At 51.6% G+C, this 48,074-nt stretch carries 46 protein-coding genes and 2 pseudogenes; 3 read left to right on the top strand and 45 right to left on the bottom strand.

The annotated features are described in order from the left end of the window. Window positions 1–63: 63 nt before the first annotated feature. The 33 genes and pseudogenes from ispD to rnr form a co-directional block, all read right to left on the bottom strand. Window positions 64–1,425, bottom strand: coding sequence for a 2-C-methyl-D-erythritol 4-phosphate cytidylyltransferase (ispD, locus tag OR1_RS18790; protein ID WP_041974294.1), 1,362 nt, complete (start codon window positions 1,423–1,425; stop codon window positions 64–66). Window positions 1,426–1,431: 6 nt separating this feature from the next. After that, window positions 1,432–2,175, bottom strand: coding sequence for a CDP-alcohol phosphatidyltransferase family protein (locus OR1_RS21170; RefSeq protein WP_052440664.1), 744 nt, complete (start codon window positions 2,173–2,175; stop codon window positions 1,432–1,434). Beyond that, window positions 2,172–3,614: a glycosyltransferase family 2 protein gene (locus OR1_RS18780; protein WP_041974291.1), complete on the bottom strand. Its 1,443-nt coding sequence runs from the start codon at window positions 3,612–3,614 to the stop codon at window positions 2,172–2,174. Before OR1_RS18780 ends, OR1_RS21170 begins: the two co-directional genes overlap by 4 nt. Beyond that, a complete protein-coding gene (locus tag OR1_RS18775; protein WP_052440662.1) occupies window positions 3,607–4,779 on the bottom strand; it encodes a glycosyltransferase family 4 protein in 1,173 nt (390 codons plus the stop codon). Before OR1_RS18775 ends, OR1_RS18780 begins: the two co-directional genes overlap by 8 nt. Then, window positions 4,776–5,915 (bottom strand): glycosyltransferase family 4 protein, encoded by a 1,140-nt coding sequence (locus OR1_RS18770; RefSeq protein ID WP_041974289.1) that lies wholly within the window; start codon window positions 5,913–5,915, stop codon window positions 4,776–4,778. The genes OR1_RS18775 and OR1_RS18770 overlap by 4 nt, the downstream gene beginning before the upstream one ends. Window position 5,916: 1 nt before the next feature. Further along, window positions 5,917–6,825, bottom strand: a complete 909-nt coding sequence (locus OR1_RS18765) for a glycosyltransferase (protein ID WP_052440660.1) — start codon at window positions 6,823–6,825, stop codon at window positions 5,917–5,919. Between the two features lie 48 nt (window positions 6,826–6,873). Continuing rightward, on the bottom strand, window positions 6,874–7,884 hold the full coding sequence (locus tag OR1_RS18760; RefSeq protein WP_041974286.1) for a polysaccharide pyruvyl transferase family protein: 1,011 nt from the start codon (window positions 7,882–7,884) through the stop codon (window positions 6,874–6,876). Beyond that, on the bottom strand, window positions 7,875–8,234 hold the full coding sequence (locus tag OR1_RS18755; RefSeq protein ID WP_152609976.1) for a hypothetical protein: 360 nt from the start codon (window positions 8,232–8,234) through the stop codon (window positions 7,875–7,877). The genes OR1_RS18760 and OR1_RS18755 overlap by 10 nt, the downstream gene beginning before the upstream one ends. 412 nt (window positions 8,235–8,646) lie before the next feature. After that, window positions 8,647–9,435, bottom strand: a complete 789-nt coding sequence (locus OR1_RS18750; protein WP_152609975.1) for a prenyltransferase/squalene oxidase repeat-containing protein — start codon at window positions 9,433–9,435, stop codon at window positions 8,647–8,649. A 58-nt stretch (window positions 9,436–9,493) separates the two neighbouring features. Beyond that, window positions 9,494–9,925: pseudogene (locus OR1_RS21820) on the bottom strand (methyltransferase domain-containing protein); the annotation flags it as partial. A 252-nt stretch (window positions 9,926–10,177) separates the two neighbouring features. Beyond that, entirely contained in the window at window positions 10,178–11,119 is a 942-nt protein-coding gene (locus OR1_RS18735) for a glycosyltransferase (protein WP_160295282.1), read from the bottom strand. A 45-nt stretch (window positions 11,120–11,164) separates the two neighbouring features. Next, the gene (locus OR1_RS18730; protein ID WP_041974270.1) at window positions 11,165–12,235 is read right to left on the bottom strand and encodes a radical SAM protein; all 1,071 of its coding nucleotides are present in this window, start codon (window positions 12,233–12,235) and stop codon (window positions 11,165–11,167) included. Next, entirely contained in the window at window positions 12,225–13,535 is a 1,311-nt protein-coding gene (locus tag OR1_RS18725) for an ABC transporter ATP-binding protein (protein ID WP_041974268.1), read from the bottom strand. The genes OR1_RS18730 and OR1_RS18725 overlap by 11 nt, the downstream gene beginning before the upstream one ends. Window positions 13,536–13,541: 6 nt before the next feature. Further along, window positions 13,542–14,369: an ABC transporter permease gene (locus tag OR1_RS18720; protein WP_041974265.1), complete on the bottom strand. Its 828-nt coding sequence runs from the start codon at window positions 14,367–14,369 to the stop codon at window positions 13,542–13,544. Next, window positions 14,366–15,283, bottom strand: a complete 918-nt coding sequence (locus OR1_RS18715) for a glycosyltransferase family 2 protein (protein ID WP_041974263.1) — start codon at window positions 15,281–15,283, stop codon at window positions 14,366–14,368. Before OR1_RS18715 ends, OR1_RS18720 begins: the two co-directional genes overlap by 4 nt. Next, on the bottom strand, window positions 15,273–16,121 hold the full coding sequence (locus OR1_RS18710) for a decaprenyl-phosphate phosphoribosyltransferase (RefSeq protein ID WP_370543374.1): 849 nt from the start codon (window positions 16,119–16,121) through the stop codon (window positions 15,273–15,275). Before OR1_RS18710 ends, OR1_RS18715 begins: the two co-directional genes overlap by 11 nt. Before the next feature lie 318 nt (window positions 16,122–16,439). Continuing rightward, entirely contained in the window at window positions 16,440–17,282 is an 843-nt protein-coding gene (locus tag OR1_RS18705) for an ABC transporter ATP-binding protein (protein ID WP_305047304.1), read from the bottom strand. Between the two features lie 103 nt (window positions 17,283–17,385). Beyond that, entirely contained in the window at window positions 17,386–18,234 is an 849-nt protein-coding gene (locus OR1_RS18700) for a hypothetical protein (RefSeq protein ID WP_041974259.1), read from the bottom strand. Window positions 18,235–18,243: 9 nt separating this feature from the next. Then, window positions 18,244–19,035 carry an ABC transporter permease gene (locus OR1_RS18695; protein WP_041974254.1) on the bottom strand — a complete coding sequence of 264 codons (792 nt, stop codon included), beginning with the start codon at window positions 19,033–19,035 and terminating at the stop codon, window positions 18,244–18,246. Next, window positions 19,035–20,165 carry a tetratricopeptide repeat protein gene (locus OR1_RS18690; RefSeq protein WP_152609974.1) on the bottom strand — a complete coding sequence of 377 codons (1,131 nt, stop codon included), beginning with the start codon at window positions 20,163–20,165 and terminating at the stop codon, window positions 19,035–19,037. The genes OR1_RS18695 and OR1_RS18690 overlap by 1 nt, the downstream gene beginning before the upstream one ends. 23 nt (window positions 20,166–20,188) lie before the next feature. Further along, a complete protein-coding gene (locus OR1_RS18685) occupies window positions 20,189–20,791 on the bottom strand; it encodes a hypothetical protein (protein WP_041974247.1) in 603 nt (200 codons plus the stop codon). An 80-nt stretch (window positions 20,792–20,871) separates the two neighbouring features. After that, window positions 20,872–21,240, bottom strand: coding sequence for a hypothetical protein (locus OR1_RS18680; RefSeq protein WP_041974245.1), 369 nt, complete (start codon window positions 21,238–21,240; stop codon window positions 20,872–20,874). A 21-nt stretch (window positions 21,241–21,261) separates the two neighbouring features. Beyond that, window positions 21,262–21,486, bottom strand: coding sequence for a type IV pilin protein (locus OR1_RS23065; RefSeq protein WP_041974243.1), 225 nt, complete (start codon window positions 21,484–21,486; stop codon window positions 21,262–21,264). 275 nt (window positions 21,487–21,761) lie between these two features. After that, window positions 21,762–23,138: a sigma-54 dependent transcriptional regulator gene (locus tag OR1_RS18670; RefSeq protein ID WP_041974241.1), complete on the bottom strand. Its 1,377-nt coding sequence runs from the start codon at window positions 23,136–23,138 to the stop codon at window positions 21,762–21,764. Beyond that, entirely contained in the window at window positions 23,138–24,790 is a 1,653-nt protein-coding gene (locus tag OR1_RS18665; protein WP_041974238.1) for a nitrogen regulation protein NR(II), read from the bottom strand. Before OR1_RS18665 ends, OR1_RS18670 begins: the two co-directional genes overlap by 1 nt. Before the next feature lie 3 nt (window positions 24,791–24,793). After that, the gene (locus tag OR1_RS18660; RefSeq protein WP_041974235.1) at window positions 24,794–26,017 is read right to left on the bottom strand and encodes a type II secretion system F family protein; all 1,224 of its coding nucleotides are present in this window, start codon (window positions 26,015–26,017) and stop codon (window positions 24,794–24,796) included. 145 nt (window positions 26,018–26,162) lie between these two features. Beyond that, window positions 26,163–27,263 carry a type IV pilus twitching motility protein PilT gene (locus OR1_RS18655; RefSeq protein WP_041974232.1) on the bottom strand — a complete coding sequence of 367 codons (1,101 nt, stop codon included), beginning with the start codon at window positions 27,261–27,263 and terminating at the stop codon, window positions 26,163–26,165. Between the two features lie 12 nt (window positions 27,264–27,275). Then, entirely contained in the window at window positions 27,276–28,985 is a 1,710-nt protein-coding gene (pilB, locus tag OR1_RS18650; RefSeq protein WP_041974230.1) for a type IV-A pilus assembly ATPase PilB, read from the bottom strand. A gap of 274 nt (window positions 28,986–29,259) precedes the next feature. Then, on the bottom strand, window positions 29,260–31,125 hold the full coding sequence (locus OR1_RS18645) for a DUF2723 domain-containing protein (RefSeq protein WP_237754356.1): 1,866 nt from the start codon (window positions 31,123–31,125) through the stop codon (window positions 29,260–29,262). After that, window positions 31,122–32,147, bottom strand: coding sequence for a lysylphosphatidylglycerol synthase transmembrane domain-containing protein (locus OR1_RS18640; protein ID WP_082003039.1), 1,026 nt, complete (start codon window positions 32,145–32,147; stop codon window positions 31,122–31,124). The genes OR1_RS18645 and OR1_RS18640 overlap by 4 nt, the downstream gene beginning before the upstream one ends. Before the next feature lie 2 nt (window positions 32,148–32,149). Continuing rightward, entirely contained in the window at window positions 32,150–33,115 is a 966-nt protein-coding gene (locus OR1_RS18635) for a bifunctional riboflavin kinase/FAD synthetase (RefSeq protein WP_041974228.1), read from the bottom strand. Window positions 33,116–33,137: 22 nt separating this feature from the next. Beyond that, a complete protein-coding gene (gene tatC / locus OR1_RS18630; protein WP_041974224.1) occupies window positions 33,138–34,001 on the bottom strand; it encodes a twin-arginine translocase subunit TatC in 864 nt (287 codons plus the stop codon). 81 nt (window positions 34,002–34,082) lie between these two features. Next, window positions 34,083–36,362 (bottom strand): ribonuclease R, encoded by a 2,280-nt coding sequence (gene rnr / locus OR1_RS18625; protein ID WP_041974301.1) that lies wholly within the window; start codon window positions 36,360–36,362, stop codon window positions 34,083–34,085. Between the two features lie 209 nt (window positions 36,363–36,571). On the opposite strand from rnr, the gene OR1_RS18620 reads away from it, so the two are divergent. Together OR1_RS18620 and OR1_RS18615 are read left to right on the top strand one after the other, a co-directional pair. Continuing rightward, window positions 36,572–38,746, top strand: a complete 2,175-nt coding sequence (locus tag OR1_RS18620; protein ID WP_152609973.1) for a transglycosylase SLT domain-containing protein — start codon at window positions 36,572–36,574, stop codon at window positions 38,744–38,746. A gap of 74 nt (window positions 38,747–38,820) precedes the next feature. After that, window positions 38,821–39,909 (top strand): AAA family ATPase, encoded by a 1,089-nt coding sequence (locus OR1_RS18615; protein ID WP_041974219.1) that lies wholly within the window; start codon window positions 38,821–38,823, stop codon window positions 39,907–39,909. Between the two features lie 17 nt (window positions 39,910–39,926). On the opposite strand, the gene OR1_RS18610 is transcribed toward OR1_RS18615, so the two are convergent. The 8 genes from OR1_RS18610 to OR1_RS18575 form a co-directional block, all read right to left on the bottom strand. Beyond that, on the bottom strand, window positions 39,927–40,574 hold the full coding sequence (locus tag OR1_RS18610; RefSeq protein ID WP_041974217.1) for a TPM domain-containing protein: 648 nt from the start codon (window positions 40,572–40,574) through the stop codon (window positions 39,927–39,929). Between the two features lie 27 nt (window positions 40,575–40,601). Further along, on the bottom strand, window positions 40,602–41,474 hold the full coding sequence (locus tag OR1_RS18605; protein WP_041974215.1) for a YgcG family protein: 873 nt from the start codon (window positions 41,472–41,474) through the stop codon (window positions 40,602–40,604). A gap of 131 nt (window positions 41,475–41,605) precedes the next feature. After that, a complete protein-coding gene (locus OR1_RS18600; protein ID WP_041974213.1) occupies window positions 41,606–42,187 on the bottom strand; it encodes a LemA family protein in 582 nt (193 codons plus the stop codon). Beyond that, complete coding sequence (locus OR1_RS18595) at window positions 42,171–42,500, bottom strand: SemiSWEET family sugar transporter (RefSeq protein WP_082003038.1); 330 nt, start codon at window positions 42,498–42,500, stop codon at window positions 42,171–42,173. Before OR1_RS18595 ends, OR1_RS18600 begins: the two co-directional genes overlap by 17 nt. Continuing rightward, window positions 42,500–43,237, bottom strand: a complete 738-nt coding sequence (locus OR1_RS18590; RefSeq protein WP_237754355.1) for an RNA methyltransferase — start codon at window positions 43,235–43,237, stop codon at window positions 42,500–42,502. The genes OR1_RS18595 and OR1_RS18590 overlap by 1 nt, the downstream gene beginning before the upstream one ends. 2 nt (window positions 43,238–43,239) lie before the next feature. Then, on the bottom strand, window positions 43,240–43,878 hold the full coding sequence (locus OR1_RS18585; RefSeq protein ID WP_041974209.1) for a DedA family protein: 639 nt from the start codon (window positions 43,876–43,878) through the stop codon (window positions 43,240–43,242). A 164-nt stretch (window positions 43,879–44,042) separates the two neighbouring features. Further along, window positions 44,043–44,279 carry a hypothetical protein gene (locus OR1_RS18580; RefSeq protein WP_041974207.1) on the bottom strand — a complete coding sequence of 79 codons (237 nt, stop codon included), beginning with the start codon at window positions 44,277–44,279 and terminating at the stop codon, window positions 44,043–44,045. A gap of 383 nt (window positions 44,280–44,662) precedes the next feature. Continuing rightward, on the bottom strand, window positions 44,663–45,193 hold the full coding sequence (locus OR1_RS18575; protein ID WP_041974205.1) for a hypothetical protein: 531 nt from the start codon (window positions 45,191–45,193) through the stop codon (window positions 44,663–44,665). Between the two features lie 404 nt (window positions 45,194–45,597). Here OR1_RS18575 and OR1_RS18570 point away from each other — a divergent pair. Further along, window positions 45,598–46,146: pseudogene (locus OR1_RS18570) on the top strand (DsbA family protein); the annotation flags it as partial. A gap of 178 nt (window positions 46,147–46,324) precedes the next feature. Here the strand turns inward: OR1_RS18570 and OR1_RS18565 are convergent. The 4 genes from OR1_RS18565 to OR1_RS18550 all read right to left on the bottom strand — a co-directional run bounded on the left by OR1_RS18565 (window position 46,325) and on the right by OR1_RS18550 (window position 47,852). Continuing rightward, window positions 46,325–46,738: a type II toxin-antitoxin system VapC family toxin gene (locus OR1_RS18565; protein ID WP_041974203.1), complete on the bottom strand. Its 414-nt coding sequence runs from the start codon at window positions 46,736–46,738 to the stop codon at window positions 46,325–46,327. Next, window positions 46,735–46,983, bottom strand: a complete 249-nt coding sequence (locus OR1_RS18560) for a ribbon-helix-helix domain-containing protein (protein WP_041974200.1) — start codon at window positions 46,981–46,983, stop codon at window positions 46,735–46,737. The genes OR1_RS18565 and OR1_RS18560 overlap by 4 nt, the downstream gene beginning before the upstream one ends. A 162-nt stretch (window positions 46,984–47,145) precedes the next feature. Then, the gene (locus OR1_RS18555) at window positions 47,146–47,574 is read right to left on the bottom strand and encodes a type II toxin-antitoxin system VapC family toxin (protein ID WP_041974197.1); all 429 of its coding nucleotides are present in this window, start codon (window positions 47,572–47,574) and stop codon (window positions 47,146–47,148) included. Next, on the bottom strand, window positions 47,571–47,852 hold the full coding sequence (locus OR1_RS18550) for a type II toxin-antitoxin system Phd/YefM family antitoxin (RefSeq protein ID WP_041974193.1): 282 nt from the start codon (window positions 47,850–47,852) through the stop codon (window positions 47,571–47,573). The genes OR1_RS18555 and OR1_RS18550 overlap by 4 nt, the downstream gene beginning before the upstream one ends. Window positions 47,853–48,074 lie beyond the last annotated feature (222 nt).

The following is a 48,074-nucleotide window of genomic DNA, read 5'->3' as shown; positions in this document are numbered from 1 at the left end:
GTTATTACTTCAATTCATTCAGCCACATCAAAGGTTAGATCCAACAAATTGTGATTTAATTGACTAGATAATTTCGAAAACGCTGCCGGTGGTATCGACAGTGAGAGCCTTTATGAATTCGCACGCCACCTGTTCCGGGGACGACAGTGTATTCGGATCTTCCTGTCCAAAATTCCGATAACGCAAAGGGGTATTGACCCGCCCAGGGCTCACGATGTTAATCCGGATACCCCACGGGCTCAGCTCTTCGGCTAAAGCCTGACAGAAATTAACCAGTGCGGCCTTCGAGCTGCTATAAGCAGCATAACCTTCCCTTCCCCGAGTGTATGAACTGGACCCAACAAAAATCAGATTCCCCCCTTGTTGACGCTTGAAAAGCGGGATAACCGCTTTTGAAAGAAGAAAATTTCCTGTCACATTTGTCGAGTAGATATGATCCCACTCCTCGACAGTCATATTTTCTACATTTTTTCTGATGAGATCACCCGAACAGTTGATGACAAAATCAATCTTTCCCTGTTCGTTCCATAATTCATTCAGGTTTTTTTCAAGAGAAGCAAAGTCACAAATGTCCACAGCAGGGGTAGTGGAGCGGCTTAAGGGGAAAACCCTGGAAGAGATACCCCTTAGTCTTTCGACAAGGGTTAACCCAATGCCACTGGTGCCCCCAATAACGACAAAACATCTGTCCTTCAGGGTGGAGAAATCTACCGATTCCTCACTGCCGAAAGTCCGTGTCTTTAGTTGGAAAAGCTTGTCTGCAATATGCAAGTCAAGGGGATAGGTAATTTTAATGTTCTGTTCTTCTCCCATAACAACATAGACTTTGTGGCCCAGGCGAAGTACCAGGGCACAGTCATCCGTGGAATTGGTAATCCCCTCGGCATGGGCTCTGCTGTGTGCATCGACGATAAGCCCGTAATCAAAGGCCTGCGGAGTCTGCCCCCGCCTTAGCCTGGAGCGATCCGGAATGCCGCTGATGAACCCTTGCGCATCAACTTCGACAATGGTGTCAGCCGAAGGGATTACAGTATCAACCGCTCCATGTTCCATTACCGCTGTCACAAGATCCTCTAAAATCCTGTGAGTTACAAAGGGCCGCACAGCATCATGAATCAGAACATGGCCTGTTTCATCGCCGCAACAATCCAGCCCAATGCGTGACGACGCCTGACGTGTCTCTCCTCCTGCTACAACTTTTTCAACTTTGCCCAGACCATAATGACGAACATATTCCCAAACCAGTTCGATATGTTCCTGTTGCGTGACAACAACAACACCGGATATACGCGGACAGGTATGGAACACCCTGAGGGTATGCACAAGCACCGGCAACCCGGCCAATTTGACAAACTGTTTCGGCATCCAGTCGTTGAAACGAGTCCCTGTCCCTGAAGCCAAAATAACCGCCTTGATATTAAGCATTGTCTTTCATCCCTTAATCCTCCTCAGAGACAGGAGGAACATGATGTTGAGCACAATTATAAGCAACACCGCCAGTACATTTGCTACAATTAGAAAAGGGGCCACCATATTCATGAGGGGCCCGACAACAAAGACGAGTGCGTCCAATTCAATGTCGTGATAGTAGGGCATGATATTACGATCTTCCGTCTTGCGGAACCACCATGCAAGAAGTCCGTTGTTCAACGTCGACCTGGCGAAGTCAACCCCCATGTTGCTGCCACGCTCCATACTGCTGAGAGCCTTCTCTTGGGCAGACCGGGTAAACAAAATAAGATTGTTCATGCCCAAGTAAAGAAACAGTAAATAAACAACCTGCAAATCCCCTGATGCCTTATATTGTCCGTAGGCCACGGCTAGAGTGAGGATTACGATGCGCCAGCGGTCCAGCATCGGATCAAGGTAGGCACCGAGAGTAGATCCAAGCTTTTTGACCCTTGCCACGGTCCCATCGACGCAATCGAACAGGTAGTTGATTTCGAAAAAAATGGCGCCAAATATCAGTCCGTAATAACTCCCGTGGCCGTAGCCAAGGGCTGCCAGAGGGACAAATATAAATGCCCCGAGAGTAATGGTGTTAGGAGTAATATTTGTCCGATTAATTATAAACAGAGATAGACGACGGGCAAATGGGAGTACAAAAAGCATAGCCCACCAGGATTTGCGCTGAAGCTTCAACTCGATGTCGGCAAGGGTAATGTGATCCCTCACAAAGCGTCTCCACTGTGAATTAAAGAGAAATCTAAATTATTATTCTGTCTTATTTTCCAACTAGTAATAGCAATAACAGGAAAAATCAAAACTGCGGAGACCTCTCCAAGTAAAAGAGCAACAATTGGTTGCCATAATGCAAAGATATTTCTCGGAGATAGCCGAAAAATTTTTGAATCAGGATCCCAACATAATGACTTTATGGCCGCATAGCTTGAAATACTGCTTGATACTGCATCGGTCTGAACAGCAGTCGCTCCAGAAAACAGAAGTTTCAGCATGATCGGTAGATACCCCAAAATTGACCTCTTCCTATCGTCCGATAGAAGCCATTCATCAGGAGATAACTGTTCAAACAGGCACTTCCTATAAGATTGAACAACGAGAGTAATTTTTCCCGAGCAGTTTTCGCGAAGCGCTGCAATGGCCTCCGTTACCGCTTCAATAGTTCCTGTTCCAAAGACAAAGAACGAATCAATCTTGGCACATTTACATCCTTCTGATATCGAAACATTATGATTATCCTGTCTTAGTGTCGCTGATTCAGAAAAGTTCCCCAAAACAAAGTCTTTAACGGCTGTTTTAATTAGCAAAGCATGATGCTTTTCCCCTGTTAACAACCGAAGCACCATGATTCGCATAGACTTTCGAAGAAACTGGAATATCCTGAAAGGAAGCCTTGCTGCTGGTGCATGCTTGGAAAGCGTCAGCAAAGTGTTTCTAACCCCATAATAGGAATATATCTCAGACTTTCTCTTCTCTGTAAATGGAGGATGGTAGACTATGGACTGGGGAACGGCAACAACCTTATACCCATGATGATGAACTCTCAATCCATAATCCATCTCTTCTCCGAGGAAAAAATAGCGTTCATCGTATGTACCTATCATATCAACCAGATCGCGACGTAAAAAAGAGACGCCAGCGCCAACGTAATCAACATCGATCAGACTGCGTAATTCACGGACAGGCTCGTTACAATAAAGAGGAAATGCAATACCGGTCCGGAGATCAAAGAATGCCCCAGCTTCCACGATCAATTCGGAAGTGTGACTATTGATAATGAGTGAGCCTGCAAGACCAACATCAGGATGACACTGCATGGCAGCTACGAGAAAATGAAGTGCTTCCGGGTCCAATGTAATATCCGAATCAAGTAGCCACAGATAACTGCATTCTCCTTTTCCCAGCAACTCTCGTATACCGTAATTAAAACCTCCGCCTACTCCACGATTGATTGGAGACCGGATAATTTCCAATCTGTATTTCCTTGCCGATAGCTGTAAAGGTGTGTTGGACCCATTGTCTACAATAACTACATAAAAGTCTGAAAACGTCTGAGATTCTAAAGAATCAAGGAGTTGGTTCAAATCATCACTGTTGTTGTAATAAAGTGTAACTATTCCGACCGAAACACTATCATTATTGAGGTTATTCATTCGTATCCATGCAACCAAGCACAAGTTTTCTGTAGCTATTATTCATAACATCAGTGAAAGCAAAATGTGCTTCTGCATAACTCCTTGCAGATATTGACAATGAGGAAAGTAAATTCCTGTCAGAATCTAATTGTTCTATTACTTTACAAAAATCGAGCACAACCCTTTCTTTTTCCGTTTCAGAAATTAATACTCCATTATCAAAGTGCGTAATATGGTCCGAAATCCCCCCAACATCCGTGGACACCGGCACAACTCCATATGCCATAGCCTCCATGATAACAAGTGGAAACCCTTCACGCTCGGACGTCAAGATCAACAGATCGGCTGATTTATATAAAGCTCCCAGTTCATCCTGCAGGGTCACCGGGCCATGAATTACACAATGACGAGAAATATCATCGGTAATTACTTCAGATATGTCCCCAACTATGGCAAAATCTACTCGCAATAATTTCTCTTTGCATCTCGCAGCAATTTTGCCAATTAAATCAACCCGTTTCTCGGGAGTTCCTCTACCTACATATAAGACCTTAAGTCTATTTGTTATATTAATCATCTTGTTATACGGCTGTGGGATATATGTGCCGTTACCAACTACATTGATCCTGTCCCAATATTCCTTACTAACACCATGTTCCTCATAAAGATCGAGCAACTTGTTTTTAACTGTCTCAGTAACTACTATTCTTGCATCAAGCTTGCTTACAGCTTTCAAGCTTTTTATTTCTATTCCTTCACCGAACGCATGAATCAAATCTACAGATCTCAAGGGCTTGCTGGAATAAACAATGTCATAGAAGAGGGAATTATTTGAACCAAAAAGCATTAAATCTTTAGACTTACTGACAATAGAAACAAAAAATCCCAAGGCAAATGAATAATATTTTGTAATTATAGAAACATTGAATATTCGTATCCCGTCAGGGAATAGTGACAAGAAAATTTTGTTCTGTGATTTATTAACAAAGAAAACCACCGGATCGTGGTCTGCAAATATCGACGCAATACGCGCATGAACTTTTTCAGCACCTCCGATATGGCAACACGGGAAAAAGAAAAATAATTTTTCATGCCTTCCGAACGGGAAAATCTTCCCAATTAGCCTTCCCAATAAAAATGGAAGACGATTAACCCTGTTCCCCAAGGAAATATTCTGAGTCATTGCAAAACACTTTCAAGACATTCAACGGACAATGATAACATCCTGGAAAGACTGAATTCCAGTTGGGCTCGATGTCGAAGCTGCTCTCCAACAGTGACTCTAAGCTCCGGATCGCCCACTAATTCAAGAATCTTGGTTGCAAAAGCATCTGCATCTCCCGGTGGAGCCAGAAAACGTTCGCAGTCACTCCCAAGTGCCTCACGAATCCCCGGAATATCAGTTGCCACAACAGGTAAACCAGCAAGCATTCCTTCCAACAATGCGTTTGGGCATCCTTCACTTCTAGAGCTGTGAGCAAGGAGATCCATAGCATCCAGTAACCCAGCCACATCACTCACCTCTCCAAGTAATTGCACATGGCAACCAAGGTTAAACTTAGAAATAAGCTCCTTAATCGTATTTTCTTCACCATCACATCGACCGGCAAGAAAAAGCCTGACGTCAGGATTACTACTAACGACCTTATGCCAAGCAGTTAGTAGCGTGGCATGATCCTTATATGCAGTCAAATTTGCAAGCATGCAAACGGCAACTTGATCATCGTCTAAACCGAGATTGCAACGCCAGGAGATGCGATCATGTTTTGGGACATCTAGTTCGACGCCATTAGGGATATGCCAGATTCTACCTGGGTCGAGACGGTAGCCTGTGACGAGAAATTCTTTACCACATGCTGAGTTGGAAATGAATACTGCTGTCTGCTGCACCGCATAACGATGCAAAAAGCTATCATTGAGGATGAGCCCCGCATCAGCCTGATTCCATACATTCACCTTGGCGCCGGCAATCCTCCGTACAACTGAACAAGCAATGTTCGGAAGCGTCGTATATGACACAAGAATATCAGGCGATTCACGATGCAATCGTATCCCAAGTTTTAACAAACTCATGTGCCTGTAAGGGAATTTCCAATTAAAGGCAAATCCCTCCCAAGGCATGTTTATAGCACTGCAAAGATCGGAAAGAGTCCCGTAATACGGGGAAAGCCCCCAAACCTGAACCTCAGCTCCCACCTTATCCTTAAGATGAGAAGCAAGCAAAAGTCCTTGACGCTCTGCACCGCCTAACTCAAGATTACCAAACACAAAGAGTATTTTTTTACCGGTGAGAATTGATGATTCGGGTTGCAGGCTCATGTCAGCACACGCTGCATTTCGTAAGGTCCACATTGAATATGATCCGATTGATAACGGATGGCCCATTCAAAAGTATATGCACAACAAGCATGGTACACTCGCGCGGTGAAATACGCATCGCACGTAATAATGCGGATACACAAGATCCATAATCACCCCGGCGCCTGGACATCACGGCAATGTTAACCCAGCCTGCCACCATGGCAGCCTGAGGCAGCCAGGTCAGGCGTGAAAGGTTATTTTTGAGCGTGGCTTCCCGATTTTCAATCATCCGGGGAAAGTGCAGACTCGACAACGATGATTCATGCCGGCGGTACAAATACAGATCGCGATGGATCGAACACATTCGGAAACTGGCTGCTGCACGCAGCCAGAAATCGTAGTCTTCCACAAGAAAAAGCGAGGTGTCATACCCTCCAATCCCTTCATGGACAGATCTGCGATACAAGAATACAGGGCCGACCACATTCTCCCTCATCAAATAGACAGGGTCAGGTGCTGTTACCTGATCAATTACCGTTCCAGAAGAATCAATAACGGAATAATCAGCATAAACAATGTCAGTCTCACAACCATTCTCAAAAACTTGAAGCATTGCCTCGATGGCCTCGGGGCGGTACCGGTTATCGTCCGAGGTCCAGGACAAAAAATCTCCCGTAGCATGTGAAAAACCGCTGTTCAAGGCAGCAGGCAGCTTTAGATTGGTATCGTGGCGTATTGCAGATATCCTTTTATCCAAAGAACAGAAACGCGCAATTATCCCAGGAGTGGCATCGGTTGAGGCATCGTCAACGATGATAAGCTCCCAATCGGTAAAAGTCTGATTCAGGCAGCTTTCAATCGATTCAGCCAGGTAACGTGCACCGTTAAAGGTTGGCAAAACAATCGAAACGAGCGGCTTTTTGTTCATAAATTTGCTCCGATTGTTATCAATTCAGCATAAAAACACATTAATTGGCTATCTCACAACCAGACGACGAATTGCAGTCATGATTGCGGTAATTTCCTGCTGGCACGTTTCTCTGGCGTCGAGAAGCTCTGACCTTATTCTGGCATGGTTATTTTTAATATTGTCAATTCCAGTTTCCAACAATTCCGGCTTGAATATATCGCAAGAGAGTTCAGGCTTCCCCAATTCCCTGCAGAAAGCATCATTCTTGGGTTGATATGTGAGTGATAAAAAGGGAATCCCCGTCTGGCACGCGAAGATCAGGGAATGCAGCCGCATACCCACTATAAAACGACATGAGAGAAAACAGTCATCTGAAAACCCCGTCGGCACGTCATGAAACAAACCTGACATAATGTCTCTGTCATTCTCCACACCTGGCTCGAAATAAAGGGGGATCGGGTATACAGACTTGAACTTTTGCCTGAGAATATTGACCGTTCCCTTTTGATCCCATTTTGAAAATGGAAACAGTCTGTCAAGGTTGCTTATCTGACGATTCAAACGGCGCATTGTCCGGTCAAACATACCATTGTGCTCACCCGGCCAGAAACGCCAGGGGCGTAAATTCAATCCACATGCGTCTTCATCGGCGACAGTTACCACATCAAATGGATAGAGAAAGGTAAGGTCCGGGCCCACGATTGTCTTGAAATGAAAATCCAGTAATTCCCTGCTGCGAAAATCGCGCACAAGAATGAATTCAGCACGTTGCTTTAACACCTCAAGTATCTGCATATTGTCAGCATGCTTTGCCTCGATACTGATTCCGACACAACCAAAACGAGGAGTCAGCCGTTCAAACAACGATGCAAACCGGCCAGTATTTCTCAGAATCAGGCCGCCACCACCCAGCAATATAAAATCACAGGCATTTAAATCTGAAATTCGGGCAGCAGCTTCCTCAAAACAGCTCATGACTAACAGATCATGGCCAGAAAAAAACCGCTTTAAGCAGTAAAGAATCCTTTCATCACCAACATTACTGTGACCATACCATCCAATCAAGCCTATTCGCACGGGTTATCCCCTTGAAGCCAAAGCATGTCATAAGGGAGGGCCAATTTCTTGGCTGGGATGCGCCCCATATAGACATTGTCATAGTAGCTGCAGAAAAGAATTGGAAGGCTTGCCACCGAGTATTCAACGGCATTACTGACTCCAGGCACCCGACTTGAGTCATTGCCACAGATTTTCCCGGGACTGTCCGTATCAGGATAAAACAGCAACAAACGCTTTGAGAGTTTTGTTGCGTGTTCAATAAGCTTTTTCTGCTCATCAGGTGAAAGGCATTGAATAAGGCCGCTATTCCAAAGCAGATCGTAATTTTCGCCATGTTTCAGAAAGTTTTGAACTAAAAAAACGCGCATTAACTTTATTCTTTGAAAATATCTGTCTTGCTTCGTTGATCGGCTCGGCACGGACATCTAAAAGATTTACGTTGTACCCTTCTTTGGCAATCCTGAACGAAATATGCCCCGTAGAAGAGCCGAATTCGAGAATACGGTCTCTGAGCATTAATGTCCGGGATAAAACAATGTAGATACTCTGGCAGGTCCGAGACCACGCGTAAGGGCCATATTTCCCGGTTATCTGCCACATGCCCATAACCTCTCTAACTGGCAGAAATATTTTGTCCCCCAAGAGTTGATCTCAACATGAACATGCCGGTCAAGATTTCCCTGAGAGTCGGCATATTGGAACAAGCCGCCACTTTTGTGATGATTTTGAACAATTCGGGCCCACTCTAAAATCTTGTACGATTCATCATAAAAGCCGCAATTATAAAAAAGAATCCCCATTTGAACGCTGCCGGAAACATATGCATAAGGAAGATTTGCAGCGTATGGCAAAAAAACCGTTAGAATGCAATCGAGGCAAGATCTTATTTTTTAAGACATCCTGCACAAAATCAGTTTTCCCTGCTGCCCAAAGGCCCTCCAAACAGTAAGCTCCGGGGTGAGTGTAGGAAAGGTTACAAGCTTTTTGCCCAAAAGTTATCAGGCAATCAGAGGCTTTTGCATAGCGATGTTTACCGGTCAACTGGTGCAACAGGATTAGTCCTTCTATATTTTTGGTCTGAATCGGGGAAAAAGAAATTCCCCACTGTCCGCGTGGTTCAACATATGCCGCATCCCGATCGAGGTCATAAATCGGGAAAAATGAGCCGTCAGGTAGCTGCATGTCACACACAAAATTTGCAGCCCGAATAGCAGCTTCAAGCCAGCGGTTCTCTTTTGTAGCGACATGAAAACTCGCAAGCCCATGCATGATTTGAGCAGTATCAAAGGTGAACAGCCGGTTCTTGTCAGAAAAACTGGCGAACCCACCATTACGGTGCTGTATTCGGACCAATTTATTGGCAGCACTTACAATCACCTTGGGGACATTGCCCTCTGCGAAGTCTTGCGCGAAGTATGAGAGAAGGTATCCTGTAACTTCCGGATATGCTTTTACCCACTGGCCACTATCGACATCAAATGAATGTGCCAGACCACCTATGATGCACTTTTCAAGAAACCGCTCTGCTGCTTCAAGTGATTCACCCTTGGAAATGCATTCCCCCTTCATGGGTCCTCTCTGGACAATCAAGCAGTCCCGTCTATCTTCACGCGTCTGCCTGAATATATTAAACATCCACAACTCCGATGCTAAGTAAATGCGGAAATGTTTCATAATCTTCAGCCTTGAGCTTATCAAGGATTCCCTGCCGGGCTTGCGCTGGAATCATGGCAAGATAGTTTAAAATGGTACGAACCCCGCCAATGCTTTTCTCGGCCAATACTTGTACTCCTAATGCTTCAAGGTCCTGCCGCAAAGAGACGCGAGGTTGTTCATATCCCCAACTCCACTGTCCATAGGATTCAAGCCATTCCTTGACCAGCATATACGGTTTGCAGTTGGCATTTGGGACATCTACCAGTACAAAACGTTTAGAAACACGTACCATTTCCCGAAGAGCAAGGTGGTAGTCATTTTGGATAAAATGCTCAAGAACACCTTCGTTCCAAACCAGTTCAAACGATTTGTCCGGAAAAGGAATATCTAGGATAGAACCGTGAACGAGTTCGCATTTTTTTTATCTACTTTTCGCAATGATTTTTTTAGGTTCTTTATGCATGTCTCTGAATTATCCAGCAAGGTCACATTCCAGCCAAACGCTTCCATTATCCAGTAATCAACAACCCCCCTGCCGCAACCTGCCGAAAGGATCGATGGCGACTCATAACTCTTCAGCAAATCGCCGATAGCCAGAAAAATTTCCCTTGCCCAGCCGTCGAGAGGCCCGTATGTAAACCCCTGGGACCAGAGTTTATCCCAATTTGCATTGCCTGACGTCATGTATAACTCCATTCCACCGGGATTCCCAGGTATGATCAGATAAGAACCTGGCATACGAGTTCTCAGCCAGCCAATCTCTGACGTAAGGAGAACTGAGACAGTGTCGGACAGAAGCGACAAGGTCATCCGTGTCCTTATACAGATATATTTCCATGCCTGACCTGAAAAATTTCTCCACCTCGGCAAACGCCTTGGTGATAAGACAAGTGCGGCATGCCGCAGCCTCAAGAAGCCCCACCTTCACATTCATATAGCCAGCAACAGTAGCTGAGAAGGAGAGATAGATCCGTCCGGAGTTGATAGCACGAACATGCTCTTCACCATGAACAGCAGATGAACCGTACCCCCAGCCACTCCCGAAGAGCCCTACCGAAAAGTATCGTTTCAAACTATTTACCACTTGAATACGTTCGGGGCGGGCATGCCCCACAATCACCACATCGTAGGTTTTTGGGACTTGTGGCATTGGCCTGTGGAGACTCGGAGAAGCAGCAAAGGGGAGCCAACGAACTTTCAGATTCTTCGGGTACTGTTGTTTGAGTGAATACATTGAATTGGAATAGTACAAATCATAGAGATGTGCATACGCGATCCCATGATCCTGATAGACGTCCGGATCTGACAATGAAATCCCAACAGTTGCAACTCCCGCGGATCGAAGCTTCTCCGCAGTTTCGGGCCGTAAGCTCATTCCACCCGAATTCACTATGATAAAGTCCGCCCGTGCATCGTTCACAGCCGCAATAACCCGATCATGGTCCAACCAATGAATCGGGCGTTGTGGATTAAGCGAGGCATCGACTTCGAACCAACCATAATTTTCAGATGAATACAGTCCGGTATCAATTGTGACCAAATCGCATAAGGCCGCCAAATCACGAGCCATAAGGCACACAACGTCGTTATCGCCCATCCAGTAGGAACCGAAATGCACACATCGCATGCAACTAACCTTTGCTTATTTTGATACCAAGTGGCAATCCATAAATTCAAAAATTTCTTTCGACACGTATTCCGGCTGGAAATATGTTCGGCTGTGCGTTGGTGCATCAAAACCCGGGATCAAGCCCCAGCATAGATAACTTGCGCAGACACAGTCATAAAAAGGGCATTGCCCCATCGGCTTGAAATCGATCGGCTGCTCCAGATCATAGAGATTCCCCATGACCTGAGATTTCAGAGGTATTATCCTTTTTGCGACACGGCCTATTCCGGGCAGTCTTCTTATAGATCGCAACGCACCACTGAACGGCAGTTGTTCCCATAACGCCATACGTCCGCTACTCCCCCAGCATTTCGTGTATTCGCCGGTTTCAAGAGAGAGATTAATAGAAACTTCTCCAGCACGACAAAACTCGTTACGTTTCTGACCATAAACCTTTTTCTGCAAATCCCACTGACGGTGATCGCAAAATTTCATCACAAGTTCTTCATACTCTGGCAATAACGATCCACTGTTTTTGCCTCCAGCAGAACTGTACACTCTTGTCATACCTGCAACCGGGAGCAGACCGATTCTTTGCATGCAAAGATCATGAATCTCGTTCAGATGAGGAAGGTATTCTTCTGTGATACAGAGGAACAAGGCGATAGAAATCCCTTCATCCTTGAGTTTGCGCAGATTATCAAAATAAGTGTTCAATTTCCCGACTTCTTTCAACTCAAGGTAATGAAGAGATGCGTCCAATTGCAGACGTTTTTTCATAGCGTCGGGGAATTTGCAAAATTCGTCAATTACAGGTGAGTACGTCATATTAGTGGTATATGAAACCACGTGTCCCAATTCAAGCATCCCCCTGGTGAAATCGACAATTCCCTCCACTAGGAGAGTTTCTCCGGCAGCGGCACCGCCAAAGAAGATCGGTCCACCAAACCGGTCAGGGGCAAATGAGCGCAACATATGTTCAAGGGGAAAACGAAACTTGCCTCGCTCACCTTTGGCACTTCCGGAATAACAGTATTTACAATTCAGATTGCATGCGCTGCCTGGCATCCCAGCCCAAACAACCTTTGCCGGTTTAAAGTTCATTGGAATTTAATCCTTTCTCCTGATCACTAATGCTATCCATTGTTTTGACAACAGCTTTGAATTTCGGCAATACAGACCCGTAAACCCACGGATCTCCATATCTCTTCATAGAAGACCCTGTTTCATCGACTGTAAACTCAAGATCATCTTGACGGATATCCAGGTTGCGGATACATGGTTCATGCAATATTAATGAGACCCTGTAATGGTCTGGAACCAGGAAAAAAGCAGGCACTTCAAAACTGCAGGTGAATGTTCCAGGCTTAAACGACGCAAGAGATCCATCATTACTATCGGAAAGACTGGCGAAACATACAGGTGTTCCACGCTGGGTACGGATGCGTATACTTACCTCCAAGTCTCTAACAGCCTTTTGTACAGTCAAAACTACCGATATTATGAAAGGTTCCCGGACATCGACCCTCGTGATTGACGTCTTTGCAAGCGAAAATATGCCGGCACGTATAATACAAGCATCCGCTTCCGGTTTAAGCTCAAATGTAACTTCACCAATCGACTTTTCATCTGTTTCCAGATAACGCCGGATAACTTCATCAGTTGGACCTGCGACTACAATTCTACCATTACCCAATAAAACACCGCTTGTACACAAATCGGCAATTGCAGCCATATTATGACTCACGAACAACACTGTCCTTCCCTGCTTCGCGGACACATCCTCCATCTTCCCAAGACACTTCTTCTGGAACTGCGCGTCCCCGACAGCCAGCACCTCGTCCACAATCAATATCTCCGGCTCAAGGTGGGCTGCAACTGCAAAAGCAAGACGGACATACATACCGGACGAGTAGCGTTTGACAGGAGTATCCAGAAACTTTTCGATCTCGGCGAAATCAACGATCTCGTCAAATTTCTTTTTGATCTCGGCCCGGCTCATGCCGAGAATGGCGCCATTGAGAAAAATATTTTCCCGGCCGGTCAGCTCTGGATGAAAACCTGTTCCAACCTCCAGCAGACTGGCCACCCGCCCCTTAATACGCACCCTGCCGGTCGTCGGCTCGGTAATTCGGCTGAGTATCTTAAGTAGTGTCGATTTTCCAGCACCATTCCTGCCGATTATCCCGATTCGGGCTCCCTGGTCTACTTCAAATGAGACATTCCTGAGAGCCCAGAACTCTTCATGCAGCATTTCCTTGTCGCGCTGTCCCAACAGCCGCTTGCCAAAATTTCTTGCCCCTTCAGCGAGCACGTCACGAAGGGCGAGATACGGTTGCCGCTCACTCTGGTGATGCAGGGTGTATCTCTTCCCGAGATTTTCTACAGTTATGACTTTGTTCATGATCTTCTATATCGTGTCCGCAAAGGTGCGCTCCATTCGTCGGAACCAGAAAAAGCCTCCAATGGATATAATCAGTATAAGAGCAAGTGACAGGAGATACCCAGGCCAATAGATCTGGGTAGCCTGCCCGGCAATAGCCCAGCGGAACCCCTCAATAACTCCGACCATCGGGTTCAGCGAATAGAGTAGTCGCCACTGTTCGGGGACTATGCTGCTGGTGAACCCCACAGGTGAAATATAGAGACCAAACTGGACGGCAAAAGGGATCACATACCGGAAATCCCTGTACTGCACATTCAGGGCGGATATCCACAAGCCGCAGCCAAAGGCGAATACAAGCGCCTGCACAAGAAAGAGCGGCAGCAGGCAAATCCGCCAGTCCGGTATGATCCCGTACCAGAGCAGCAATCCACCCAGGATTACAAGGGAGATGGCAAAATCCACCAGGCTTACCACTACCGAACTGGCCGGAACAATTATCCTGGGGAAATACACCTTGGTCAGAAGGTTTGCGTTGTCAATGAGAGAGTTGGATGATTCGGACAGCGCATTGGAAAAGAACTGCCATGGGATCATGCCGCAGTATACCATCACCGGATAGGGAATGCCGTCCGATGGAAGCCTGGCAAGCTTACTGAAAACTACAGTAAATACGATCATGGTAAGCAGAGGCCTGAGCAGGCTCCAGATGATGCCGATCACCGTCTGCTTGTATCGGACCAGGATGTCGCGCCAGGCCAGGAACAGGAACAGCTCCCGGTATAGCCAGATATCTCTCCAGTATTGGCCTGCGGTTCGCCCAGGCTCTATCAATAGTTCTCTCTGACCGTTCATGAATAGCTCTGCGCCCTACCTCCACGCACCCCTTCGATGATTCCGAATAGGAAACCGACTCCGAACCGCCCCTGCTCCCTGAATCGGCGAACTGGGATAAACAATAATGGGGCATGCCTGGCACAGTTGAAAAGCAGCAACAGCCATAAAACAAAGGAATACCTGCTCTTCAGTCTATAAAAGGAGTAACCGACCGCCTTGGGTTTTCTGAGATTGGGGACCAGCATCGGCGGGTGAAAATAGTTCAGATCAGGGCAGTTCATCGCTGTTTTGCCTGTAATGTTGAACCGGGTGACGAACTCCACATCCTCCTGGCCGACAAAATCCGAGACAAAGCCGGCAAGATCGGCGAGCACCGCCCGCCGGTAAGCAGTGCAGCGGCTGGTCATGAAATACGGATCGTGGTAGTCATACTTGTCTTCCGTCAGGGCAAAGCTTGCGTTTCCATGCGGCACTACCGCATCGACGGAAGGATTTAAACTGAAGGTTGCGTAGAGTATTTCCAGGAAGTCGGGCTGCAGGATGACGGTATCGTCGTCGAGAAACAGTACAATCTCTCCCTTTGTGGCGGCAAGACCGGTGTTGCGTGAGTAACCCATCTTGCCGTAATGACTGTCCAGGGGGATATATCTCGTCTGGAGAGAGGTCGAGAATTCCTCCGCGCATTTTTTACCGTCAGATGTGCCTCCCCGGTCTTCCACAAGAATGACTTCGAAAAGCTCGCGGGGCATTTTCTGGCCAGCTAGTGAATGGAGGATCCCTGACAGAAGGTCGAGTCGGCCGAAGAAGTTTATGACGCACGAAATCCTTATCCCGTCAGATGAGGCATTCAGATTACAGTCGCCGGAAAGATCGAACGGGAAAATCCTGTAGAGCCCCTGCAGTACCTTTGCCCTTAACCCGTTAGCGGCCATAGATACCCCATGCGACAAGAATGGCCCAGGCTATGCTTATGACCAGAAGCGGGATGTCGTGGAGAAGTGAATCGGTCGGATCGCCCTCCTGCCCCCTCTTGACACGGTAGATGTAGCGTAGAAGGCCGAAACAGCAAAGTGGTACGGTGTAAACCATTGAGCTACGCACTATGACATACATGGTGTAAGTAACCAGCACTGCCCCGCCGGTCATATACATTGTGCCGTCCAGAAAACCATCGGGATAGGCTGAAAGGGACTTCCTGTGTTCCCCTGCGGATTCGCCCAGGGCCATCTTTTCGCTCAACCGTTTACCGGTGCTCAGAAACACTGCAAGTAAAAAAACCGTCAAGAACAGCCAGTCTGAAACCACGATCCCGAATGCCACCCCTCCGGCCAGCAGCCTGATTATAAAGAGGCTGGAAATACAGAGCAGGTCTACGACCGCCATATCCCTGAAAATATTGGTATAGGCCAGGGAGACCATAAGATAAATCATGGTGAAAAGGGCAAAAGGTATGGATATGGTAAGAGAAAGGGCAACGCTAGATGCAAGAAGGAGAAGATATAACGCCCGGGCATTGAAAATCGTTACCCGCCCTGAAGGTAGCGGCCTGTTACGCTTTTCAGGATGTTTGGCATCGTTTTCGATGTCATGGATGTCGTTAATAACATACACTGCGCTTGAAACTAAGCAAAAAGCGACAAAAGGAATTAACCCCTTATGAAGGATGTTGGTCTTTGCAATCGCTCCCCCTAGAAAAGGGGGGAAGAACAGCATCAGGTTCTTGAGCCATTGTTTGGGACGTACAAGTTCGCAAAACGCCGCTATCTGCAATGCTATTAAACTCCTGCCATAAAGGGCCTTTATTCACGGGTAATTGTAGCAGGTCATTCCTGAAAATAAAGGTTACAAAAGCAACAGATTCGCAATCGACCGGGTCCTAAACCCAGTTTCATTCAAGGACGGACATATCGGCAGAACAAACGATTGCATTAAGAGACGTTGCAAGAAGATATCATTTAACCGAAATACTCGGAGGCATATAGTCAACGAGGCGCGACAACCGGGGAAAATTGTTTGGAATGAACAGCCGTAACCTGCCACATGTGAGCTGTATTTAACCGAAAACTGCTAAATTGGATGTCACCGCTGTCATCCTCTCCCCCTGGAAACCGTGTCCAGGAAAAAGGATTCAAGATCTTTGCGCCTCGGCTCAACGATAACAACCTCGGCACCCGACAAAACGACCTTCTCCAGAAGCAGTTTCAAATCTTGGCTCGTAACGGTGAACTCCACAATATCGCCTTGACGGTTACTCGCAGTAAACTGCTCTTCCAGCCCGTGCACAGCATCGCGAACCTGGACCCTGTAACCTTCAATCCCCCGGATCATCAAATCATCCACAGAGTCTACAGACTGCAGACAGCCATCCACTATAACCCCTACCCGGTCACAGACCGCTTCCACATCAGAAGTTATGTGAGTACTGAAAAAGACCGTCCTGCCCCTCAGTTTCAGCTCTCTTATAACATCCTTCACCATCGCCCTGCCAAGGGGGTCAAGCCCGCTCATCGGTTCATCCAGGATGTAGACCTCCGGATCGTGAAGCAGCACCTGGGCCAGGCCGAGGCGTTGCACCATCCCTTTGCTGTAACCACGCATGGGTCTTTTGCGGGCGTCCCACAACTCCAGCAACTTCAAAACCTTTTCGATGCTTTCCCGCAGTAAAGCATCTGGAAGATTAAAAGTCTTTCCCACAAACTCCAGGTATTCCTCAGCAGTCAAGTAATCATAAAAAGCGGGGTTCTCCGGAAGGTACCCAACGCTACGGCGAGCCCCGTGAGAGGAAACATCGACTCCCATGATCTTGGCATTCCCTGCGGAAGGGGTTATTAGCCCAAGAAGAATCTTGATTGTCGTGCTTTTCCCTGCGCCATTCGGCCCTAGAAAACCGAAGACCTCGCCCTGCTTCACGGAAAGGTCAAGATTTTTCAAGGCCTCTACCCGAGCGCCTTTTTTTCATTTTAAAGGTTTTGAAAAGACCGGCAATCTCTATCGCATTCATGAAAAAACCTCGTACTTTGCGGAAATCACTTCTCTATTTGGAAAAAGCAAATTTACTTGTAGTCATTACCTTACCGTCAGGTTCAAGATAAAATTTCCCGCCGTAGGGGTCTGCTGGAAGCTTCTTCAAATAGCCGGACGACACAAGCTCGTCAAGAGATGCGGGCAAATGAGCCATGGCAGCCCGGTAGGCATCCCTTGCATTCTCGATGCTGCGCACAGCCTCCAGGGCTTTTAGACGTATCGTATATGTCTTCTTTATGGCTGGGTTCTTCGCACTTTTTTTCATGGTATTGATATATGAAATTGCCATCTCGGTCTGCCCGGCTTCGTGCAGGTAACGCCCAGTCAGGTTTACAAACAAAGGATTCCCGGAAAGATCTCCGGCAAGCTTGAAATATTTGGCGGCATTGGCGTAATCCTTAAGAAAAAAGGCGTAATTGAACCCGGCAAAATAGGGGAGACTCCAATCCCAGGTCCGATACTTCATGCCGCTTTCCAATAGGTTGTTGGCAATCATGAACTGCCTCACATCCCACACAAGAATCGACTGCGCAAAATAGTAACCATCCATATTATATGGGTCGAGGCGCATTGCAGCATGCAGAGTCCTGGACATGGCCTGGTAATCGGGTGGCAATGAGATTTTTGACTGCTCCGTCCCAAGCAGACCACCGAAATACATGACAACCTTAGTGATAATGGAAGCGCCCACCAATTGCTTCTGGTCGGCCGATACAACCTGAAGAACCTCTGCTCGTGGGATAATGCCGAGCTTTTCAACATAAGGCTTGCTGGTCATGTAAACTGTGAACGGCATCAATATGATGAAATAAAGGCCGAGGAGCAGTGACATTATCAAAATGAAGTTTCGCGCGCCCATAACAACCCCTTACTTCATTTCACGCCGAGAAAATATCGCGGCGGAGACAAACAGGACAATAGCGGTATAGACGGAGAAATAACCAGCCGTGAGGACGAGCCCCTGAAAATTCAGCTTCAGGGCGTAAATGGCGTTAACCTTCAGATCAAATGCGGAAAAGTTCGGGAGGACGTAATAGAGGGCAGTTGCGATCTGTCGTACAAGCGGGGCCAGCGCCTGCCCGGCCTGGGAATGAACATAATCGTAGACCTGCTGAGTGGCGCCTCCGACCAAAAAAATTGTAATGGTGCCGAATATGGGGAGAAAGAACGAAGTGCTTACCGAAGAAAACAGCACGGCAAAGGCCACCAGAAAAATGTATTTCAAGGCATCAAAGCCGACAGCTGCAGCAATCGCCCCCCAGGCAACCGGACGCTCAGGCGGATAATTGCCTGACACTACAAACACCACCGCAACGGTAGCCACAGCAAGAACAGCGGCCGTCAACAGCAGGAAGATCGCGATGCCGGCGAAGCGGCCGAACAGGTAGCTGGATCGGGTCAGCGGCAGCGAAAGGACACTGAACGTATAACGCCGCTCAATATCCCTCCATATTGAGGTCCCGCCAAGGAATACCGCCAGCAAAAGCATGATAAAAGAAACAAGGGAGAGGGAGAGAGTTATTGAGAGTTCAGTGACCTGCCGCATGGAAAGTGTGCTGACCGATGGAATGGCCAGGAACAAAACGGCTGCCGTCAGGATGCCCTGGAAAACCCGGTCACGGAAAATACCTTTCAGAGTAACGCCGATGATCATATTCATTATTTCTGTTCCCCTCCGGAAGATGTGCTGACATTCAACTTTGTTGCCAGGGAAGCGGCAAGCTTCTCTGCCGGCTTCCGATAATATACACCGGGCGCCGCGGTCTTCACTACAATATTGAATGACTGTAGAGCCAGTTCATCGTGCTTTTCATGAAGATGAATGACGCCGAGCCGATACTGATGAAACGGATTTCCAGTGATCTCATACAGACGCGAAAGACGTTTCACAGAATCCGAATAGACTGCTGATCCGGTTGCTTTCCCCCTCATGACTTCAATTTTGTTGATTTCCAGCATCTTTTCCAGAATGGGCGCTTCCAGCTTGCCAGGGGTTTTTAGGGTATCTTCGAGAATGCTTCTGGCGCCCGCAAAATCGTTATTGTCGGCATAAGCGCCTGCCTTGTTCATCATCCCGTATTGGGAATTCACCACATCATCACGCATCCGGAAGGTCTTGTATATCGCCAGCGCCTCGTCTGGCTTACCACTTTGCTTCAATGCGGTAGCCAACTCGTTTTGCGCCGGCATAAAACCGGGAGACTTTCTGACCGTGTCTCTATAAAGCGCCAGGTTATCCTGCCAGAGAAGATTGCGGGTAAAGGTGCCATACAGCGCAATCATAGCAATAACGCCTGCAATGGCAACCAGTTGTTTCTGATAGAGCAAGCACTTCTGCCACTGCAGAATCATCGTAGTGGAACCAGCGACAAAAAACGCCGCGGGGATATACATATACCGTTCGGCCAAAGGAGTCCAGGTAATGCGCAGCAGCAGAATCAACAGCGTAGAAGAAGCAATGGCCAGGGCTGAAAGAAAAAAGTACCCGGCCAGTGACCGTCGTCGAGTGGCAAACCACACTATACAGCAGCATACCGCCAGGCCGATCAGAATATATATGTCGGAAACATGCATAATACCGAAATTAAGCGGAAACGGCATAACGAGTTTTTTTGCATAAAAACCAATGGATTTTAAAACCATTTGAGCATTGACCATGAGATCAAAACTCTTCTCACCGGTAACATGGGTAACAACCCGCGCGATCCCATGATCCCCCTTATAGAGGGCAAACCTGCGCAATACGAAGTACCCGATCCCGGCAAGCCCAAACACCATGCAGTGAGGCATGTACCTGCGAAATGTTTTCCAGATTACAGAGCCTGGATGTAAGAAAAAGGGGACAGCGACGGCTGCAGGCAGAAAAAAAACTCGCTGTTTCTTTGGCAAGACAGGCCAATAACATACAGCATGCAGATACCAGAGAGCGCGGTAACGTCAAGGGGTGATTCAGCAACAGCCATACCGACAGCAAGAGAAAAAACTCCGGCCAGAAGGTCGGTTCTTCCTGAAATCCAGCAGACCGACTCTGTGCCGATCGGATGAACTGCAAACAGAATGGCAGCTGTCAATGGGAAATATGTTGCCTGCCGGCCGATCAGAGTAGATGCCTTATGGGTGATGAAATAAACGAGTATGGCATTACAGAGATGGACCAAGATGTTGCCCAGATGCATGAAACTCAGTTCCAGTCCCCATACGTATTTGTCGAACAGGAATGACAGCACCAGCAACGGCCGGTAATACCCGCCAGATCTACCAGGAAAGAAAAGGGAACGGAGACTGAAGTTGTCGGTATTTAGGAGGTACGAATACATGCCCGGGTCATCGACCGAGTTCAGCGGCGCAGAGAGGGAGGGATAGTAGGCCCCGAGCACGACAATGATCAACAGCATGATCTGGTAGCGAATGCGCATAAAAGGTTGGGTAGAAAAAGAAACTAAAAAAGCGGGATGCCATAACATCCCGCCGGTATTAAAAGTCTTCGACAAAAAAACTACATCGATGTCCATCCTGATGGAACAGCCGTAGCTGAACCGGTATTAGTAGTGGTCAATGTGCCTGGAGCCTCAGTAAAATAGCTGATTGCAGTTGAATCGTACGCAGTGCCGAAAACCTTTGTACCCTTTACATGCTTGGTGAAAACCGCATAGCCGACGCCTGCGGCATCAAAGTTGATTATTGTGCTGACGCCAGTAGACAGCTTGAACAACGGTGATGAGGCCGCTCCAGCACCTGTCGCATCAGCGCCACCGTAGATTGCCGTGCCTGCATTAGATACCGTATTTGTTGCCAATGCTCCAGCAGCAGCATAACTGCTTGCAGATATAACAATCAGGGCGGTTAATGCAATGATCTTTTTCATAATGGTCTCCTATAGTATTTATCAATGTTGGTCGTAGGCAAGTGGATATTTCTGATTGTCGGCGTTGTAGGCTTCTTCACCGGTCTTGGCATTCTTGTCATCCGCATTGGCGGCAGTGTTGTACGCCTTCTCCCTGTAGGCAGAGAACTGCGGAATGGCGATGGCCGCCAGGATGCCGATGATCGCAACAACGATCAGCAGCTCGATGAGTGTAAAGCCCTTGTTGCTTCTGAGTTTGCTCAACATGCTTGTTTCTCCTTTCTGATTGTGTAACGCATTTTACAAAATTGGATTTTCTTCAGTTATCGGAAGCATCCGGACGAACTTTAGCGGAATTTATATTTCTTATAGAGCTAGAACCGTGCCAGATAACGCCTTCCCACATATACTCTATGCTTCCAATATGTTATGTCATGCCGTTCCATTAATCTTCTTAAGCGGCCGGCCGCAGGCAACAAATAAATGTCACTTAAGGTGACAAATTTTGTCACCCAAACTAATAGTCAGACAGAATATGCCGACTATTCCTCATCCATGCCGAATTTCGCCAGCCGGTACCTCATCGACCGAAATGAAAGCCCCAGGAGCTCGGCCGCCTTCTTCCTTACCCCGCCGCACTGTTCCAGAGCTTGCAGCAGGTAACGCTTCTCAATCCCGTCCAGATATGCCTCAAGGTTCACACCTTCCGCCGGAATGGCAAAACTTTGGCTACCCCCACCCCCCTGCTGAAAATTGACGACGTGATGCGGCAGGGAAGCGATGGATATTGTATTGTCGCCGATCACCACAGACCGTTCGACTATGTTTTCCAGTTCCCGGACATTACCCGGGAACGGATAACTGATCAGCACCTTGAGCGCTTCGGTTTCGATAGAACCCCGGATATCCGTATTGCCACTGAATTTGCGATAGAAATGTTCGGTAAGAAGCGGAATATCCTCAGGCCGCTCTCGAAGCGAAGGCATTTTTAGCTGGACCACGTCAAGCCGGTAATAAAGGTCCTCCCGGAAATTCCCCTCGCGGACCAGATCTTCAAGGTCTCTGTTGGACGCGGCAATAATCCGCACATCGGATTTTTTGTCCAGATCGTCACCGATCCGCCGGAACTCCTTTTCCTGAAGGACCCGCAACAACTTCGCCTGCAGCTGCAGCGGCACTTCTCCGATTTCGTCCAGAAACAGCGTCCCACCTTCAGCCTGCTCGAACAGTCCGGACCGATCTGCTACCGCACCTGTGAATGCCCCTTTCCGGTGGCCGAACAGTTCGGCCTCAATCAGGTTTTCCGGTATTGCCCCACAGTTAACGGCCACAAAACGCTTATCCTTCCGCGGACCGTTGTAATGGATCGCCTTGGCGGCCAGCTCTTTTCCCGTGCCGCTCTCACCAAGGATCAGGACCGTTGCCATGCTGCCCGCAACTTTTTCGATCAGGGAATACACTGCCTTCATCTTTGGGCTCTTGCCGATCAGACCGCTAAAACTGTACCGTTCCTGTACTTCCCGGCGTAAGAGCTGGTTTTCGCGCTGCAGCATCCGCTTTTCCAGCGCGTTCCTGACGAGCACCTTTATCTCTTCCACCTTGAACGGCTTGGCAATGTAGTCATAGGCGCCGAGTTTCATCGCCTCGACAGCCTGTTCGGCAGTGGTATAGGCGGTAATGAGCAGCACCGCGGTCTCCGGCGTCAACTGCTTGATCCGGTCGAGAAGCTCAAGCCCGGAAAGTCCGGGCATGCTCACATCGGAGATTACCAGCTCGTAGTTACCGCTTTCCAGGCGGATCAAGGCTTCCTCGGCATCAGCAGCCTGCTCGGCATTATAACCTTCCCTTTCGAGCAGAATGATCAGAAACTCCCTCATACTCAGTTCATCGTCGACCACCAGAACCCGTGACTTTTCCATTACTCCTCACCTATCTCCCCTGCAGGAAGCAGAATGCTGAATTTCGTCCCCTTGCCCGGTAAACTCTCAACAAAGATTTTCCCGTCGTGCGCCGCAATTATCCGGTAGACCGTAGCGAGCCCCAATCCGGTACCATCGGGCTTGGTGGTGAAAAACGGTTCAAAAAGATGCTTAGTGGCGGCAGCAGCCATGCCGGTACCGGTATCAGTGACATCTATCCTCACTAAGTCCTTCTGCTCTGACCGGCTTCCGCTCAGATGGACCCTGGAACCTTCGACCGATATTTCCCCGCCGGCAGGCATCGCTTCGGCAGCATTCACGAGCAGGTTCCAGAAAACCTGTTGCAGCTGGTCGCGATCGGCCAGGACTGTGACTCCATCTTCTGCAGAGATGTTCATGGTTACCGGCAGGAACCTGGGATCCGGTTTAAGGAGCGCATCCAGCTGAACGAATAGTTCCCTCAGCAGGACATTCTGCCGATTAAGCGATACCGGACGCGCATACACCAAAAAATCGCTTATCAGGGCATTCAGCCGGTCGGTCTCCCGAAGAACAATGGCAAGCAGCTTGCGGTCCTTTTCCGGTATCTCATCCGCCTGGGCCATCAGTTGCACCGAACCGCTTATGGAGGCAAGCGGGTTGCGAATTTCATGGGCGATTCTCGCGGAAAGCTCTCCGATGGCGGCCAGACGGTCGGCACGCTTCAACTCCTCTTCCATCCGCCTGATTCGGCTCAAGTCTTCAAAATTGATTATGATGCCGCTGAATTCGCCCTTATTGTCAAAAAACCTGATCGCGCGGAACCCGAATATCATCTCCTCTCCGGCCGGATCGTGAAAGAAAGCCTCGCCGGATACTACAGTATCCTCTTTGGATAGTACCGGCTCAAACCCGGGAATCAGTTCTCCCAACGGTCGATCATAGGCCTTTTCCTGGGAAATACCGGTCAGTTCCTCCGCAAATCGGTTAAATACCCTGACCTTTCCATCCGGTGTCACTGTCATCAAACCGCTGGTAAGGTTTTTCACGATCGAACTGTTGAGCCGTTCGAGTTCAAGGTAATCGATCTCTTTTTCCAGCAGGGCATTCTCGCTCGCCTTGACCCGCTCGGCCAGATATCCGGTAAGCAGTGCCGTGAGATAAAATGCCGTGATATTGAGGAAAACCGTATAGAGAAGGTACGGCAGGCCGTATTGCTGGGCTGAGTTCGAACTCAAACCGATGGAGATCAGCTTCCCGTAGAACTGCAGATCAATAATCGAACCGTACAATATTGCGCAGAGCGATGCGGCATAAAACGCCTCCCGCCGGGACAAAAGCGTTGAGGCGGATATGATGGCCAGCATGTAGAGAAAAGAATAAGGCGAAGATATGCCGCCGGTAAGGAGTACCAGGAGGGTTACCAACAACAGATCCCAGATGACCTGGGTGTAAATCAGGATTGGCCGAACTCGCTCCTGCAGACTGAGGGCCGCAAGGGAAAATAACGAAAAGAGGTAGGTTGCACCGATGAGCTTCCAGAGACCGGGAAGGGAGATGCTCTCGAAACTGTCCGGACGCCGCTCATAGAGGATTGCCGTGGAGGCGTAAAACAGCGTGACCACGATCATCCTGGCGATAGCGTACCAGGTGAGACGCCTCCTGTCGCTCATCGTCTAACCGCCGACAGCTCCCGCAAGCTTGAATATCGGCAGATACATGGCCACAACCAATCCACCGACAGTAGTCCCCAAGACCACCATCAGCAAAGGCTCCATCATAGCGGTAAGAGCTGATACGGCATCGTCAACCTCGTCGTCGTAGAAATCCGCTATCTTGTTGAGCATTGTATCCATGGCTCCAGTGGCTTCACCAACCGCAATCATCTGAACCACCATTGGCGGGAAAACGCCGCACTCGGCCAGCGGCTCCGCAATGGTTTTCCCTTCGGAAATCGACTGCCTCACATTGTAGATCGCCTCTTCAACAACCTTGTTTCCGGCGGTCTTAGCAACGATCTCAAGGCCATCCATAATCGGAACACCGCTGCTGATCATGGTTCCGAGCGTACGCGTGAACTTGGCAACCGCGACCTTCCGGATGAGAGGCCCGGCAATGGGCGCCTTGAGAGCAAGGCGGTCAATGTTCTTCCTCCCCATCGGCGTGTTGTAATATTTGCCGAAGGCGTATTTGACCGCTATCCCCGCGGCAATCATCACAATTATATACTTTTTGAAGAAGTTACTGAGGCCGATGACAATCTTGGTCGGCGCCGGGAGATCGCTCCCGAAATCAGCGAACATCTTGGCAAAAGTGGGGATAACGAAAACCAGGATCACGCCTACGACAACGATTGCGATCGAAATAATGGTAGTGGGATAGACCATTGCCCCCTTTACCTGCTTCTTCAGTTTCATCGCCTTTTCGATGTAGGCGGCAAGCCGGTTGAGGATGGTATCCAGGATACCGCCGATCTCGCCGGCAGCAACAAGGTTTACATAGAGCTGGTCAAATACCTTCGGATGTTTGGCCAGGGAGTCGGCAAAGGTGGAACCGCTCTCGACGTTCTCCTTGACCCTCAGGAGCACATCCTTGAAGGTCTTGTTCTCCTGCTGCGAAGAGAGGATATCGAGGCACTGCACCAACGGTAGTCCGGAATCGATCATGGTCGCAAACTGGCGGGTGAACACGACCAGATCTTTAGTTTCAACTTTTTTTGCGCCCCCCAGGCCGGGGATCTTTAATTCCTTGCCGAACCCCTTCCCTTCCTCTTTTATAGATATGCCGGTAAAGCCGAAACGCTTGAGCTGGGCTTCGACAAGGCTCACGCTATCGGCTTCCATGACCCCTTTTTGCGCCTGTCCTGACCTGTTCCTTGCTTCCCAGTTGAATTTGGGCATTGTTCCTCCTCAATACCGGGATCTGTCAAAAGTCCCACTGCTGCTGACGCTTAATCTGCGTCGTGATCTGCGCCTCGCTCCCAGATTCTACGCGCCCAATTGTCGGGACTTTATATAAATCCTGCCTGCCGATTAATCAGATTCGTCACCGCATCGGTTTTCGCATCTGCCCTGGCCCACCGCCCGGTCCGGACAGCATCTGTTTCAGCTCGTCGGGCTCCGGAGACCGGCCCATTGCATCTTCAAGCGAGATCAACCGCCTCATGTAAAGACTATACAGAGACTGGTTCATGGTCTGCATCCCGAACTTGTCCTGCCCCACCTGCATCTGCGAATAAATCTGATGGATCTTGTCCTCGCGGATCAGGTTGCGGATCGCCGGGTTCGGGACCATCACCTCCAGGGAAAGGACCCTGCCTCGCCCTTCTGCCTTTGGAATCAGGGTCTGCGACAACACCCCTTCGAGCACGAAGGAGAGTTGCGTCCGCACCTGGGTCTGCTGGTACGGGGGGAAGACGTCGATGATACGGTTGATGGTCTGGGCGCAGGAGTTGGTGTGCAAAGTGGCGAAACAGAGGTGCCCTGTCTCGGCCAGGGTCAGCGCGGCCTCTATGGTTTCCAGATCCCTTAACTCGCCAACGAGGACAATGTCCGGATCCTGCCGAAGCACATATTTCAGGGCGTTCTTGAAGCTTTTGGTGTCGGCGCCGACTTCTCTCTGGTTTACCAGGCACCCTTTGTGCGGATGCAGGTATTCTATCGGGTCCTCAATGGTGACGATATGATCATGCCGGTCCGTATTGATTTTGTCGATGATTGAGGCGAGAGTGGTGGACTTCCCGCTCCCTGTAGGACCGGTCACCAGTATCAGTCCTCGCGGTTTCTCGGCCAGAAACGTGACGACCGGTGGCAACCCGAGTTCCTCAAAGGTGAGGATCTTGTAAGGGATCACCCTGAATACGCCGGCAACGGCCCCTCTCTGCACCAGGATGTTGCCGCGGAAACGCGATAAACCTTTTACTCCGAAGGAAAGGTCCAGTTCACTCTCTTCCTCGAACTTGTGCTTCTGAGCCTCTGTCAAAACACTGTAACAGAGTTGCTTGGTATCCACGGAATTCAACGGCGGCAAATCCATTGGCATCAATTTTCCGTCAACCCGGATCTGGGGTGGCGTATTGGTGGTGATATGAAGATCGGAACCGCCGCGCTCAACAAGCTCTTTCAGCAACTGATGCAGATTCGCCATTGTGCCCCCTTCTTAATCGTCAGCCACGGTAACGCGCAACACCTCTTCGAAAGAGGTGACGCCTTCCTTGAGTTTAGTCAGTCCCGACTGCCTCATGGTCTTGATCCCGAGCCTCATGGACTCCCGCTTGATTTCAGCGGTGTTGGCCCCGTTGAGGATCAGTTCCCTGATCTCTTCAAGCATCGGCATAACCTGGTAAAATCCGACGCGACCCTTGTAGCCGGTGCCGTTGCACTTGGGGCAGCCGGTGCCGTGATAGCAGACATACTGCTCGGCCTCTTCCTTCGGAACCCCGGCACCGATAAGCGCTTTTACCGGGACTTCTTCAACGACCTTGCATTCAGAACATACCCGGCGCGCCAGGCGTTGCGCCGTGATCAGGTTCACGGCCGATGCCACCAGGAAAGGCTCGATCCCCATGTTGAGCAGACGGTTGATCGTGGCGGGGGCATCGTTGGTATGCAGTGTGGAAAGCACCATGTGGCCGGTCAGAGCGGCCTTTACCGCAATTTCGGCAGTCTCGAAATCCCTGATCTCCCCAATCATGATGATGTCCGGATCCTGCCGGAGAAAGGCACGCAACGCCGCAGCAAAGGTAAGCCCTATATCCTCGTGCATCTGCACCTGATTGATCCCGGCAAAGTTGAATTCAACCGGATCTTCTGCCGTAGAGATATTCTCCGTGACCTTGTTAAGTTCGGACAGAGCCGAATAGAGCGATACCGTCTTGCCGCTGCCGGTCGGGCCGGTGACGAGCACCATGCCGAACGGCTTGTGGATTTCGGTCTGGAAATGGGCAAGAGCATCCGTTTCATAACCGAGCTTAGTCATGTCGAGCTGCAGGTTGGATTTATCGAGGAGGCGGAGAACGATCTTTTCGCCAAAGAGTGTCGGCAATACCGAGACACGGAAATCCATGTCCTTGCCGCCACCGAGCTTGATCTTGATCCTGCCGTCCTGCGGGAGCCGCCGCTCGGCAATGTCCAATTCGGACATAATCTTGATGCGGGAGGTGATGGCATTCTTGAGCTTCATCGGCGGCTTCATCGCCTCGTACAGGACCCCGTCAATCCGGTAACGAACACGGAACGTCCTTTCGTAAGGCTCAATATGGATGTCGCTCGCCTTTTTCTTAATGGCGTCGGTCAAAATCAGGTTCACGAGTTTTACGACCGGCGCGTCCTCGGTGGCGCGCTCCAGTGAGGAGATATCGACATCTTCCTCTTCGCCTACCACCTCAAGGTCATCAAGCCCCTCGATATCGCTCATGACGTCTGCCAGCGAGGCCGATTGGTCATAATACTTGTCGATGGCTGATTTGATTGCGGATTCCGGCGCGACCACCACTTCGATGCTGAATCCGGTCATGAAGCGGATGTCATCGACGGCAAAAATGTTGGAGGGATCGCTCATGGCGACAATAAGCGTGCCGCCGGCCCGGTTCACAGGCACGACCTGGTATTTCTGGGCAACATCTACCGGCACGGTTTTGATCACCGCCGGGTCGATTTCAACTTCGGAAAGGTTTATTGAAGGGACGCCGTACTGCTTGGAAAGAAAGGATACAAGATCTTCTTCGGTGATGATGTTGCTTCGGATCAGAATGGTGCCGAGCCGCACCTGGCTCCCGGCCTGTTTCTGCTCTTCGAGAGCCGCCATAAGCTGCTCTCTGGTAATAAGGTTGTTCCGGACAAGGAGATCACCGAGCCTGCTTGACTGCATAAAAACCTCATATTTGACGGCGACGCAAAAAGTCCAATCGCTTCGCTTCGAAACCTTGAGACAGCAGCCACTAACACTGCGAAGAAAGTATGGGCAGATCTGGTTATCCGGGTTCGCAACCGTTGCTTATGAAGCTTTTACCCTTGCCGTTGATTTCCGTCAGTTGTGTGTGGCTCAATCGCAAAGATTGATATCAATACTACATAGTAAAACAAGGCTCAATCTTGTCAAGGCTACGTATCAACGGATTTTTATGGCCGGCTGCAGATATGTTTCATCTGAGGCCGTAACTGGAGCGGATCTGGTTCACCTGCCTACTGATCTCCGGTGAGATCTGTTCAGCCGACATTAACTGCTGCTTGGCCTCGTCGAACCTGCCGAAACGGATCAGGGCCTCACCTGCCTCAACACGGCTGTTGGCATAGATCAGAATGGCCTTGCCGGTATCAAGGTCGCGGAAAAACATGTCGCCGCTCATCCCCCTCAGGCTGTACAAATCCCAAACCGATGTATCAGGGAGGACGTTGCCCCCCCCCTCCTGGTATTTCAGCTGGTAACAGATCCCTTTCTGCATCAGCGCAAAAGATTCAAAGGGTACGGAATACCTGGTGGAAAAATCCACATACACGGGCCGTTTCCCTATCTGTTCCGATATTGCCATCTTGAGCACGTTCTCCGGCATCTGGGTTTCCAGAGGAATTGACCGGAGTATGCTCTGCTTGAACAGGTGAGGAAAGCCGTTCAGATACCAGTCAAAGACCAGATGGGGTGTATGCAGGAGATCGACATCCTCCCGCATCTTTTCCACCCCTTGAAGATACCAGAGAGGAAAGGCGCCGCTGTCCCCCCATGTATAGAGAACCGCACCCTGCGGAAGTGTGCGCAGGGTGTTGCTGGCATAGTCATTGGCTATGTAGTTCAGATGCTGGTCGTTCTCGATGTAATTCAGGGAGCAGATACTGAAGGGTAGAGCAAACAGCAGCCCCGCTACCGCTCCTGCCCCCGGGAGCGCCGGTCTGCGCAGCATAGGGAGAATGAACAGGACCAGCTTGATCATGCCGAACAGTCCAAGCCCGATGAAAACCGCCGAAAAAAGGTACAGCGGGGTGAAAAACTCCTCGGTCAGAAAGATCAGGTCTTGCGGCGTGTTGAAATAACCAACGATCACCGCCAGAAATGACAGTATCCCGACAAGGTAGGCCAGGATTCCGTGGTAGAACTTGCGCAGGAACAGCAGGCAGCCGATCACCAGCAGCACCAGACCGATCCAGGTATACTCGGTCGGGACATTAAAGCCATTCACCTGTTGCCAGAACAGGTTAAAGTCCCGCACCGGCTTTTCGACCGGATACCCCTTGCGGAGAAAATGCCACAGGAACTGATCGAGGGTCTTGGCGTCTCCCCAGTTCAGCAAAGGGTTTCGGGTCGCGCGAACCGGGATATGGAGATGCACGGCAAAGCCGAGCGTGGCAAAAGCAATAGCCAGCACCATCTCCTTGATGCGCCAGATGACCCGCCAATCAGTGGCAATGATCATGAAGGCATAGACCGGCACCATCAAAACCATGGTCTGATGGGCGCCGAAGCCGAGCCCGCAGAGAAATGCCCCTAGGTAGATGTAAGCAGGACGCTCTTCACCCTCTTTGTATGTCTCTCGCCACCTGAGCACCAGAAAGAAGACGACCGCAGCGATGAATGATATGATCGGATACGGCTTGTCATGATTCGATTGGAGCCAGAGACGGGGAGTAAAGGCAAAGGAAAGCGCAGCGGCAAGTCCGGTAAGGCGGATGTACAGGAGTGAAAACCGGCTGTCGTCAGAGATGCTCTCCCGGGCAAGGATATGAGTTACCAGCATGTATACGGCATAACATGCCGCAGCAGCCGATATCGCTGTAGCAATATTCACCCGGAACGCAATGCTCCCAAAAGGGAGAAAGGTGAACGGCTTAGCATAATTGATAAAAAAAGGATAACCGGGTGAATGGGCCGACCCCAGGGAATAGATGGCGGTCACAAACTCGCCGCTGTCAAAAAAAGTCACGGATGGCGCCAGCGTCATCAGATAAATGCTGAGAGGAATCAGGAAAGAAAGCAACGCACAGTGGTCCAGTCTGGAGATCAGTCGATCGGCTATCAAGAGAGTTGCTCCTTTTCGGACGAGGTTGTCCTGATGGAGGAGAAAGATATCTTTTCCCGCCACATATGGTAGGCCCCGGCGATGATCACCGGGAAAAAGCTGACGCCATGGATCACCAGCGCCACGGACAACGCCTTTTCAGAAGGGATATTGAATGCCGCCAACGCCGTAACGCAGGCGATGTGGTAGGTGCCGACATAACCGGGGGACGCAGGCACCATGACCCCGAACACCAGGAAGATGAGGATAAAGAGTGACCCGTTGAACGGTAGAATTATGCCGAAGGAACGGAGCAGCAGATCCACCGGCCAGGCGGCAAATGCCCAAATGAATATGGAGCTGCCAAAGACCGCCATCAGCTCGGCCGGTTTTGTTGACAGCCTGATTCCGGCTATGAAGGAGCCGAGCAGCGGAATCACCTTTTCTGACAGAACTGCAGGGAATGGCCGGAGCAGCTTTCCGACCAGGCTCAGGGTCCAGGATGTCCGGCGCTTGAGTATGATCAGGAAGGCAATCACGCCGCAGTACAGGGCCAAGGTAATATACCCACCGGCAACCATCCGGTGCTGGACCGTCTCCATACCAGGGGGCAGATGCAGGGTGAAAAAGGTCAGGAGCAGCATCAATAGCACAGTGAATCCGTCGCAGAGCCGGTCAACCACGAGGGTGGCAAAGACCGCGCTGGCATCGAGCCCTTCCTTACGCGCCAGCACGAAAGCCCGGACAAACTCACCAAGCCGGGCCGGGAGGATGTTGTTGGCCATGTAGCCGATGATGGTCGCCGGATAGAGTGAACCGATGGTCACCTTCTTGAGCGGCAGCACCAGAAAGTGCCACCGCACGGCCCGGCCGAAAAAGCTGATAAAGGTGGCAATCACCGCCGGTATCAGGTAACGCCAGTCCATCTCGCGGAATGCCGCGGCAACCTTGTGCGGATCGATCTTTGTAAACAGCAGCCCCATGCAGAGTGCACTGATGCCGATCCCCACCCAGAATTTGATATCTACGCCCTGCTTCCCCAAAATCAGCCTCTCTCCAGGTATTCCCGGTATTCCATCAGCGCTGTCGCAGCCAGAATCTCACGGCATCGGGACACATCGGCGCTAATGGCGCTTTTCAGTTCGTCGATTCCAGAAAACCGGCGCTCATCACGAATCCTTGTCACAAAATAGATCCGCAGCTCCTTGCCGTACAGATCGCCCGCGAAATCGAAGAGAAACACCTCGATGGACGACTCATCGTTATCGAAGGTCGGATTATTGCCGATATTGCAGGCCCCGTCGTAAATCGTTTCATCGATCTTGACCTTGACGGCATAAACGCCGCTGGCAGGCACCAGCTCCTTTTCAGTCCTGATGTTGGCTGTGGGGAACCCGATGCCTGCCCCCCGGTGATGACCTGCCACCACGGTGCCGCCAAGCGAGAAATGACGCCCGAGCAGCGGTACCACCCCGGCCACGTCACCTTCCTGAATAAGCTCCCGCACCTTGCTGCTGCTGTAAACCAATCCGTCATGTCCGATGGGTTCCAGCACCCGGACCTTGAAACCGAACTCCCGGCCGAGTTCCAGCAGGGTCGAAACATTTCCCTGCCGGTTGCTCCCGAACGAATAATCATAACCGATTATGAGGAGCGCAACCGACAGCTTCTTGACCAGGATATCCTCGACAAACGCCCTGGCGGAGAGCGCGGCAAAAGATTCGGTAAACGGGATCGCCAGCATGCAGTCGATTCCGGAGGCGGCGATCAGGGTCTCCTTCTCGGTATAGGTATTGATCAGCCTGAGCTGTTTCTTCGGGGCGGAAACCACCTTGAGCGGATGCGGCACAAAGGTCACCACAACCGAAACAGCCCGCAACTGTTCCGCTGCCTTGCGGACCGTCCGGAAAATCTCCCGGTGCCCGAGGTGAACCCCATCGAAGTTCCCAATGGTTATGACGCTGTTACCCAGAGTTGCGGGTATATCTTCCAGAGAGCGAAATATCTCCATACACAGTTCTCATCCTTGAGAATCAGTCGACTGTGGCCAGCTCCGCAGTATCCGGCGCCTTTCGTTTCTTGCCGAACAGCAGGACCACCCAGATGCTGATTTCATACATCAGATACAGCGGCACCATGATAACGAACATCGTGATCAGGTCGGCATGAAAGGCGGCGATTACGGAACTGGCAAGCAGCGCATATTTCCGGTTGCGCGCCAGGAACGGGTAACTGACGACTCCGAACCGCCCCAGCAGAAGCATCAGTATTGGAAGTTCGAAGATCAGCCCGAACATCAGGATCAGCCGGAGACAGAAATTGACGTAGGCACTGAGGTTGAACCAGCTTTGCAAACCTTCCGCCTCATAGGAAAGGGAGAAGTTTATTATGACCGGCCAGATGATCAGCAGGAAAAAGAGCGCGCCGACGCAGAAACTGAGCGTGCTGACGCTGATGAACGGCAGAACCAGCCGTTTTTCCTTAACAGTCAACCCCGGGGCGACAAAAAGCCAGATCTGGAAGAACACCACCGGAAGCACCAGGATGAGACCGGCGATAGCCGAGATCTTGCATTGAACGAAGAACGGCTCCAAAGGCGCACTGTAGTTGAGCCGCCTGTCCCGGGCCGTAACGGTGAACTCCTTATCCAGTTGATACCGGGTATAGATGGAAGGGAACCGCTCCTTGATCTTCAGGTATGCCGATTTCTTTATTTCAGTCAGATAGGTCTTGCCGGTGAGAGGTTTCTCGATAAAGGAGAGAATCGGCCCCGAGAAATTCCACGCCACTCCCATGCCGATGACAACGGCAATCACAATGACTATCAGCCTGCGACGAAGCTCGACCAGATGTTCTATGAGCGAAAGGACCTTATCGCCACCCTTTTCGTTCTCCATTTATATGCACCGCCGGTAAAGAGTTTATTGAGCAAAACCAATGCAAAGTAGCACAGCTGCGGTTCCGGGTGCAACCCGTTTTCAATGCCGCTTCCCGCGGCCCTTGCGGTTTCCACCCTTTTTCGTGCCCGGCCTCGTGTCCGGTTTGCCCCGGTCTCTGCCATGCTTGACGACGATCCTCTTGCCAACAACCCGTTTCGGTTTCGGCAGGTCGATCTCCCAGCCGGCATCGGTCTGCTGCAACGGCATATGCTCTAGCAGCGAAAACTCGATCTGCCTCTGTTCGATGCTGACCGCGGCCACCAGGACCTTGACCCGGTCGCCGATCCGGAACATCCTTCTGGTATTGGCCCCGACCAAGGCATGCTGCTTCTCCGCCAGGAGATAATAGTCGTCTTTCAGACCGGTCAGCGGAACCATCCCTTCGACAAAATACTCGGTCAGCTCGACAAAGAAACCGCTGGTAGTAACGCCGATAATGAACCCGGTGAACTCCTCGCCGATCTTTTGCTTCATGAACTGGAGACGCTTCAGCTCCACCAGCTCCCGCTCGGCCTCCATCGCCACCCGTTCCCGCTTGCTGGTATGAACTCCGGTTTCGGGGAGCGATGTGGTCAGATGCTCGATCTCGGATTCTGGAAGCGGCCCGGCAAGCACGGCCTTGAGCAGCCGGTGCACCACCAGATCCGGGTAGCGGCGAATCGGCGAGGTAAAATGGGTGTAGGTCTTGGCGGCCAGCCCGAAATGGCCGAGGTTTTCCGCTGCATAGCGCGCCTGTTTCATGCTCCGCAACAGTACGCGGTTCAGCATCAACTCTTCCGGCTTGCCGACGGCACCGTCCAGTAACCGCTGCAGTTCGCTGCCGGTTACTTTCCCCTCTTCGGTGACAAGATGGTGGCCGAACCCGGCGGCCAGGTCGCTGAACGCCTGAATTTTTTCCGGGGCCGGCGGTTCGTGAACCCGGTAAAGAGAAGGGGTTCCGGACTGTTCCAGGTGCCCGGCAACTGCCTCGTTGGCCGCCAGCATGAACTCTTCGATCAGGCGATGGGCGATGTTCCTGGTCGAACGGGCGATGGAAACCGTGGTGCCGGTCGTTATGTCGATGATTATCTCCGGCTCCGGAAGATCGAAGTCCAGGCTCCCCCTGGTCCGGCGCAACGTCATCAGCCGCCGCGCCAGCTCCTCCATCAGTTTCAGGTCCCCGATGATTGCAGCCAGCTCCTGCATTGTTTCCGGCTTCTGCTCCTCCAGCACCTCGGCAACCTGGGTATAGGTGAGCCGGGCCGCACTCCTGATCACACTCGAATAGAATTTCTGTTCGATCCGGTTGCCGCTCCGGTCGAACAGCAGCTCGGCCGTCAGAGTCAGGCGGTCCTGGTGCGGATTCAAAGAGCAGATACCGTTGGACAGCGACTCGGGAAGCATTGGCAGGCAACGGTCGGGGAAATAGACCGAGGTCCCGCGGAGATATGCTTCCCGGTCGAGATTCAAGCCGTCACGGACATAGTGGGAAACATCGGCAATGGAAACCCAGAGCCTGATCCTGCCGTCCCCCTCCTTTTGTACCGACACGGCATCGTCGAAATCGCGGGCCGTCTCGCCGTCGATGGTAACAATGGTCAGACTGCGCAGGTCGGTCCGGCCGGCCAGATCTGCCGCTTCGATCACCCCGACAGTGCGGGCCTCGGCAAGGGTTTCCTGGGCAAACTTATCCGGCAGCTCGTACTTGCGGATTACGGTCTGAACCTCGACATCCGGGTCGTCCGGCCACCCGAGCACCTCCACGATCCGCCCCATTGCCGGCTTCCGCTCCGAGGGGTAACCGGTCAGTTCCACCACGACAACCTGGCCGTTCACGGCATTCGCCGCATGTTTGTCCGGAACGATCACCTCATGGGATATCCTGGGGTCATCGCTGACCACCCGGCCAAAGGCACGAAGCAGCTCATAACGTCCGATGATCCGCTTCTGGCCGCGCTCAACAGTCCTGATCACCCTGCCTTCGCGTTTGCCACCCTCTGAGCCGGTAACCGAGACCTCGACGAGGTCGCCATGGAGATTATCGCGCAGCCAGCGGGCAGGGATGAATATATCCGGCCCGCCACCCTCGGGGGTAACGAACCCGTAGCCGTCGCGGTGCGTGGCGAGCCTGCCGGTAACATTCCCACCGGCGTCGGGCAGGGCGTATCTCTGCCCGCGAAGCAGCACCAGTTCCCCTGCCGACACCAGCCGGTCGAGAACAGCGGCAAACCCCTTTGTTCTCACCCGGTCGATGTCGAAATGCCGCGCGAGTTCCCGATAATGCATCGATCCCCCATTTTCGCGGATGGCCCTGAGTATCCCTTCCCTGTCTGGTTTCATACCGTTTCCCATTCTGACCTGCGAAGTATATTTTGTCCGATTAGTCAACAGGTTCGACATGCCGAATATGCCTGACAATACCTTTACTGTCAAACCGTCACGAAAAACCTTTTGCATTTGGAACCCCATATGGCTACTATCTACTCACCCCGGCGAGCGTTCAGTCACTGAGCCCGGGCTCATAAATACCTTCATTTGGAAGTTCCTCCGTGTTTCGTTTTATTACTGTTGCATCTTTACTCTTACTCCTGTTCCTTTCCGTACCGGCATCCGGGATGAAGTCCCGGCTTTTCCCGCTGCCGGCGGACACAGTCGCCCCTGCCGCCGATCTGCTCCGCTCCAAGGATTATACCGGAGCCGCCAGACTTGCCAAGGCCGCCCCTGCCGGAGGGGCAAGGGATTTTATCGCCGGCGTCGCTTCATACCGAGCAAAAGAGTGGGAAGAGGCAAGCAATCATCTCCAGGCAGCGGCAAAGAGTTTTCCGATCCTTGCCGATTATGCGCTCTATTTCCAGGCCCGGTCCCTGAACGCCCTGAAGAGATATGACGATGCCCTGATACCGCTGCAGGAGCTGCTGAAGCTCTACCCGGACACGCCGGTAAAACGGCAGGCTATGATCCTTTTAGCCGATACCCTTTATGAACAGAATAACTTCAAGGCAGCAACTTCGGCGTACCAGAAGTTCATTGAAACCTATCCGTCCGGGAGCGATGCCCTCAACGCCCAGTACCGGATCGCACTGTGCCGTGAAGCACTCGGCGAACCGGCATCCGCGGCAAAAATACTCAGAACTCTCTGGCTGACAAGCCCGGCCTCGACCCAGGCCGCAGCGGCGAAAGATGACCTGAAGCGACTCACGGCTGCCGGATCGCCGCCAGAGACATACACAGGCGAAGAGCTGTTCCGCCGCGCCTCGACCCTGCTCGACCTGAAGAAGTATTCCCAGGCGGTAACCGCGTTTAAGGATATTCCCCGCAGCGGGCAGAGCAAGGAATTCATCAACCGTTTGGATCTGAAATACGGCCAGGCGGTTTACCGCAGCCGCAATTACCGGGACGCCGAGGATATCTTTGCCAAAACCGCTGCCACAACCAAGAATCCGGCCCAGGCAGCGGAGGCAGTCTACTGGATTGCCCGGTGCCGGGACAAATGCGACCGGCACGAAGAGGCGGTCAAGACTTTCCTCCAGGTGCCGGACCGCTGGCCCAAAGCAAATGAAGCGGACAATGCCATCCTTGAGGCGGCTCTGATAACAAAATCGGATCAGCAGTGGAGTGAAACCCTCTCCCTGTTACAGAGGCTGCTGAAGGAGTATCCTGATTCAAACCTTAAAAAACAGGCATGGTGGGAGGCAGGGTGGAGCGGATACAAGCTTCGCGACCTGCAGACCGCCGGATACTATTTCGCCAAACTGGCCGAATGCGATCCGAACAGGGACCGCGCCCTTTACTGGCTCTCCCGGGTCAGGGCACTGTCCGGAGACGGACAGGGGGCACAGGCAGCCTATGCCACTCTGCTGCGCGACTTTCCGATGAGTTTTTACGCTCTTGCCAACACCGGTGGTGATGAAAACCGGGACCCGGGCCACCCCGACAAAGCAAAGCTGCCGGCAATAACCGGCGACACCCTTGAAACCCTGCCACTCCCAGTAAATAACGATCGAATCAAGGCATTGATTACCTTCGGACTTTACGAAGAGGCCAGAAAAGAACTGACCATTGCGAAGGCCAAAACAACCGATGTTGTAAAGCTTCTGGGGATCGCCCGACTTTATCTGGAAATGGAAGATTATAACGGCGCTTACAATCTGGTCGGCCGCGATCCTGGGAAATTCGCCGCCAAAGACCTGCGCCAGACCCTGGCGTTACAGTTCCCGCGCCCTTTCCAAGAGTCGGCGGCCAAACATGCCGGCAGCAACAATCTCCCCCTGGCGCTCGTATACGCAGTTATCAAGGCTGAAAGCAGCTTTTCTCCGGCAGCGGTTTCCCCGGCCGGTGCGGTAGGGCTCATGCAGCTGATGCCTTCTACTGCGGCAATGCTCGAAGGCGCCGGCAGAAAAACCCTCCCCTTGGAGCGGCTGAAAGAACCGGAGCTTAACATCGGTTTCGGCACCAGGCATATGAAAGACCTTATCACCCAGTACAATACCAACATCGTAGCGGTCATTGCTTCATACAATGCCGGCGGCGGCACGGTAAACCGCTGGCTGCAAAGGTTCGGCACCCTTCCTGCCGATGAATTCATCGAGCAGATTCCTTATGGTGAAACGCGTGATTATGTAAAAAAGGTCCTCACATCGGCCGCAATCTATGCCCGGTTATACGGAATGGACCTCAACGGGCTTAGCCTGCCGCTCCCGGCAACACCATTCAACCCATCCTGAAATTTCCATAGTCCATTTGCTTTTTCCGCGGTTACCGGTATCGTTACTCCATACTTGACACTTTGGGGGACGTCATGGCCAAGAAGATATTCATTGCCGCCACCGGCCAGAATTGCGGTAAAACCACCATGAGCATCTCGCTGATGCATCTTGCCAGGAAGAAATATGAACGAGTCGCGTTCATCAAACCGATCGGCCCCAAGATCGAACGATACGGCGACATGAAGCTCGACATGGACGCCATCCTGATGGCGCGCACCTACGGCCTTGAGCAGGACCTTGAATTCATGAACCCGGTGCCGCTTAACAGGGGGTTTACCAGGGAGTTCCTGGATGGGAGGATCGACGGTAGAGCGCTTGCCGATAGCATCGTCAATGCGGTTGCCAAACTGGAGCGGGAAAACGATCTGCTGATAATCGAAGGGGCCGGGCACGGCGGGGTCGGGGCCGTGATCGGGCTGAGCAACGCCCATGTTGCCAGGCTGGTGAATGCCCCGGTCATGATCGTTACCGGCAGCGGCATCGGTAACGTAATCGACGCGGTCCAGCTCAACCTGGCTCTTTACGAGCGCGAGCAGGCCGATGTCCGGTTGATCATGACCAACAAGCTGATCTCCGAAAAACGGGACACCACGCTGAAATACCTCAAAAGGGCGTTCGACTATTCGCTGGAGCTGTCGGGCGGGTTCAACTACTCCCCGATCCTGGCCAACCCCACCCTGGCCCACATATCAAAACTGCTCGACCTCCCCCTGCAGGGTGACCACAATGTCAGAAACCGGATCATCCACCATATCCAGCTCGGCGCGGCCTCTTCGCAAAAAGTTGTGGACGGGCTGCTGGAATCGACGCTGTTGATCGTCACCAGTTCGCGCGACGAACTGATCGTTACCCTGTCTTCACTCTACAACATTCCGGCCTGGAGAGAGAAGATAGCGGGCATAGTCATCGCCGGCCATGCGCCGGTATCGATGATCAGCCAGCAGATCCTCGACCGGAGCGACATTCCCTACATCCGTATCCATGAAACAACCGCCGACACCTTCACCGCGCTCACCGAGGATGTATCCAAGATCACGGCGGAAGACCATGAGAAACTCGCCTGGATCCAGGCAAATGCGGAGCATGATATCGATTTCGAGATGATCGACCGGATATTCTGACGCAGATAAACAGAAAGTTATTTCGGAACTTCCGTGATGAGATCGTCCTGCAGTTCGTTGACATCGTCTGCCTGATGGGGAAAGTGGCGGGACAGCTCGGCACCGCACCGGCCGATCACCTCGCAAAGGGCATCGCAACCGTTGCCTGCCGCAATCCCCCGGGCCAGGCTTCCGGCCATCTCCCCCCAGGATGCCGGGTCGATCCGTTCATTTATACCCCGGTCGCCCAGTATCCAGACCTTGCGCTCCAGAAGCGACATGAAGATGAGAATCCCTGTTTCGTGACGCGTCCGATACAGCCCTTTCTCGTAAAATGCCCTGACGGCCCGCTGGCGCACTGCTTCGGCAACACGCCGCCTACCGGCAAACGGGAGCTTCAGGCGCGGAAACGTTCTGATAAGCATGCAGCAAGGGATATAAAGAAGGACTGCCATCGGAATATATGACCAGATTGTGACATGCCGGGTTGCAAGCGCAATTACCAGGGATGCGGACGCTGCCAGGAACAGAGAGCCAGCGACCTCGGCCTCCAGGTAGCGGTCGCTCTCGGCGATCGTCATGGTAGCGATCTCGCCGGAGGTGTTCAGCTCCGCCGCATGCACTGCCTGGCGGATCCGCTCCAGCTCTGTCGCACTGAAATAGGTTTCACCCCTGCGCTGTTTCACGTCTCACCCTTGAACGCTGCGGCGGCTTTACCAGTCGCCCGATGCGCCACCGCCGCCAAAATCCCCACCGCCGCCGGAGAATCCACCATCAGACCCTCCCCAGCCACCACCGCCATAGCCACCAAAAGGACCGCCCCACCAGAAACCACCGCCACCGCCACCGCCGCCAAAAATCGAGACTAAAATAAGACCAAGGACAAAGCCGGCCACCACCAGGCCGAGCAGGACCGGTATGCCGATCCCGGAGAAGCTGAGGAAGGCCGCCAGCGGAAGCCCCACGGCACCGGCAATTCCACCGAGTATTCGGGAAATGGACCCAAGAAAAACGATCGCCACAAGGAGGAAGACAATCAGGGTCAGCGAGGGGTGGAACCCTTTTTTGGCGGTACGCAGGTCGCGCGCCTTGTCCTTTGCCTGGTACTCGCCGCGGACTACCTTTGCAATCGCGGCAACGCCTGCCTTTACGCCGCTGTCAAAGTCGCCTTGTTTCAGGTAGGGAGCTATCTCGTCCCTGATGATCCTTCCGGCCAGGAGGTCGGTCAGCTTTCCTTCAAGGCCGCGCCCCACCTCGATCCTGATTTTCCGTTCCTGTTTTGCGATCAGCAGGATGGCGCCGTTATCCAGCCCCTTCTGGCCGATCTTCCATGCCTCGGCAACCTTGATCCCAAAGCTCTCCACCGGCTCTGCGTCGAGCGTCGGAACGGTCAAAACCACGACCTGGGTGGAGTCGCTCCGCTCCAGGTCGGCAAGCAGGGCATCGATCTCCTGAACTGCCGTCGGCGAGAGCAGCCCGGCATAGTCGTTCACCCGCCCCTTGAGCGCAGGAACCTCGGCGGCAAAAAGTACCCCCTGCATGAGGAAGAAGATCGAAACTGCCAGATAAAGAAGTCTTCTTTGCATTCATCACCATGGAACGTCAATTTTTCGCAAGATCAAGGCTGTCGAGGGGGTGCGCGGAGGCGTAGCAGCGCTACGCCGCACAAGGAGCCCCGAAGACTTACGCAGATATTGCGGAAAAGTGGCGTTCCAGTTTAGAACTTCACCTGGGGTGCCTTCTGCGCCCCCTCCTCTGCCTTAAACGGCTCCTTCCGCTGCAGATGCAGCATCATGGAGTTGGTCAGGCTGTTGGGGAAAGTCCGGATGCTGGTATTGAACTCCTGGACCGCTTTGTTGTAACGGGTGCGGGCCACGTTGATCCGGTTTTCCGTCCCTTCGAGCTGGCTCTGGAGATCCCGGAAATTCTGGTTTGCCTTGAGGTCCGGATATTTCTCCACCACCACCATCAGCCGCGACAATGCCCCGGACAGCTCGCCCTGGGCTGCCTGGAACTTCTGCAGCGCCTGGGGATCGTTGACCAGCTGCTTGGTCGCCTGAATGGAACCGACCTTGGCCCTGGCCTCGGTGACCGCCTTCAGGGTATCCGCCTCATGTTTAGCATACCCCTTCACCACCTCGACAAGATTGGGGATCAGGTCTGCCCGGCGCTGGTACGTCGCCTCCACATCTCCCCAGGCCGCAGTCACCGCCTCTTCGTTGGCCTGCATGGTGTTGTAGCCGCATCCGGAAAGCGCCAGGACTGCCATTATAAGTAGATAGTTACGGAATCTTTTCATCGTTGCCTCCGTTTTGAGAATGTACCTGTTTAAGATAACCATCGATCCGGCATTTGTCACCCCGGTCGTAAATAATTTTCATGACCAGCAACAGGGCGTAACAGACCAGGGTGAACGAATTGGACAGAATCAGCGGCAGGTCGCCGAGCATCACCCCGTAAATCAGCCAGAGCGAGAGACCGGCGATAATGATGATCTGCTGCCAGAGCGACAGGTCGCGGGCATGCCGGGTCTTCCAGGTCTTGATCATCTGCGGTATGACGGCCATGCTGGTCAGAAATCCTGCCGTGCCGCCGATTACGGTAACATCCATTACTTCCCCTTTTTCCCCAGGAACGCGCCTGTGGCCCAGTCAACCTGCGAAAAGAGTCCACGGAGCACCGCCACCTCCCGGCTGTCCAGCCCGGCCCTGGAAAATATCCGGCGAAAGCTCCGCATCAGGTGTGACGGATTCTCGGGCTTCAGGAAACCGATCTTGAGGAGGGTAGCTTGCATCTGGGCATACAGAGGCTCGATCTCCACCGGCGGCGCAAGCTGCCGCGCATCATCCGCAACCTTGGCCGCACTAAGCCCCTGGTGCAGCTCGTAACAGAACAGTAGCACCGCCTGGGCCAGGTTGAGCGAGCCGAACTCATCGGTGGGAATGGTTGCCTGCCAGCGGCAGAGCGCCACTTCATCCGTGGTCAGGCCGCTGTCCTCACGCCCGAAAACCAGGGCCGCCCGGTTTGCCGGGATTCCGGCGCCGATCCGGGCCACGACCTCACCTGGAGAAAAAATCTCCTGCCGGTATTTGCCGTGACGCCGTGTGGTGGCAACGGAAAGCTGGCAATCAGCTATCGCCTCTTCAAGGGTGCCGAATATCCTGGCGCTCGCAAGCATCCCCTTGGCAGAAACGGCAAATTTCAATGCCTCCGGGTGATCAATCGGGCATGGGTTGACCAGACGCAGGTCAGACAAACCGAAGTTCTTCATTGCCCGGCAGACCATCCCGACATTGCCCGGACTCTGCGGTTCCACCAGAACTATCGACAGAAAATCGACGTACTTCACTCCTATTCCTTTCTATGGGACGGACGCAGCTTTATACCCGCGTCCTTCATCCTGTTCAGCCTTGCCCGTACCGGTCGCCGCCGCCACCAGGACTGGGCAAAGTGCGACAGCCAGAATACCGCGATGATTCCTGCCAGGACCAGCATCAGATGATGTTCGTACCGGCTCACGTCATCAACAACGAGCGACGCCCCCTTGCCGAACAGGTAACCGGTGAGCGAAAAGATTATCGCCCATGCCAGGGCGCTCAGGATGTTCAGCCAGCAGAATTTGAGCCCCGGGAATGTGGTCATGCCGAGGATTATCGGCAGCACGATCCGAAATCCATAGGTGTAACGGGAGACGAAGGCGACAAAGGTTCCGTATTTCTCGATGAGCCGCAATGCCTTGCGGAACTTGCGGCCGATAAAGGTGAAGGCCCGCAGCAGCCTGACACCCTGCCACCGGCCGAGATAGAAATAGAACTGGTCGCCGAAAAAGGCCCCCCAGAATGCGGTGAATATGACGCCGGCAATGTTCATATACCCCTGGAAGGCGAGAAAACCGGCCAGGATCAGCCCCGCCTCTCCTTCCAGGAAGGTCCAGATAAACAAGACCCAGTAGCCGTGCAAGGCGAGATATTCTTTCAGAAAATCGTGCATGGGTTCCCGCAGCGGATTATTTACCGAAAACTGTCGCTTACAGCATCTTTTTATATCATATGCCTGAGGCTGGCAACAGCTGGTTCAGCAGAAAAGCTTTTTGATAAACAAAAAGGCTACAGTCTGATAACCGTAGCCTCACTGCGGAAGATGGATCTTGCGGGTTAATGGCGGTAGATCTGCTCGTATTCCGAGACCTTGCAGCAGAAATAGTCGTGATCGCGCCAAATCATCACTTGTTCACCCGGAGCCGGCGGATTGTCGGTGTCCAGAGCAAACAGATGGTCGTCGCATACGACCTGGCCGTCGTTCATTACCGAAGCAGCGCATCTGCCGTAAACGAGATGGTTGACAGCTGCAGGCCTTGCTTCTCCGGTGTCGAGGAGATGAAATACTGTCATAAGCTGCCCCTGGCTACCCTCTCTTGCTAACCCTGATCCTTACCGGTTTCATGTCGGAAGTGGTTACAAACAACAACGCCACCATGCTGAGCAGACCAATTATTGCTATTGTGAGTAACATAACTCCTCCCCTTTGATCGATATTTTCCTTTTATAACCTCCTAATGCTTAACCTGTGCCAAGCTATAACCAATTGTAATTACTGGCAGTAAAATCCAACCGGACACGATATATGTGTACACTCTGACCAATCCTGTTCAAAGTTGATAGTATTCCAACAGGTCATCCGGAATTAGTCACACCTCAATATCCTCGTTCCACAGATCCTGTTTCTCCTGATCACCATCTCAAAACCATTGACGATCATGAACCGCATCACCTCTTTATTCTTCGTCCTTTTCGAGGAGGCGATATCCGAATTCATTGAACTTGTTCAACTTTTGCTTAGTTTTTTTAGATACTTTAAGAGTACCGTCGTTTATCCTTCTCAAGGCATCTTCAGTGATGGCAATGAATTCTATGTACTTATCCAGGTAAAAGGCTTTTTTTGCAGCTGTTACATATGATTTGGCTGTTTTGAAATTGTATCGTTTTTCTGGAATGGTTGGTTTAGGCTTTGGTTGAGGCGGTTCGCAGATCTGTCCAGCAGGTTTTGCGGTTGTAGTTGTTTCGGCTGTTGATGGTTGAGGAAAAGGTTGAGTAGGAGGAGACAAAGGATTCTGGTTATCCATCCGCCCCGCTGGATTGTATATATTGATTGCCGGATTATTGTTCTGTGTTGCAGGGTTGAATATCTTGTCGGCTGGATTGGATATCTTGTCAGCAGGATTATCGATCGTATACATTGCTGCCAATGAAAGAACCGGTTGAGCAAGCGCAATCGCTATACTTACAGCCCAAATCCTCGTATTCATGACGTCCTCAGTTCTTTACCATGAAGTGTAAAACCAACTACCAATTATTTTATCATACAGTAGTTACTGTACATGCTTCGAGTCTGTTATGGCTCCACCGTCCAAAAGATGTATTGCCCGATGGGACGGAATGCAGCATTGACGTCAGCACAGCAGCTTCTGAAGGATTAAGTGCGATTTCACTCTGGGTATGATGAAAACAGCAAAGGCGGCCGATTAGCCGCCTTTTGAATTGCGTATGATGTCCCCCGAATCCGTACCGATTTGGTGCCTCAATATATCTGCAGTACAATCTATTAAACATCAGGCAAGCAGCTCCAAGAAACTGACGGGAGGAGAACACCATGAACAGCAGCACCCCTATGGTAGAGGTCTTTTTCGATTACATCTGACCCTGGTGCTATCTCGGTACCGTGCGTATCGAACGCCTGCAACAGGAATACGGACTTCAACTTCGCTGGACCGCCTTCCCGCTCCACCCCGAAACCCCGACGGAAGGAAGGGAGCTTGCCGAGCTCTTTGCCGGACGGGAGACAATGATCCGCGACATGCAGGCCCGGCTGCTGCAGGTTGCCGCGACAGAGGGTTTGCCGCTGACGGAACGAAGTCGCACCTACAACAGCCGGCTTGCCCAGGAGTTGGGGAAATGGGCGGAGGCGCAAGGACACGGGAATGAGTTCAACCATGCAGTCTACCGGGCCTTTTTCGTGGCTGGGGTCAACATAGCGCTGGTTGACGAGTTGGTGCGGATCGCCGCCGCCATTGGACTACCAGCGGATGAGGCACGGGCGGTGCTGGAGGAGAGGAGTTTTGCCGCGGCAGTGGATGCCGACTGGCAGCGAGCCACGGATCTGCGCATTACCGCCGTGCCGACTCACCTGTGTGAAGGCAAGCGCCTGACCGGTTTCGCGGCCTATGAAGATTTTGTTCGTCTGATCGGGAAGAGTCTGTAAGCTCTTTTGCAGAACACCATAGGCGGCCGATTGGCCGCCTATGGTGTCCCCGGAAAGTTTAGGCGGAGGGGTTATTCAGTATTGTGGTGTTTCACTGACTTCACGAATTTGGTTAATTTTGAAAATAAGATACTTAAATTGTTCAATCGTCCGGAATTCCGGGAATTACGGGGACATTTTACTTAATTGCTTTTTCCGGTACGACAGCAAACTTCATCACCCAAAAATGCCGGTCAAAGGCAAAGGCCGTAGATAGTTTCATGCGCTCCATCACAGCAAAACTGGTGCAATCCACGAAGCTGAAATCCTGGTCCCGATATTTGCAGAAAGTCTCCCAGGCCCGCTCTTCATCGGGGGGCGTAACCGCAATTATCCTGACGAAACTGCTCTCCTGCAGCTTTTGCCCGAAACTGCGCGCGGCATCATGGCCGATTCGATAGCGAATAAGGGTGACTGTTTCCGAGAAAATGAAATTGGTTGTAATGAGCGGCACCGAGTTGGCGGCCAGGAAAGCCGCAGCTGCCTTATGATCGGCATAATCGCTGTCAACCAGGGCATACCAGGCGCCGGTATCGACAAAAATGCCGTTCACGGCTTCTTCCCGTAGAGGACGACATCGTGATCGCGTGTCGTATGTTTTTGACCGCTGCTGCCGATGCCGACAATGGAGTAGACCGGATCATTTTCCGCTACACCCAGAGTGGGGGCGAATTTTTCGCTGATCATCTCGCGGATCAGCGCGGAAAGACTTTTCTTGGTTTTGCGCGACAGATCCAGCAGTGTCTGATACTGCCAGTCGTCGAGAGAGATCTGGGTTCTATGCTTGATCGATTCCATAATCGGATAACCTCCAGACAAATCTTACATCAGATGTAACTTGCCGTCAATCGCCGGAAACAGGAAAGGGCGCCGCAAGCAGCGCCCTTCGTTCAATTGGGGACAAAAGGGGCTGGCTACTTTATTAACAAGCCGCCTGCCCTATGTTCCTACTGGAATTCATTACTTAACACATTCCCACGGACTACAAACCCTCACCCCGCATTTCTCCATATCCCTGACATTCCGCGTGACGACAATCAACCCATGCGCCGCAGCGGTGGCGGCAATGAGCGAATCCATTACCGGCAGCTTAAGTCCTGCCAGCTCTGCCTCGCCCTGAATGCGTCCACAACAAAGCGCCGTTTCCAGATCAATGTCAAGAATCCGCCCGGTAAAGCGTTCGACCAGATCAAGCCCGATCCAGGCTTGCAGCTCTTCCTTTTTCGTACCGTCAGGAAGTTTGCTGATCCCCTTCTGCAGTTCACCCAGGTTCAGTACGCTTAGAAACAGTGCCTGTTCGTCCTGCTCGTCCAGCCAGCTCACCACACCGGGATTCGGCTCTTTCTTTACCAGTTCGGATATCAGACAGGTATCGAGCAGATACTTCACAGCTCCACCTCGCGGGAGAGATCGGCACTGCGGCTAAGATCGAGCTCAACCTCACACAGAGGAGATTGCCGGAAAAACTGCGTTAAACCGGTACGCGGCTGAGTCAACTTGCGATATTCATCGAAAGAAACAACCACGGCTGTCGGCTTGCCCCGCAACGTTATTGTCTGGGGGCCATTATGCAGGGCAGAATCCACCACCTGACTCAAACGGTTCTTGGCTTCCTGAAGCTGCCACTCCCGATCATGAGGTAACCGATCAACTTTATTGCTCTTCATGCGCCCTCCGTGTCAAGCTAGCCTGTCTAGCCATGTCAGGATATCACGGCACTGAGATAAATCAAATATAAAGTATGACTTAGTCGGCAACAGTTCCGCTTCCGGCTCTCGCCACCAGAGCGAGTATTCGCTTTGGAGCGCAGTCACCGGTTGGACGGAGTGGGCGCGACGGATGGTTTGCACCCCGGCTTCGGACAGTGGCGGTAGCCGTTTTTGTACTAA

The sequence above is a fragment of the Geobacter sp. OR-1 genome (assembly GCF_000813145.1).
Classification (GTDB): Bacteria; Desulfobacterota; Desulfuromonadia; order Geobacterales; family DSM-12255; genus Geoanaerobacter.
This window is presented reverse-complemented; position numbering and strand designations above follow the sequence as displayed.

Coding starts and splice junctions, on each gene's coding strand:
- OR1_RS18670 (WP_041974241.1), bottom strand. CDS start 23,138: ATGGAAAAGTCACGGGTTCTGGTGGTCGACGATGAACTGAGTATGAGG.
- OR1_RS18715 (WP_041974263.1), bottom strand. CDS start 15,283: ATGGCCGCTAACGGGTTAAGGGCAAAGGTACTGCAGGGGCTCTACAGG.
- OR1_RS18665 (WP_041974238.1), bottom strand. CDS start 24,790: ATGAGCGACAGGAGGCGTCTCACCTGGTACGCTATCGCCAGGATGATC.
- OR1_RS18765 (WP_052440660.1), bottom strand. CDS start 6,825: ATGAACAAAAAGCCGCTCGTTTCGATTGTTTTGCCAACCTTTAACGGT.
- OR1_RS18605 (WP_041974215.1), bottom strand. CDS start 41,474: ATGCAAAGAAGACTTCTTTATCTGGCAGTTTCGATCTTCTTCCTCATG.
- OR1_RS18730 (WP_041974270.1), bottom strand. CDS start 12,235: ATGAACTTTAAACCGGCAAAGGTTGTTTGGGCTGGGATGCCAGGCAGC.
- OR1_RS18560 (WP_041974200.1), bottom strand. CDS start 46,983: ATGGAATCGATCAAGCATAGAACCCAGATCTCTCTCGACGACTGGCAG.
- OR1_RS18695 (WP_041974254.1), bottom strand. CDS start 19,035: ATGAATATGATCATCGGCGTTACTCTGAAAGGTATTTTCCGTGACCGG.
- rnr (WP_041974301.1), bottom strand. CDS start 36,362: ATGAAACCAGACAGGGAAGGGATACTCAGGGCCATCCGCGAAAATGGG.
- OR1_RS18685 (WP_041974247.1), bottom strand. CDS start 20,791: ATGCGCATTCGCTACCAGATCATGCTGTTGATCATTGTCGTGCTCGGG.
- OR1_RS18690 (WP_152609974.1), bottom strand. CDS start 20,165: ATGCCTCACTGCATGGTGTTTGGGCTTGCCGGGATCGGGTACTTCGTA.
- OR1_RS18600 (WP_041974213.1), bottom strand. CDS start 42,187: ATGAAAAGATTCCGTAACTATCTACTTATAATGGCAGTCCTGGCGCTT.
- pilB (WP_041974230.1), bottom strand. CDS start 28,985: ATGCAGTCAAGCAGGCTCGGTGATCTCCTTGTCCGGAACAACCTTATT.
- OR1_RS18595 (WP_082003038.1), bottom strand. CDS start 42,500: ATGGATGTTACCGTAATCGGCGGCACGGCAGGATTTCTGACCAGCATG.
- OR1_RS18680 (WP_041974245.1), bottom strand. CDS start 21,240: ATGAAAAAGATCATTGCATTAACCGCCCTGATTGTTATATCTGCAAGC.
- OR1_RS18660 (WP_041974235.1), bottom strand. CDS start 26,017: ATGCCCAAATTCAACTGGGAAGCAAGGAACAGGTCAGGACAGGCGCAA.
- tatC (WP_041974224.1), bottom strand. CDS start 34,001: ATGGAGAACGAAAAGGGTGGCGATAAGGTCCTTTCGCTCATAGAACAT.
- OR1_RS18750 (WP_152609975.1), bottom strand. CDS start 9,435: ATGAAGGGGGAATGCATTTCCAAGGGTGAATCACTTGAAGCAGCAGAG.
- OR1_RS18550 (WP_041974193.1), bottom strand. CDS start 47,852: ATGAAGAGCAATAAAGTTGATCGGTTACCTCATGATCGGGAGTGGCAG.
- OR1_RS18635 (WP_041974228.1), bottom strand. CDS start 33,115: ATGGAGATATTTCGCTCTCTGGAAGATATACCCGCAACTCTGGGTAAC.
- OR1_RS18735 (WP_160295282.1), bottom strand. CDS start 11,119: ATGGGCGATAACGACGTTGTGTGCCTTATGGCTCGTGATTTGGCGGCC.
- OR1_RS18655 (WP_041974232.1), bottom strand. CDS start 27,263: ATGGCGAATCTGCATCAGTTGCTGAAAGAGCTTGTTGAGCGCGGCGGT.
- OR1_RS18775 (WP_052440662.1), bottom strand. CDS start 4,779: ATGACTCAGAATATTTCCTTGGGGAACAGGGTTAATCGTCTTCCATTT.
- OR1_RS18580 (WP_041974207.1), bottom strand. CDS start 44,279: ATGACAGTATTTCATCTCCTCGACACCGGAGAAGCAAGGCCTGCAGCT.
- OR1_RS18770 (WP_041974289.1), bottom strand. CDS start 5,915: ATGAGCCTGCAACCCGAATCATCAATTCTCACCGGTAAAAAAATACTC.
- OR1_RS18615 (WP_041974219.1), top strand. CDS start 38,821: ATGGCCAAGAAGATATTCATTGCCGCCACCGGCCAGAATTGCGGTAAA.
- OR1_RS18575 (WP_041974205.1), bottom strand. CDS start 45,193: ATGAATACGAGGATTTGGGCTGTAAGTATAGCGATTGCGCTTGCTCAA.
- OR1_RS18755 (WP_152609976.1), bottom strand. CDS start 8,234: ATGCGCGTTTTTTTAGTTCAAAACTTTCTGAAACATGGCGAAAATTAC.
- OR1_RS18720 (WP_041974265.1), bottom strand. CDS start 14,369: ATGAACGGTCAGAGAGAACTATTGATAGAGCCTGGGCGAACCGCAGGC.
- OR1_RS18700 (WP_041974259.1), bottom strand. CDS start 18,234: ATGGGCGCGCGAAACTTCATTTTGATAATGTCACTGCTCCTCGGCCTT.
- OR1_RS23065 (WP_041974243.1), bottom strand. CDS start 21,486: ATGTTGAGCAAACTCAGAAGCAACAAGGGCTTTACACTCATCGAGCTG.
- OR1_RS18585 (WP_041974209.1), bottom strand. CDS start 43,878: ATGCACGATTTTCTGAAAGAATATCTCGCCTTGCACGGCTACTGGGTC.
- OR1_RS18725 (WP_041974268.1), bottom strand. CDS start 13,535: ATGAACAAAGTCATAACTGTAGAAAATCTCGGGAAGAGATACACCCTG.
- OR1_RS18780 (WP_041974291.1), bottom strand. CDS start 3,614: ATGAATAACCTCAATAATGATAGTGTTTCGGTCGGAATAGTTACACTT.
- ispD (WP_041974294.1), bottom strand. CDS start 1,425: ATGCTTAATATCAAGGCGGTTATTTTGGCTTCAGGGACAGGGACTCGT.